General features: G+C 62.0%; 49 protein-coding genes and 1 pseudogene (1 of these 50 cut by a window edge). 24 read left to right on the forward strand and 26 right to left on the reverse strand.

Features of this window, described 5'->3' with window-relative positions:
• Positions 1 to 99 precede the first annotated feature (99 nt).
• Positions 100 to 531 carry an SDR family oxidoreductase gene (locus KHO33_RS12345; protein ID WP_236074670.1) on the forward strand — a complete coding sequence of 144 codons (432 nt, stop codon included), beginning with the start codon at positions 100 to 102 and terminating at the stop codon, positions 529 to 531.
• Between the two features lie 91 nt (positions 532 to 622).
• Here the strand turns inward: KHO33_RS12345 and prpF are convergent, their stop codons facing one another.
• The 3 genes from prpF to prpC form a co-directional block, all read right to left on the reverse strand.
• Entirely contained in the window at positions 623 to 1,807 is a 1,185-nt protein-coding gene (gene prpF / locus KHO33_RS12350; RefSeq protein WP_200566982.1) for a 2-methylaconitate cis-trans isomerase PrpF, read from the reverse strand.
• 35 nt (positions 1,808 to 1,842) lie between these two features.
• Complete coding sequence (gene acnD / locus KHO33_RS12355) at positions 1,843 to 4,440, reverse strand: Fe/S-dependent 2-methylisocitrate dehydratase AcnD (protein ID WP_054041442.1); 2,598 nt, start codon at positions 4,438 to 4,440, stop codon at positions 1,843 to 1,845.
• A gap of 315 nt (positions 4,441 to 4,755) precedes the next feature.
• Positions 4,756 to 5,925: a bifunctional 2-methylcitrate synthase/citrate synthase gene (prpC, locus tag KHO33_RS12360; protein WP_200566981.1), complete on the reverse strand. Its 1,170-nt coding sequence runs from the start codon at positions 5,923 to 5,925 to the stop codon at positions 4,756 to 4,758.
• Between the two features lie 286 nt (positions 5,926 to 6,211).
• Between prpC and prpR the strand changes: the two genes are divergently transcribed.
• The gene (gene prpR / locus KHO33_RS12365) at positions 6,212 to 8,188 is read left to right on the forward strand and encodes a propionate catabolism operon regulatory protein PrpR (protein WP_200566980.1); all 1,977 of its coding nucleotides are present in this window, start codon (positions 6,212 to 6,214) and stop codon (positions 8,186 to 8,188) included.
• Here prpR and KHO33_RS12370 read toward each other — a convergent pair.
• The 11 genes from KHO33_RS12370 to KHO33_RS12420 form a co-directional block, all read right to left on the reverse strand.
• Positions 8,145 to 8,555 carry a helix-turn-helix domain-containing protein gene (locus KHO33_RS12370; protein ID WP_200566979.1) on the reverse strand — a complete coding sequence of 137 codons (411 nt, stop codon included), beginning with the start codon at positions 8,553 to 8,555 and terminating at the stop codon, positions 8,145 to 8,147. The two genes, prpR and KHO33_RS12370, sit on opposite strands and share 44 nt — an antisense overlap.
• Complete coding sequence (locus tag KHO33_RS12375; RefSeq protein ID WP_200566978.1) at positions 8,552 to 9,721, reverse strand: NAD(P)/FAD-dependent oxidoreductase; 1,170 nt, start codon at positions 9,719 to 9,721, stop codon at positions 8,552 to 8,554. The genes KHO33_RS12370 and KHO33_RS12375 overlap by 4 nt, the downstream gene beginning before the upstream one ends.
• A complete protein-coding gene (locus KHO33_RS12380; protein ID WP_200566977.1) occupies positions 9,718 to 11,088 on the reverse strand; it encodes an FAD/NAD(P)-dependent oxidoreductase in 1,371 nt (456 codons plus the stop codon). The genes KHO33_RS12375 and KHO33_RS12380 overlap by 4 nt, the downstream gene beginning before the upstream one ends.
• Entirely contained in the window at positions 11,073 to 11,387 is a 315-nt protein-coding gene (locus tag KHO33_RS12385; RefSeq protein ID WP_054039288.1) for a (2Fe-2S)-binding protein, read from the reverse strand. The genes KHO33_RS12380 and KHO33_RS12385 overlap by 16 nt, the downstream gene beginning before the upstream one ends.
• Positions 11,384 to 13,228 (reverse strand): ABC transporter ATP-binding protein, encoded by a 1,845-nt coding sequence (locus tag KHO33_RS12390; protein ID WP_054039290.1) that lies wholly within the window; start codon positions 13,226 to 13,228, stop codon positions 11,384 to 11,386. The genes KHO33_RS12385 and KHO33_RS12390 overlap by 4 nt, the downstream gene beginning before the upstream one ends.
• Positions 13,228 to 14,184, reverse strand: coding sequence for an ABC transporter permease (locus KHO33_RS12395; RefSeq protein ID WP_054039292.1), 957 nt, complete (start codon positions 14,182 to 14,184; stop codon positions 13,228 to 13,230). Before KHO33_RS12395 ends, KHO33_RS12390 begins: the two co-directional genes overlap by 1 nt.
• Positions 14,181 to 15,134, reverse strand: a complete 954-nt coding sequence (locus KHO33_RS12400) for an ABC transporter permease (RefSeq protein WP_093641177.1) — start codon at positions 15,132 to 15,134, stop codon at positions 14,181 to 14,183. Before KHO33_RS12400 ends, KHO33_RS12395 begins: the two co-directional genes overlap by 4 nt.
• Positions 15,135 to 15,256: 122 nt before the next feature.
• A complete protein-coding gene (locus KHO33_RS12405) occupies positions 15,257 to 16,873 on the reverse strand; it encodes an ABC transporter substrate-binding protein (RefSeq protein ID WP_054039296.1) in 1,617 nt (538 codons plus the stop codon).
• Positions 16,874 to 16,941: 68 nt separating this feature from the next.
• Positions 16,942 to 18,216: an NAD(P)/FAD-dependent oxidoreductase gene (locus tag KHO33_RS12410; RefSeq protein ID WP_200566976.1), complete on the reverse strand. Its 1,275-nt coding sequence runs from the start codon at positions 18,214 to 18,216 to the stop codon at positions 16,942 to 16,944.
• A 54-nt stretch (positions 18,217 to 18,270) separates the two neighbouring features.
• Positions 18,271 to 18,939 carry a haloacid dehalogenase type II gene (locus tag KHO33_RS12415; RefSeq protein ID WP_054039298.1) on the reverse strand — a complete coding sequence of 223 codons (669 nt, stop codon included), beginning with the start codon at positions 18,937 to 18,939 and terminating at the stop codon, positions 18,271 to 18,273.
• A gap of 299 nt (positions 18,940 to 19,238) precedes the next feature.
• Positions 19,239 to 20,729, reverse strand: a complete 1,491-nt coding sequence (locus KHO33_RS12420; RefSeq protein ID WP_200566975.1) for an aldehyde dehydrogenase family protein — start codon at positions 20,727 to 20,729, stop codon at positions 19,239 to 19,241.
• A 278-nt stretch (positions 20,730 to 21,007) separates the two neighbouring features.
• Here KHO33_RS12420 and KHO33_RS12425 point away from each other — a divergent pair, with 278 nt between their 5' ends.
• The 4 genes from KHO33_RS12425 (at position 21,008) to KHO33_RS12440 (ending at position 24,945) form a co-directional block, all read left to right on the forward strand.
• Positions 21,008 to 21,880: a GNAT family N-acetyltransferase gene (locus tag KHO33_RS12425; RefSeq protein WP_200566974.1), complete on the forward strand. Its 873-nt coding sequence runs from the start codon at positions 21,008 to 21,010 to the stop codon at positions 21,878 to 21,880.
• Between the two features lie 6 nt (positions 21,881 to 21,886).
• Positions 21,887 to 22,813 (forward strand): 2-hydroxyacid dehydrogenase, encoded by a 927-nt coding sequence (locus KHO33_RS12430; protein WP_054039300.1) that lies wholly within the window; start codon positions 21,887 to 21,889, stop codon positions 22,811 to 22,813.
• A 183-nt stretch (positions 22,814 to 22,996) separates the two neighbouring features.
• Positions 22,997 to 24,394, forward strand: a complete 1,398-nt coding sequence (locus KHO33_RS12435) for an aspartate aminotransferase family protein (RefSeq protein WP_054039302.1) — start codon at positions 22,997 to 22,999, stop codon at positions 24,392 to 24,394.
• A 53-nt stretch (positions 24,395 to 24,447) separates the two neighbouring features.
• Positions 24,448 to 24,945, forward strand: a complete 498-nt coding sequence (locus tag KHO33_RS12440) for an Lrp/AsnC family transcriptional regulator (protein WP_054039304.1) — start codon at positions 24,448 to 24,450, stop codon at positions 24,943 to 24,945.
• A gap of 12 nt (positions 24,946 to 24,957) precedes the next feature.
• On the opposite strand, the gene KHO33_RS12445 is transcribed toward KHO33_RS12440, so the two are convergent.
• Both KHO33_RS12445 and KHO33_RS12450 read right to left on the reverse strand, forming a co-directional pair.
• Positions 24,958 to 27,243: an LPS-assembly protein LptD gene (locus KHO33_RS12445; RefSeq protein ID WP_200566973.1), complete on the reverse strand. Its 2,286-nt coding sequence runs from the start codon at positions 27,241 to 27,243 to the stop codon at positions 24,958 to 24,960.
• A gap of 146 nt (positions 27,244 to 27,389) precedes the next feature.
• Positions 27,390 to 27,791 (reverse strand): hypothetical protein, encoded by a 402-nt coding sequence (locus tag KHO33_RS12450; protein ID WP_200566972.1) that lies wholly within the window; start codon positions 27,789 to 27,791, stop codon positions 27,390 to 27,392.
• A 74-nt stretch (positions 27,792 to 27,865) separates the two neighbouring features.
• On the opposite strand from KHO33_RS12450, the gene KHO33_RS12455 reads away from it, so the two are divergent.
• The 3 genes from KHO33_RS12455 to KHO33_RS12465 all read left to right on the forward strand — a co-directional run bounded on the left by KHO33_RS12455 (position 27,866) and on the right by KHO33_RS12465 (position 31,672).
• Entirely contained in the window at positions 27,866 to 28,012 is a 147-nt protein-coding gene (locus tag KHO33_RS12455) for a hypothetical protein (RefSeq protein WP_211629213.1), read from the forward strand.
• 286 nt (positions 28,013 to 28,298) lie between these two features.
• Positions 28,299 to 30,608 (forward strand): outer membrane protein assembly factor BamA, encoded by a 2,310-nt coding sequence (gene bamA / locus KHO33_RS12460; RefSeq protein ID WP_200566971.1) that lies wholly within the window; start codon positions 28,299 to 28,301, stop codon positions 30,606 to 30,608.
• 356 nt (positions 30,609 to 30,964) lie between these two features.
• On the forward strand, positions 30,965 to 31,672 hold the full coding sequence (locus KHO33_RS12465; protein WP_200566970.1) for a winged helix-turn-helix domain-containing protein: 708 nt from the start codon (positions 30,965 to 30,967) through the stop codon (positions 31,670 to 31,672).
• An 89-nt stretch (positions 31,673 to 31,761) separates the two neighbouring features.
• Here KHO33_RS12465 and KHO33_RS12470 read toward each other — a convergent pair whose 3' ends face one another.
• Together KHO33_RS12470 and KHO33_RS42055 are read right to left on the reverse strand one after the other, a co-directional pair.
• The gene (locus tag KHO33_RS12470) at positions 31,762 to 32,100 is read right to left on the reverse strand and encodes a hypothetical protein (RefSeq protein ID WP_200566969.1); all 339 of its coding nucleotides are present in this window, start codon (positions 32,098 to 32,100) and stop codon (positions 31,762 to 31,764) included.
• A 123-nt stretch (positions 32,101 to 32,223) separates the two neighbouring features.
• Complete coding sequence (locus KHO33_RS42055) at positions 32,224 to 32,586, reverse strand: DUF2866 domain-containing protein (RefSeq protein ID WP_234475484.1); 363 nt, start codon at positions 32,584 to 32,586, stop codon at positions 32,224 to 32,226.
• 278 nt (positions 32,587 to 32,864) lie between these two features.
• Between KHO33_RS42055 and KHO33_RS12480 the strand changes: the two genes are divergently transcribed.
• Positions 32,865 to 34,505 (forward strand): ATP-binding protein, encoded by a 1,641-nt coding sequence (locus KHO33_RS12480; protein ID WP_234480741.1) that lies wholly within the window; start codon positions 32,865 to 32,867, stop codon positions 34,503 to 34,505.
• A complete protein-coding gene (locus KHO33_RS12485; RefSeq protein ID WP_200566967.1) occupies positions 34,502 to 35,209 on the forward strand; it encodes a response regulator in 708 nt (235 codons plus the stop codon). Before KHO33_RS12480 ends, KHO33_RS12485 begins: the two co-directional genes overlap by 4 nt.
• Positions 35,210 to 35,265: 56 nt before the next feature.
• On the opposite strand, the gene KHO33_RS12490 is transcribed toward KHO33_RS12485, so the two are convergent.
• The gene (locus KHO33_RS12490; RefSeq protein WP_054039318.1) at positions 35,266 to 36,207 is read right to left on the reverse strand and encodes a LysR substrate-binding domain-containing protein; all 942 of its coding nucleotides are present in this window, start codon (positions 36,205 to 36,207) and stop codon (positions 35,266 to 35,268) included.
• Between the two features lie 135 nt (positions 36,208 to 36,342).
• Here KHO33_RS12490 and KHO33_RS12495 point away from each other — a divergent pair, with 135 nt between their 5' ends.
• The 6 genes and pseudogenes from KHO33_RS12495 to KHO33_RS12515 all read left to right on the forward strand — a co-directional run bounded on the left by KHO33_RS12495 (position 36,343) and on the right by KHO33_RS12515 (position 41,224).
• Positions 36,343 to 37,425 (forward strand): tartrate dehydrogenase, encoded by a 1,083-nt coding sequence (locus KHO33_RS12495; RefSeq protein WP_200566966.1) that lies wholly within the window; start codon positions 36,343 to 36,345, stop codon positions 37,423 to 37,425.
• 37 nt (positions 37,426 to 37,462) lie between these two features.
• Positions 37,463 to 38,464, forward strand: coding sequence for a M14 family metallopeptidase (locus KHO33_RS12500; RefSeq protein WP_200566965.1), 1,002 nt, complete (start codon positions 37,463 to 37,465; stop codon positions 38,462 to 38,464).
• A 33-nt stretch (positions 38,465 to 38,497) separates the two neighbouring features.
• Positions 38,498 to 38,842 carry a cupin domain-containing protein gene (locus KHO33_RS12505; protein ID WP_093641227.1) on the forward strand — a complete coding sequence of 115 codons (345 nt, stop codon included), beginning with the start codon at positions 38,498 to 38,500 and terminating at the stop codon, positions 38,840 to 38,842.
• 277 nt (positions 38,843 to 39,119) lie between these two features.
• Positions 39,120 to 39,322, forward strand: a pseudogene (locus KHO33_RS42060) (porin); the annotation flags it as partial.
• 77 nt (positions 39,323 to 39,399) lie between these two features.
• Complete coding sequence (locus tag KHO33_RS12510) at positions 39,400 to 40,758, forward strand: MFS transporter (RefSeq protein ID WP_200566964.1); 1,359 nt, start codon at positions 39,400 to 39,402, stop codon at positions 40,756 to 40,758.
• 136 nt (positions 40,759 to 40,894) lie between these two features.
• Entirely contained in the window at positions 40,895 to 41,224 is a 330-nt protein-coding gene (locus KHO33_RS12515) for a hypothetical protein (protein WP_200566963.1), read from the forward strand.
• A gap of 34 nt (positions 41,225 to 41,258) precedes the next feature.
• Here the strand turns inward: KHO33_RS12515 and KHO33_RS12520 are convergent, their stop codons facing one another.
• The 6 genes from KHO33_RS12520 to KHO33_RS12545 all read right to left on the reverse strand — a co-directional run bounded on the left by KHO33_RS12520 (position 41,259) and on the right by KHO33_RS12545 (position 48,877).
• A complete protein-coding gene (locus tag KHO33_RS12520; RefSeq protein ID WP_200566962.1) occupies positions 41,259 to 42,419 on the reverse strand; it encodes a glycoside hydrolase family 53 protein in 1,161 nt (386 codons plus the stop codon).
• 124 nt (positions 42,420 to 42,543) lie between these two features.
• Complete coding sequence (locus KHO33_RS12525; RefSeq protein ID WP_200566961.1) at positions 42,544 to 44,508, reverse strand: beta-galactosidase; 1,965 nt, start codon at positions 44,506 to 44,508, stop codon at positions 42,544 to 42,546.
• A gap of 37 nt (positions 44,509 to 44,545) precedes the next feature.
• Entirely contained in the window at positions 44,546 to 45,397 is an 852-nt protein-coding gene (locus KHO33_RS12530; protein WP_054039330.1) for a carbohydrate ABC transporter permease, read from the reverse strand.
• Positions 45,398 to 45,416: 19 nt separating this feature from the next.
• A complete protein-coding gene (locus KHO33_RS12535; protein WP_054039332.1) occupies positions 45,417 to 46,322 on the reverse strand; it encodes a carbohydrate ABC transporter permease in 906 nt (301 codons plus the stop codon).
• A gap of 75 nt (positions 46,323 to 46,397) precedes the next feature.
• The gene (locus KHO33_RS12540; protein WP_200566960.1) at positions 46,398 to 47,651 is read right to left on the reverse strand and encodes an ABC transporter substrate-binding protein; all 1,254 of its coding nucleotides are present in this window, start codon (positions 47,649 to 47,651) and stop codon (positions 46,398 to 46,400) included.
• An 86-nt stretch (positions 47,652 to 47,737) separates the two neighbouring features.
• On the reverse strand, positions 47,738 to 48,877 hold the full coding sequence (locus KHO33_RS12545; protein ID WP_200566959.1) for an ABC transporter ATP-binding protein: 1,140 nt from the start codon (positions 48,875 to 48,877) through the stop codon (positions 47,738 to 47,740).
• Between the two features lie 205 nt (positions 48,878 to 49,082).
• Between KHO33_RS12545 and KHO33_RS12550 the strand changes: the two genes are divergently transcribed.
• From KHO33_RS12550 to KHO33_RS12580, 7 genes are all read left to right on the forward strand, one after another.
• A complete protein-coding gene (locus KHO33_RS12550) occupies positions 49,083 to 50,099 on the forward strand; it encodes a LacI family DNA-binding transcriptional regulator (RefSeq protein WP_054039335.1) in 1,017 nt (338 codons plus the stop codon).
• A gap of 274 nt (positions 50,100 to 50,373) precedes the next feature.
• Positions 50,374 to 51,846 (forward strand): NAD-dependent succinate-semialdehyde dehydrogenase, encoded by a 1,473-nt coding sequence (locus KHO33_RS12555; protein WP_054039337.1) that lies wholly within the window; start codon positions 50,374 to 50,376, stop codon positions 51,844 to 51,846.
• Between the two features lie 101 nt (positions 51,847 to 51,947).
• Positions 51,948 to 52,847: a LysR family transcriptional regulator gene (locus tag KHO33_RS12560; RefSeq protein ID WP_200566958.1), complete on the forward strand. Its 900-nt coding sequence runs from the start codon at positions 51,948 to 51,950 to the stop codon at positions 52,845 to 52,847.
• Positions 52,848 to 53,094: 247 nt separating this feature from the next.
• Positions 53,095 to 54,417 carry an MFS transporter gene (locus KHO33_RS12565; protein WP_200566957.1) on the forward strand — a complete coding sequence of 441 codons (1,323 nt, stop codon included), beginning with the start codon at positions 53,095 to 53,097 and terminating at the stop codon, positions 54,415 to 54,417.
• An 89-nt stretch (positions 54,418 to 54,506) separates the two neighbouring features.
• Complete coding sequence (locus tag KHO33_RS12570) at positions 54,507 to 55,547, forward strand: amidohydrolase family protein (RefSeq protein WP_054039341.1); 1,041 nt, start codon at positions 54,507 to 54,509, stop codon at positions 55,545 to 55,547.
• Positions 55,544 to 56,224, forward strand: a complete 681-nt coding sequence (locus KHO33_RS12575; protein ID WP_054039343.1) for an RraA family protein — start codon at positions 55,544 to 55,546, stop codon at positions 56,222 to 56,224. The genes KHO33_RS12570 and KHO33_RS12575 overlap by 4 nt, the downstream gene beginning before the upstream one ends.
• Positions 56,225 to 56,334: 110 nt before the next feature.
• Positions 56,335 to 56,733: a hypothetical protein gene (locus tag KHO33_RS12580; RefSeq protein WP_200566956.1), complete on the forward strand. Its 399-nt coding sequence runs from the start codon at positions 56,335 to 56,337 to the stop codon at positions 56,731 to 56,733.
• 23 nt (positions 56,734 to 56,756) lie between these two features.
• On the opposite strand, the gene KHO33_RS12585 is transcribed toward KHO33_RS12580, so the two are convergent.
• On the reverse strand, positions 56,757 to 57,409 hold the 3' portion of the coding sequence (locus KHO33_RS12585; RefSeq protein WP_054039347.1) for an AraC family transcriptional regulator. Its footprint extends 202 nt past the window's final position; 653 of the gene's 855 nt are visible here — the last part of the coding sequence; its start codon lies off the right edge, out of view — the gene reads right to left on this strand; it ends in the stop codon at positions 56,757 to 56,759.

A 57,409-nucleotide genomic window follows, 5' to 3' on the forward strand; every position in this document is an offset into this window, starting at 1 on the left:
GCTTCGCGTGAAATCGCTGTCCAGCTTGCCGTGAAATCCGTGTCCACCTTCGCGTGAAATGCCTGTCCAGCTTGGCGCGAAATCGCTGTCCAGCTTGGTGTGAAATACGCACGTCAGATTTTCGATGTGCGAGTCTTCGGCGCCATTGCCGCCGTCAAACATGCGGCGCCGTATCTGCGTTCCGGCGGCTCCGTGGTGTTGACCAGCGGCATCGCCAGCTTGCGACCACAAAAGGGTTGGGTGGCGCTTGCCGGTGTCTGCAGCGCGATGGAAGGCTTGACTCGGGCACTCGCTGTGGAGTTGGCGCCCATTCGCGTCAACCTGGTGAGTCCCGGTTTGGTACGCACGCCGTTGTGGGCCGCCCTGTCCGAATCCGAGCGCGAGGAACTTTACGCGGCAAGTGGGGCGGCTCTGCCCGTTGGGCATGTCGGCGAGGCGGAGGACCTCGCGCAAACCTACCTCTATTTGATGACCAATCGCTATGCCACGGGACAAACCGTCGTCGTGGACGGCGGTGGCGTGCTGGTCTGATAGACCGGATAGCCTGGTGCGGACCATCCGACCAGGTCTATCAGCGGTACAAGTACTGAGTTGCAGTGATGCCGGGCTGGCAATCGTTAACTCATTCCCCCGGCACCCTCACCCACCCCTCCATCAACACTCGTGCACTCCGGCTCATGATTGCTTTGGTGACAGTCCACGCCCCGCCTTCCTCCCGAGCTTCGGCCCCCACGCGAAGCGTCCCCGACGGATGTCCAAACCGCACTGCATCGCGCGCGCCACCACCCGCGGCGAGATTCACCAAGGTCCCTGAAATCGCTGCTGCCGTGCCAATCGCAACCGCTGCAGTCCCCATCATTGCGTGATGCAGCTTACCCATCGACATCGCCCGCACCAGCAGATCGACGTCGCTTGCAGCAACCCGCTTGCCGCTGGAAGCCACGTAGTCCGCAGGCTTGGCGACAAACGCAACCTTCGGCGTATGCTGCCGCGTGGCGATCTCATCGATGTTCTTGATCAGGCCCATACGCACAGCGCCATGCGCACGAATGGTTTCGAACATCGCCAGCGCCTTCTCGTCGCTATTGATAGCGTCCTGTAGTTCGGTGCCCTTATAACCGATCGCTTCCGCTTCCACGAAAATGGTCGGGATACCGGCATTGATCATCGTCGCCTTCAGCGTGCCGACACCCGGCACTTCGAGGTCATCGACCAGATTTCCAGTCGGGAACATCGCGCCGCCGGCACCCTCCTCTTCAGCAGCCGGGTCCATGAATTCAAGCTGAACTTCTGCAGCCGGAAACGTCACGCCATCGAGTTCAAAGTCGCCCGTTTCCTGCACGGCGCCATCGGTAATAGGCACATGGCCGATGATCGTCTTGCCGATATTCGCCTGCCAGATGCGCACAATAGCGACACCGTTCTGTGGAATCCGGCTCGCATCGACGAGACCCGCGCTAATCGCAAACGGTCCCACCGCAGCAGAAAGATTGCCACAATTGCCGCTCCAATCGACAAACGCCTTATCGATGGAAACCTGCCCGAACAGATAGTCCACGTCATGATCCGGCCTGCGGCTCTTCGCGATGATGACCGTCTTGCTCGTGCTGGAAGTCGCGCCGCCCATGCCGTCGATCTGCTTGCCATACGGGTCCGGGCTGCCAATCACACGCATCAGCAGTGCATCACGCGCGGCGCCCGGCACCTGGGCCGCCTCCGGCAAATCCTGCAGCCGAAAGAACACGCCTTTGCTGGTGCCGCCGCGCATGTACGTCGCCGGAATCTTGATCTGAGGTTTGTGAGCCATGAAAGTAGTGTCCTGATGAGAGAAGCTCAAAAGCCTTAAGCCGCTGCCTTCGTCGATTCAAGAAAGTCCTGCGCGAAGCGTTGCAACACGCCGCCGGCTTCGTAGATCGACACTTCTTCCGCCGTATCCAGGCGGCACGTCACTGGCACCTCGACGCGCTCACCGCTCTTCCGATGAATCACGAGCGTGAGATCCGCGCGCGGTTTGCGTTCGCCGATCACGTCGAACGTTTCGGTACCGTCGATAGCGAGCGTGAGTCGATTCACACCAGGTTTGAATTCCAGCGGCAACACGCCCATGCCGACCAGATTCGTACGGTGAATCCGCTCGAACCCTTCCGCAACAATCGCTTCCGCGCCGGCAAGACGCACACCCTTCGCTGCCCAGTCGCGCGACGAACCCTGGCCGTAGTCAGCACCGGCAATCACGATCAGCGGCTGCTTGCGCTCCATGTAGGTTTCGATTGCTTCCCACATGCGCGTCACCTTGCCCTCCGGCTCGATGCGCGCCAACGAACCCGCCTTCACCTTGCCGTCTTCCAGCACCATCTCGTTCTTCAGCGTCGGATTCGCGAAGGTGGCGCGCTGCGCGGTCAGGTGATCGCCACGGTGGGTTGCGTACGAATTGAAGTCCTCTTCCGGCAAGCCCATTTTGGCGAGGTACTCGCCCGATGCACTGTCCGCCAGAATCGCATTCGACGGCGACAGGTGATCGGTCGTGATGTTGTCGCCCAGCACAGCCAGCGGACGCATACCCGTCAGCGTGCGTTCACCGGCAAGCGCGCCTTCCCAATACGGCGGACGGCGGATATACGTGCTCATCGGACGCCAGTCGTACAACGGATCGGCCTTCTCACCGGTATCGACAGAGACCGCGAACATCGGCTCATACACTTTGCGGAACTGTTCCGGCTTCACGCTCGAAGCGACGATCGCGTCGATCTCTTCATCCGACGGCCAGATGTCCTTCAGCTTGATCTCGTTGCCGTTAGCGTCGACGCCCAGCACATCCTTCTCGATGTCGAAGCGGATCGTACCGGCAATCGCGTAGGCCACCACCAGCGGCGGCGAAGCGAGGAAGGCCTGCTTCGCATACGGATGAATACGGCCGTCGAAGTTACGGTTGCCGGACAGCACAGCCGTCGCATACAGATCACGATCGACGATTTCCTTCTGGATCACCGGATCCAACGCACCCGACATGCCGTTGCACGACGTGCACGCATACGCGACCACGCCGAAGCCCAGTTGCTCGAGTTCCGGCAGCAGGCCCGCCTCTTCCAGATACAGCGTGACCGCCTTCGATCCCGGCGCGAGCGAGGTCTTTGCCCACGGCTTGCGGGTGAGTCCACGTTGATTGGCGTTACGCGCCAGCAAACCGGCGGCGATCATGTTGCGAGGATTGTTGGTGTTCGTGCAGCTCGTGATCGCAGCGATGATCACCGCGCCGTCCGGCATCAGGCCCGGCTCGTTCTCCACCTTGCCGCTGATGCCGCGCGCAGCCAGTTCGGAAACCGGCAAACGGCGATGCGGGTTCGACGGCCCCGCCAGCGTGCGCACCACGGTAGACAGATCGAACGTCAGCACGCGCTCATACTCGGCGTGCTTCAGCGTATCGCCCCACAGTCCGGTTTCCTTCGCGTAGGTCTCGACCAGCTTGACGAGTTCGTCGTCGCGGCCGGTGAGCTTGAGGTACTTGATGGTCTGCTCATCGATGTAGAACATCGCCGCCGTCGCGCCGAATTCGGGCGCCATGTTGGCGATGGTCGCGCGATCGCCGAGCGTCAGGTTGGCCGTGCCCGCGCCGTAGAACTCGAGGTACGCGCCGACTACTTTCTCTTTGCGCAGGAATTCGGTCAGGGAGAGCACGACGTCGGTCGCGGTAATGCCCTCAGCCGGCTTGCCCGTCAGCTCCACACCGACGATATCCGGCAGCCGCATATAAGACGCGCGGCCCAGCATCACGCTTTCCGCTTCAAGACCACCCACGCCGATTGCGATCACACCGAGCGCATCCACCATCGGCGTATGCGAGTCAGTGCCGACCAGCGTATCGGGAAAGGCCACGCCATCTTTCACCTGCACCACCGGGCTCATGCGCTCGAGGTTGATCTGATGCAGGATGCCGTTGCCCGGCGGAATCACGTCGACGTTCTTGAACGCGCGCTTGGTCCAGTTGATGAAGTCGAAGCGGTCTTCATTGCGGCGATCTTCAATCGCGCGATTCTTCGCGAACGCATCCGGATCGAAACCCCCGCACTCGACGGCCAGCGAGTGATCCACCACGAGCTGCGTCGGCACGACCGGGTTGACCATCGCGGGATCGCCGCCTTGTAACGCAATCGCATCGCGCAGACCGGCGAGGTCGACCAGCGCGGTCTGGCCGAGAATGTCATGACACACCACGCGCGCCGGGAACCACGGAAAATCCAGCTCACGCTTGCGTTCGATGATCTGCTTGAGCGAAGCCGTCAGCGTCACCGGATCGCAGCGGCGCACGAGGTTTTCGGCCAGCACGCGCGAGGTGTACGGCAGCTTGTCATAGGCGCCAGGCTGGATTGCGTCGACGGCGGCACGCGTGTCGAAGAAATCCAGTTGGGTGCCGGGAAGGCGTTTGCGATTGGCAGTATTCATGGCGTAGGGGACAAAACAAAAATGATCCGGGGACGATGGCGGCAGCCGTGCTTCACAATCCGCTGCCCCTCTTTCATGCAGCGCAACGCTCGCGCATCAATCGGACAGTCTGTGTAGTTTATAGCTTGCGGTAGCGCGCCGGCTTGCAGTGTGTTTCGTTGATGCGCCGCACAACGTACCGCACCAGGCACAGCACCACGCCCCGCAAAAAAACAGCCTTGGCTCGGGGTTCCAGCGAGCCAAGGCCAAACTTCATTACGCCGCTCTCACGAGACGCAATGGAGGAGAAACGCTTGCGGCTTCGCGCTTACGCGCTTAGACGCGTTTGGCCAGCGGCACGAACGGCAGATCGTCGGGACCGGTGTAATTCGCACTCGGACGAATGATCTTGTTGTCGATCCGCTGCTCGATGATGTGCGCGCTCCAGCCTGCCGTACGGGCGATCACGAACAGCGGCGTGAACATCGCCGTCGGCACGCCCATCATGTGATACGAGACCGCGCTGAACCAGTCGAGATTCGGGAACATCTTCTTCGCTTCCCACATCACCGACTCCAGGCGCTCGGCGATGTTGAAGAGCTTGTTGTTGCCGGCTTCCTTCGACAGCTTCTTCGCGACTTCCTTGATGACCTTGTTGCGCGGATCGGAAATCGTGTACACCGGGTGACCGAACCCGATCACCACTTCCTTGTTTTCGACGCGACGGCGGATGTCGGCTTCGGCCTCATCGGGCGTCTGATAGCGCGACTGGATTTCAAACGCGACTTCGTTCGCGCCGCCGTGCTTCGGGCCGCGCAGCGCCCCGATTGCACCGGTAATCGCCGAGTAGATGTCCGAACCCGTGCCTGCGATCACGCGGCCGGTAAACGTCGACGCGTTGAATTCATGCTCGGCGTACAGGTTCAGCGACACATGCATCGCGTCGACCCATGCCTTCGACGGCTCCACACCGTGCAGCAGATGCAGGAAGTGCCCGCCGATCGAATCGTCATCGGTTTCGACTTCGATGCGCTTGCCGTTGTGCGAGTAGTGGTACCAGTACAGCAGCATCGAACCGAGCGAGGCCATCAGCTTGTCGGCGATGTCGCGTGCGCCCGGCAGGTTGTGGTCGTCTTTCTCGGGCAGCACGGTGCCGAGCACCGACACGCCGGTGCGCATCACATCCATTGGGTGCGCGGCGGCCGGAATCCATTCCAGCGCGGCTTTCACGTTCGCGGGCAAACCGCGCAGTGCCTTCAGCTTGATCTTGTAGGCGGTCAGTTCGGCTTGCGTCGGCAGCTTTTCGTGGACCAGCAGATAAGCGATCTCTTCGAATTCGCATGCACCGGCAATGTCGAGAATGTCGTAGCCGCGGTAATGCAGGTCGTTGCCGGTCTTGCCGACCGTGCAAAGGGCGGTGTTGCCAGCCGTCACGCCGGACAGCGCGACGGATTTCTTCGGTTTGAAGGCGCCTGCGTTCGGCGTGCTGTTATCGGCTTCACTCATAATTTCGTCTCCAACTGCGGGGTTGCGTTCGTGCGGCAATCAGCGCGCCGAGCTTGTCTTGCGGGGTTTCGATGCGGGAACCGGTGAAAACGGAGGCTATAACGCAAAGAATGGGCCATGCGGGACGCACGCTGCTAAGTGCCTGATTTAACAAAAAATCCTATCCCGGCCATAGAGCCACCCGATTTCACAAGTGAAATCTGGGATTTCAAATTCGAAAACGACGGGTGCATAATAGGCGGACTTCCCGTCCTTCCTGCCTCTCTCCAGACAACGAGCCGCCGCCGTGAGCACGCCCCCCTTCGACCCCGCGCAGCGCCCTCGCATCTGGGCCGTCAGCATCAGCCGTCTGCGTGATCTGTTCTTCGACATTGCCGGCGAGTACGTCGAGCGCGCCGATCTGCGCATCGTCTCGCATGGCTTCGAAGACGCTGTCCATGAGATCGACGCAGTCGGTGCCGGGCGTCCGGATGTCGTGATTGCCGGCGGCTCCAACGGCGCGTATCTGAAAACTCGCGTCAGCGTGCCGGTCGTGCTGATCGGCCCAACCGGCTTCGACGTGATGCACGCGCTCGCGCGAGCGCGGCGCGACGGCGCAAGGGTCGCCCTCGTCACGCACGGCGACACGCCAGACGAAGTGCGGCGCTTCATCGCCGCGTACGACATCGACGTCACATTTGCGTCGTATCAATCGGCGCAGGATGCGGAGAGTGTCGTTCTCGATCTGCGCGATCGCGGCATCCAGGCCGTGGTCGGCCCGGGGCTCATCGCCGATCTTGCGGCGAACGCCGGCATGGGCGCGGTGTTTCTGTATTCGCGCGCCTCCGTACGTGCCGCGTTCGATACCGCACTCGAAGTCGCACAGGCCACGCGCCGCGAAACAGTTCGGCGTCAACGGCTCGACAATCTGCTGCAGCATCTGCGCGACGGCGTCGTTGCGCTCGATGCGCAAGGGCGCGTCGAAGCGATGAACCAGCGCCTCGCCAGCGTGCTCGGCATCGACGCGGCACAGGCCGTGGGCCGCGCGCTGCTCGATCTCGCGCCGGATCTCGCAGGCAGCTTGCCGGACGCGGACGGCGACACATTCTGCACGGTACGTGGCGCGAGCTACGTCGTTCATCGCGGGCCGCTCGCGAGCAGCAGCTCGGCGGCAGGCACCGTACTGACGTTTCAGGAATCGCGCGCGGTCGAACGGCTCGATCGCACCTTGCGCTCGCGGCAGCGCGTGCAGCAGTTCAGCGCGCGTTATCAGCTTGGCGATATCGTCGGTGTATCCGATTCGATCGAACGGGTCCGCACGCTCGTGCAGCGCTACGCCAAATCGGACGCCACCGTGCTGATTCTTGGCGAAAGCGGCACCGGCAAGGAGATGGTCGCGCAGAGCATGCATCAGTTGAGCGCGCGGCGCGACTTCGCCTTCGTCGCTATCAATTGCGGCGCGTTTCCGGAGGCGTTACTCGAGAGCGAGTTGTTCGGTTATGAGGAAGGCGCGTTCACCGGCGCGCGCAAAGGCGGCAAGGCGGGGCTGATCGAAGTGGCGCACCGCGGCACGCTGTTTCTCGATGAAATCGCCGAGATGCCGCTGTCGTTACAGAGTCGTCTGTTACGCGTGCTGCAGGAACGTGAAGTCGTACGGCTTGGCTCGACGGAGCCGACACGAGTAGACATCCGGGTCGTCGCGGCGACGCATCGTGCGTTGACTGAAGGTATCGAGGCGGGCAGTTTTCGCGCGGACCTTTACTACCGCCTCAACATTTTGAGCATCGCCCTGCCGCCGCTGCGTGAGCGGCCAAACGATCTGCTGCCGCTCGCGGTCGAACTGTTGCTGCAGGCGGCGTCGCGTGAGCCGAGACTGGCGACTCGTCTGCCCGATGCGGATGCGGCGAGGCGCGTCCTCGCTAGTCTCAGCGAGCCGTTAAAGCGTTACACGTGGCCGGGAAACGTGCGTGAACTACAGAACGTGATCGAGCGGATTGCGGTTGAACTGGCAGACGCGGACACGGGCACGTACAGGGATTCAAACGGCGCAGCGGAAACCCTCTTCACGCGCGAGGTACTGCGCACCGTCGCGCCTGAAATCTTCGAGCAACCCCACACGCGCACGAAGAAAGCAGCGCTAACGTTACGCGAGCGCAGTCGTCACGTGGAAGCCGACGAAATCCGCGCCGCCCTCGCCGCCTGCGACGGCGATCGCGATGCGGTTTGCCAGGCGCTCGGCATCAGCAAGACGACGTTATGGCGGAAGCTGAACGCGGCGCAGTAGTCTGAACGACGCCACCGTGCTTCACAGCATTCTTCGCCGCATTCGCACCGGCGCGTGCGATGAACATGCTAGGGGTCATCCCGCAGCATCGCTTGAAATGCCGGCCGAAGTGGCTTTGATCGAAGAATCCCACCTCCGTGGCGACAACCGATCCCGGCACACCTTCGAGCAACAGAGTCTGCGCCCGCTGAATCCGCAGCCCGCACAGATAGCGATAAGGCGATGAACCATACTGCTGACGAAACACCGTCGCGAAGCGCGACACGCTGAGCGCGGACAGCGCGGCGAGTTGCGCGAGCGTCACCGGCTCGTCGAAATGGGCTTCGATAAACGCCCGGGCGGCATTGAGGCTGATGGACTGTTTCATGACGTCGCGATAGTCGAGCGGGGCGCGGCTTGCTTCGCGAACCGGGTAACGGAAAACACGTCGAGGGGAATGTCCGTACGACCTGTATCGACGAGCTCGGCCAGCGTCTCGCCAACACCCGGACCGATCTGAAAACCTGAGCCGCAGAAACCGAACGCGTAGTAAAGACCGTCGACCTTGCTGCTCGGCCCGATCACCGGTTCGCCGTCGGGCAGATAGCTTTCCACGCCGCTCCACACACGAATCACATGCAGCGGCGCCATGGCGGGCACAAGCCGCCGCAACTGCGCGACTTGCCGCACGGTGTTGCGCGGCAGGACCGATGCGCGGCACGTCACAGCATCCGCCGGCCCACCGGGACCGCCGCCGAGAATGATATTGCCGCGCGGAATCTGGCGGAAATAGATGCTCTCTTCCTTGATCGATGTGAACACTCCCATCGACGACTTGAACACATACGGCACCGGCTCGGTCACAGCCATCTGCGGTCCGCTCACGGTCAGCGGAACGGGTTCGCCGAACTGTTCGGTAAGACGGCTCGCCCAGGCGCCCGCACAGATCACAAGTTGCGCGGCCCAATACACGCCGCCGCCTGCGCTCTCCACGCGAAACCGCTCACCTTCCTTTTCGACGCGCACGATCTCGGTGTTCTCGATCACCTGAGCACCGAGCCGGGCGGCCGCGCGACCAAACGCAGGTGCAGCGAGACGCGGATTGGCGTGGCCATCGAGTGGCGAAATCGATGCCGCCAGCACCTCGCGTCCGAGAAACGGAAAGCGCTGAAACATGGCGTCGCCGTGCAGCACCTTGAGATCGAGACCATAAGCGCGGGCGTCGATCGCATATTGATCGAAGTTCTCCACGTCTTTCTGGTGATAGCACACGCGCGTGTGGCCCGAAGCCAGAAACTCGATGTCCTCGCCAAGCAGTTCCGAAGAGCGTTGCCATGTGCGCAGCGCGCGGTTCGCCATCGCCAGTTGCGGCAGCGCGCGACCCTGCCGACGAATCCCGCCGAAATTCACGCCGCTCGCCTGTTGCCCCGTGAGTCCGCGTTCGAGCAGGATCACCGAACGCTTGCGCTGACGCAGGAAGAAGGCGGTTGTCGTCCCCATGATGCCGCCGCCGATCACGATCACGTCGGCTTCGTTTGTAGTCGTCGTACTCATTCGCTCACCTCTTCGGTAAGCGCCACAGGTAGCGGTTTAACGGGCGCCTGGGCGCGCAGCCGTCCCACTGAGGACAACGGCACACAAGCCGCCGCCGCGATGATCTCAGCGCCTGCGTGGCCGCAGTAACGCCCCTGGCAGCGGCCCATGCCGACGCGCGAGAATGCCTTCGCGCGATTGGCTTCCTGCGCGCCGGTCGCGTGCACCACACGACGCAGTTCGCCCGCTGTAATCGCTTCACAACGGCAGACGATCGTTTCATCCGGCAAAGACGCGGCGAATTTCGCCGGCCACGGAAAGGCTTCCCGCAAGCCCGCTGCAAAGCGTGTGAAACGCGCGAGTTCGGCGCGCAACTGCTCGACGCCTCCCATTTGAATCCCGTGATCGCGCAGCGCCGCCAAAGCCGCAAGACGCCCCGAACGTTCGGCTGCGTCCGCACCGCGCACTCTTACACCATCGCCCGCCAGGTAGACGCCCTTGGCGCTGCTACGGCCGTCGTCGTCGATTTGCGGAAGCCACTGCTGCGAGTTTTCGTCGAACAGGAAACGGCACCCTGCGAGGTCCGCAAGCTGCGTCTCCGGACGCAGGTGATAACCCAGCGCAACGGCATCGCATGCCAGCGCCAGGCGTTCGCCGCCGGGCAACGCAACCACCACGCCGCTCACGCCCTCTTGCGGCGAGCCTTGAATCTCCAAAGGCTGCACGCCGCGATGTACCAGTACGCGCGCCTTTGCGAGCACACGCGTCAACGCAATCCCCTTTTTGAGCGCGGCGGGAATCGCCAGCAAACGCGGCAGCGCAGCCACACGCTGCATAAACGTCGACGTATCGAGCACGGCGGCCACCTGTGCGCCCGCCTTCACATATTGCGCGGCAACGAGATACAGCAGCGGCCCGCTGCCCATCATCACGATGCGCGAGCCGATCGCGCAGCCCTGCGATTTCAGTGCAACCTGCGCGCCGCCGAGGCTATACGTGCCGGCCTGATGCCAGCCCTTGACTGGCATCAGCCGGTCCGTGGCGCCGCTGCAAACGATCAGGGAATCGAACGTCAGCGTCTGGTAGCGCGTGCCGCTTGCCAGATGCACGGTGTTCGGCGAGATATTCCAGACCAGCGTCTCCGGCAAATAATCGATCTTGCCCTTCAGCGCATCGAAGCTCTGATGCAGCGAAGCGGCGCGTTCAGCCTCAGTGCCGTACAAGGTCTCATAGCTGCGCGAAAACCCTTCCGGTTGCCGCCGATAGATCTGGCCACCGTCACGCCGCCCTTCATCGATGACCGTGGGCCGCAGCCCCGCTTCGACCAGCGCCTCTGCAGCGCGCACGCCCGCCGGCCCGGTGCCGATGATCACTACACGCGGGGCCATACACCCTCCGCAGCTTCGGCCAGCTTCGTCACGATCGACATGCCCGGCGCCGCAGGCGTACTGCACGCCCGCATGCGTTCGCCTTGCGCGGTCCAGACCCAGCAATCCTGGCACGCACCCATCAAACAGAAACCGGCGCGGCGGCCATCGCCGAATTCGGAATCGCGCAACGTGCTCACACCGGTCAGCAAGGCGACCATCAAGGTGTCGCCCTCGGCGGCTTCGCGCACGACGCCGTCTACGGTAATCGGAAACGTCTTGCGGCCCGTCTCCGCGAGCCGCACAAATCGTCCGTTCATACCGGGGTTGCCTCTTCGGTCTGCAAGCGATTCAACTCGGCGGCGGGATGATGGCAAAGAATCTCCGCGCCCGAAGGCAGTTTTTTCAGGGACGGCGGCGTCATATTGCACATTCCGTCGATGCGCACCGGGCAGCGCGCGCGGAACGCGCACAACTCGGGAATATCCGCGCTCTCGCCCATCGCCGGCAACGTGGCACAGCCGATCTCGCGGCGTGCATCGAGCCAGCCCGGTTTCAAAGCCGGCACCGAATCCACCAGCAATTCCGTGTACGGATGATACGGGGGCGCCGCGAGCACATCGCGTTGCCCGGCTTCCACGCGATGCCCCGCGTACAGCACGATCACTTCGTCGCAGATCGCCCGCACGGTCGAGATGTCGTGGCTGATGAACATATACGACACGCCGAGTTCACGGCGCAATTCGGCCAGCAGGTCGAGGATCGCCGCGCCGACCACCGTATCGAGCGCGGAGGTCACTTCGTCGCAGAGGATCAACGCAGGATCGGCCGCAAGCGCGCGCGCCAGATTAACGCGCTGCTTCTGGCCGCCGGACAGTCCGGCAGGCGTGCGCGTGGCAATCGAAGCCGGCAGCTTCACCAGATCGAGCAGTTCCAGCATGCGTTTCTTCGCGGCCGACCCACTCAGATGGTGATAGAACGCGAGCGGACGGCCCAGAATATCGGCGATCGAATGACTCGGGTTCAGCGCCGTATCGGCGTTCTGAAACACGATCTGGATCTGCCGATACTGCTCCGGCGTGCGGCGCGACAGTTGTGCGGGCAGCGGCTTGCCGTCGAACAGCACTTCGCCGCCCGCACGATCGACCAGACCGGCCACCACGCGCGCGAGCGTCGTCTTGCCGGAGCCGGATTCGCCGATCACGCCGAGCGTACTGCCGCGCGGGATCGACAAACTGACGTCGTCGAGCACGCGCACGGCGGGATTGCCGAAGCGATCGATACGTCCGTAACCCGCCGAGAGCCCGCGAATTTCGAGCAGCGGCGGGATGTGCTTGCCGAGATTCTGCGGCGTCTCCAGCTCCGCTTCCGGACGGCGCGTAGCGGCAAGCAGTTGACGCGTATAAGCATCCACGGGCGCATCGAGCACTTGCGCAACCACGCCGTTCTCTTTCACCGCGCCGCCATTCAGCACGACGATGCGGTCCGCCATCTGCGCGACTACAGCCAGATCGTGCGACACGTACACGGCCGTCGTGCCGAGTTCGCGGATCACTTTCTTGAAGGCCGCGAGCACTTCGATCTGCGTGGTGACGTCGAGCGCGGTGGTCGGTTCGTCGAACACCACCACGGCCGGATCGGTGATCAACGCCATCGCGGCCATCAAGCGTTGCAACTGGCCGCCAGACACCTGGTGCGGATAGCGCTCGCCAATCGTCTCCGGCGCAGGCAGCGCCAAAGCGCGGAACAGGTCGATCGCTTTCGCGCGCGCCGCGTCTTTCGTCATCAAGTGATGCAGCAATGCGGGTTCGGTCACCTGATCCATGATCGTGCGCGCCGGATTGAAGCCTGCCGACGCACTCTGCGCAACATAGGCCACGGTCCGTGCCCGCAATGCGCGACGACCTTTGGCATCGAGCGACAGCACATCCACCTCGCCGACGCGCACCGAGCCGCTGCTGATCGAGCACCCTGCCCGCGCATAGCCGAGCAAGGACAACGCGATGGTCGTCTTGCCTGAGCCGGACTCGCCGATCAGCGCCAGCACCTCGCCCTTCTTCACCGAGAAATCGACGCCCTTGACGATCTCCGTCACCGGCCCCGGCGCCGCACCGGCGACGACCCGCAGGCCCTTCACTTCAATCATGTCCCGATCAGCCATCATGCACCTCCATGGCTACGGCCACGACGCCGCAAGTTGTCGATCAGCAGATTCATGCCGATGGTCAGCGTCGCAATCGCAACGGCCGGCATCAGAACGGCAGGCGCACCCTCGGACAAACCGCCGATGTTCTCGCGCACGAGCGAACCCCAATCCGCATTCGGCGGCTGCACGCCAAGGCCGAGGAAACTCAGCCCGCTCAGCAGCAGCACGATGAACACGAAGCGCAAACCAAAATCGGCGAGCATAGGATGAATCATGTTCGGCAGCACTTCGACGCGTGCGATATAAAAGATGCCCTCGCCGCGCGCTCTCGCCACCTGCACGTATTCGAGCCCCATCAGGTTCACTGCGAGTGAGCGCGAAATACGGAATGCGCCGGGGATATAGGCCAACGCGGCAACCGTCGTCAGCATTGGGATCGACGAACCGAACGCGGCGATCACCACGAGCGCGAGCACCTTGCTCGGAATCGAAATCAGCGCGTCGAACAGACGGCTCAGGATTTCATCGACCCAACGGCCGGACACCGCGGCTAGCAAACCGAAGAACGTGCCGATCAAACTGGCAAGCACGGCAGCGGCCAGCGCGAGGCCCATCGTATAGCGCGCGCCGTAGAGAATCCGGCTCAACATATCGCGGCCGAGATAGTCGGTGCCGAGCGGATACGCCGCGCTATAGCGGCCGAAAATCTCCGTCGACGTCAGCGTGCCGCCTTTATACGGTGCAACCAGCGGCCCGATGAACGCGACGATCAGCCAGAAAGTCACCAGCACGAGGCCGATCAGGCCGAGCACGGAGAAGCGATGCACCAGCCGTTTCAACACGCCCTGCTTCAGCGCAGCCGTTTCGACGACCGGCGTCTCGATGACGGGTTCATCGACGCCCAGGTCGTACAGCTCGGTAGTGGCATGGGGAACGTGAGGAACGTGGGGATTGGTAGGTTGGCTCATCATCGACGCAGCCTCGGATTGGATACGATTTGACACAGGTCGGCGATCAACACCAACGCGAGATACGCCGCGCAGAACACCATCACGCAGCCCTGCACGAGCGGCATGTCACGATTGGTGACGGCGTCCACCATCAGGCTCGCAAGGCCGGGATAGTTGAAGATCGACTCCACGATCACCACGCCGCCGAACAGATACGACAGGCTCAACGCCACCGCATTGGCAATCGGGCCGATGGTGTTGGGCAACACATGCCGCAATACCACACGGGCGGGCGATGCGCCCTTCAACACCGCCATTTCCACATACGATGAATTGAGCTGATCGAGCACCGCGGCCCGCGTCATGCGCGCCATCTGCGCGACAATCACGCAGCACAGCGTCATCACCGGCATCGCGTAGATGCGCAGCAGCGCGCCGAACGAATGGACCTCGGAGAGATACGACAGCGCCGGCAGCCAGCGCAGCTTGACGGCGAAGATCAGCACGGCGATGGTGGCGATCAGAAATTCCGGCACGGCCACCGTCGACAGCGTGAGCACGTTGAGCGTGCGATCGAGCAGCGAACCACGGAACATTGCTGACGAAATACCGATCAGCAAGGCCACGGGCACCGAGACCAGCGCCGTGAGCCCAGCTAACACCAGCGAATTCGGCAGACGCGTGGCGATCAACTCGCTCACGGGCAGATTGTTCGACAGCGAAGTGCCGAAGTTGCCGCTGACAATATGAAAAAGCCACTCGAAGTAGCGTTGCAGCGCCGGCTGGTCGAGCCCGAACTGGTGCCGCAGTGCCGCGACGGCTTCCGGGGTTGCCGCCTGGCCGAGCGCCTGTTGAGCGGCATCGCCGGGAAGCAGCCCGGTGATGGCGAACACGACCGCGGAGACCAGCAGTAGCGTAAGCAGCGCGAGGCCAAGGCGCGCGGCGATGAGTCGTTGCGCATGTGCTTTCATCGAAAGTCGGCTCCAAGGGTGAAGCCGCACGCCGCGAACAGGCGGCGTGCGTATTGCCGGGTTCGACTTCCCAGTTCGTCAGACTGGAAACCCTTTGTTACTGCTCGTCAGACACGAACGGCTCAAGCATCCAGCCAGACGTTTTCCGCGAACATGAAGCCCATCAGGCCGGCCAGCGGAATCGAGCCGAGGCCCTTGAGTTTCGTCGTGTAGGCATCGAGCGAGCTCTGGAACAGCGGAATGCCAACCCCGCCGGTTTCATGCACCAGCACCTGCATATCGCCGTAAATCTTCTTGCGCTTAGCATCGTCCGGTTCGCCGCGTGCCGCAAGCAGCATCTGGTCGAACTTCGGGCTCTTCCAGTTCGCTTCGTTCCACGGTGCGTCCGACTTGAAGAACTGGGTGAAGATCACGTCGGCGCTCGGACGCGCGTTGACGTTGCCGAAACCCAGCGGATGCTTCATCCAGTGGTTCGACCAGTAACCATCCGCCGGCACGCGCGACACCTGCAGATTCAGACCGGCTTGCGGCGCGACCTGCTGCAGGAACATCGCCATTTCAACCGAGCCTTCCGCCGCCGGCGACGCGAAAATCTGGATCGGCGCGCTGCCGACCTTCGCCTTCTGGAAATGGAACTTCGCCTTGTCCGGATCGAAGGCACGCTGCGGCAAGCCGGCCAGGTAGTACTTGTTGGTCGGATCGATAGGCTGATCGTTGCCGATCGCGCCATAACCCTGGAAGATCGCGCGGCGCATCTGCTCGCGGTCCTGCAGGTACATCATGCCTCGCCGAAAATCGTCGTTGCCGGTAATGCCGCCTTCGTCGCGAACCACCAGGTCGGTGTACAGACCCGTCTTCGTCTCCAGCACGGAGAAACCGCCGGCGCTCTTGATCTGCGTGGTCGAACGCGGGCTCACCGCGTTGATCAGTTGCACGTCGCCCGAGAGCAGCGCGTTCACGCGCGCCGATTCGTCGCCAATGCCGATCAGTTCGACTTCGTCCAGGTGCGGCAGACCCGGCTTCCAGTACTTCTCGTTCTTCACGCCAACCGTGCGCACGCCCGGCGAGAATTCCTTGACCTTGAACGGGCCCGTGCCGACCGCCGTTTTGAAGTCCTTGGTGCCGTCCTTGATGATCTGGAAATGCGAGGTGGCGAGAATCACCGGCAGATCGGCGTTCGGACCTTCGAGCGTGATCGTCACTTCGTTCGGACCCGTCGCCTTCACTTCCTTGATCTGATCGGCGAGCGTCTTCGCTTTCGAGGCCGTCGCCGGATCCTTATGGCGCATGATCGAGTACACGACGTCTGCCGGTGCGAGCGACTTGCCGTCGTGGAACTGCACGCCGGGGCGCAGCTTGACGACCCACACCGTCGCATCCGTCGTTTCCAGCGCGGTGGCGAGCGCCATCTTTGCACCGAGATGCGAATCGAGTTCGGTCAGGCAGTTGTAGAACATGAAGCCGCGGACATAGTCCGTGCCGAGCGCGCCCTTTGCCGGATCGAGCGTGTCGGCGGCCGATGCGGACTGCGTTGCCACCCGGATCTTGCCGCCCTGCTTCGGCTTCGCTTGCGCAAATGCCTCGCCGCTCGCGGTCAGAAGACCGGCGCCCGTCACCGACATCATCCCGGCCGCGGCCATCGCGCGCAGCACGCCGCGCCGCGACGCGCCTTTTGACGTCAAGCGTTCCAGCTCGGTGCCGAGTTGAAGAGCGCCGTATTGTGAGGTTTCCTTATTCATCGAACTTCTCCGCGAGGGTGACAGGGATAGCTGCGTGGTTTTTTAATGGCAAATGCAACAGTGAAGAATCAATAGAAAATGTCTTTGATGCGGTAGTACGTCCCCACCAGCGGCAGGAACCAGGGTTTGCCGGTGTGGCCTGGAATCGCCGGCCACTCCGACTCGCGCCACGGATTACGCTCTTCGTGGCCGTCCATCACGTCGGCCATCACCTGGCCCATATGCGTCGACATCTGCGTGCCGTGGCCGCTGTAACCCAGCGAGAAGTAAATTCCGTCGTGCTGCCCGGCATGCGGGAGGCGGTCCGCGGTCATGTCCACGAGGCCGCCCCAGCAATAGTCGATGCGCGCATTGGCCAGCATCGGGAACATCGCCGCGAGACCTTGCTGCAGAATCCTGCCGCTCTTTGCATCGGAGGGCCGCTCGGACGCCGTGAAGCGTGCGCGGCCACCGAACAGCAAACGTGAATCGGGCGTCACGCGGAAGTAGTTATGCATCAACCGCGTGGTGGTGTACGCGCGCCGGTTCGGAAACACCTGTGCCAGCAGTTCCGGCGCCAGCGGTTCCGTCACGACGATGAACGAACCGACCGGCGCCAGCCGCCGCCGGTACCAGCCGAACGGACCATGCCGCGACGGGCCGGTGGCGATCAACACCTGTTTCGCCCGTACTTCGCCGCGTGCGGTGGTCACCTTGAAGCCGGCGCCGTCCTTCGCGATCGCAGTGACCGCCGCGTTTTCATACAGCTTCGCGCCGCGACGAACCGCGGCATCGGCGAGCCCGACCGTGAACTTGCCCATATGCATCTGGCCACCGTGCCGTTGCAGCAACCCGCCGTAAAAACTGTCCGACTGGATCTCGCCGCGAATCCGCTCACGTCCGATTAATTCGATATCCGTATCGACTTCGCGCCGGATCAACTCCGCCGTCTTCTCCAGATGCCCGAGGTGATGCGGTTTCGACGCCAGCTTCAGCTTGCCGGTCGCGCTGTAATTGCAATCGATGCTTTCCTCGCGAATCAGACGCTCGACCGTATCGACCGCATCCGAAAACGCGCGGTAGCAGGCACTGGCCCGCTCCACACCGAGTTGCGCGACCAGCGCGACGAAGTCCTGCGCGACGCCGGTATTGACCTGACCGCCGTTGCGCCCGGACGCGCCGCCGCCGATTCGCCCTGCGTCGAGCACCGTCACCGAAGCGCCGCGCTTGCCCAAGGCCTGCGCTGCCGAGAGCCCGGTGAAGCCGCCGCCGATCACGACGACATCGGCCTGGCCTTCAACCGGACCTTCACACGCCGAAACGAGCGGCGGTGCGGTGTCGAGCCAATAGGAATCGAGCTTCATCCGGTCTGTCCTTGAGATGGGCAATGAGCGAGGCGATCAATGTGCAAACGTCGCTTACAGGCCGAGTTCCGCGGCCAGATGCGGAATGTCGTTGACTTCGTAGTACTGGTAGTACGGCGTCGACGGTTCGTGGCCGCGCTTGACGAAAGCCTTGTGTTTGACTCCCATGTCATGCACGGTCATCAGGTCGTAGCGCAGGCTCGACGACACGTGCAGCACGTCTTCCGGATTGCAGTTCAGCTGGTCGAACATATATTCGAAGCCTTGCATGCGCGGCTTGTACGACTGCGCCTGCTCTGCCGTGAAGACGGCGTGGAACGGCGCGCCAAGCTTGTCGACGTTGCTCTGGATCTGGCTGTTCGACGCGTTCGACAGAATCACCAGCTTGTACTTCTTCGCCAGACGCGAGAGGCCTTCCGGCACGTCCGGATGCGGACCCCAGGTCGGCACCGCCGTGTAGATCTTCTCGGCTTCCACTTCGTTGAACTCGACATTCATGCGCTTGCAGGCGCGGCGCAACGCGTTGACGACCACGTCGCGATACGGCTTCCATGCACCGAGCACTTCGTCACGACGATAGCCGGAGTAGAACGTAACGAGCTTCTCCAGGTCGTCGCCTTGCAACACGTGGCCGAACATTTCGCGGGTCATGTCGGCCATGCGAAATTTGGTCAGCGTGCCGTAGCAGTCGAAGGTGATGTACTTCGGTTCGAAATCGATCATGGTGCAGTCCTATCGTGGTGGTGAACCCACATTGAGTTCAGTGACGAAAACAGTTGATGCTCATTCCTGTTAAAGATTTAATCAGCGCAAAAATATAGATGTTCCTGATTAGGGCGCTGCTGATGACACAAACCATGCGTTTTGAGGCCACTGCGCAGCACAGTCTGCGGTGGACGGGCTGAAAGCCCCGTCCGTATTGGTGTTGCGGGATTCGATGCTGATCGACTCGTTGTACCGGCCGGTGAAAGTCGAACCCGTGAAACCGCGTACGGGTTTCCGCTTACGAGTCCTTGCTGACATCAAGCACGCAAGTCGATCAACACGCTTTTGAAACGCAGGTTTGCCTCGTAAGCCTGGCGGCCGAGGTCCTTGCCGATGCCTGAACGCTTGTAGCCGCCGGTGGGGATCATGAAGTCGGAAGTCCGGCCGTAGCGGTTGACCCAGACCGTCCCCGCTTCGAGGCCGCGCACGAGGCGCAGCGCCCGGCCGAGATCGGCGGTGTGCACGCCGGCAGCGAGGCCGTACTCGGGATGCTGGGCGAGCGCGAGCGCTTCTTCTTCGGTGTCGAAGGTTTGCAGTGTCAGCACAGGGCCGAACACTTCTTCGCGCACGGCCTCGGAGTGGGCGGTGACGTTCGTGAGCAAGGTGGGTATATAGAACGCGCCATTCGCCCCAACGTCAGCACGCACGCCGCCAAAGCGCAGCGTCGCGCCCGCATCCAGCGTGCGCCCGACAATTCCTTCGATGCGTGCTGCCTGGGGCGCGGAGATGATCGGCGACAACGTCGTGCCAGCGGCCCACGTCGCACCAGGTTTCAACTCGGCGAAGACCTTGCCGATGCGCTCGGCGAGCGGCTCCGCCAGGCTTCGCTCGACCAGCAGACGCGAACCCGCGACACACACCTGGCCCGCATTGCCGGTGATGGCGCCGGCAATCCGCCGTGCCACATCGTCGAGACGCGGGGCGTCGGCGAATACGATTTGCGGGCTCTTGCCGCCCAGTTCGAGCGTGACCGGCTTCGTGCCGCTATTGGCGCAGGCCGCCATGATCGCGGCGCCCGTACGCGTGGAACCGGTGAAGGTAACTTTGCTGATCTTCGGATGGCGCACCAGTTCGTCGCCGGTGACACGGCCATCGCCCTGGATCACGTTGAAGATGCCGGCCGGCACACCCGCCTGCACAGCCAGTTCAGCGAGCCGCAACACCGAAAACGGCGTCATCTCCGAGGGCTTCAGCACAACGGCGTTGCCCGCCGCCAGGGCGGGCGCGATCTTCCACGACGCCATCACCAGCGGGAAATTCCATGGCGCGATCGCCCCGATCACGCCGTACGGTTCGGCGATCGTCATGCCGAGGTGGTCATGATCGGTCGCGGCCACGTCGCCGCCCACCTTGTCGGCGAACTCGGCGTAGAAGCGGATGCCCTCGGCGGTGAACGGCACGTCCCAGCCGATTGCCTGAGCAATCGGACGCGTCGAACCGAGCGCCTCCAGACGGCCCAGGAACGGCGCATCAGCTTCGACCAGCTCGGCGAACCGGCGCAGGATCTTCGCGCGCTCGCGCGGCGCCATGCGCGCCCAGCCGCTCGTTCTGAAAGCCTGCCAGGCATTCTCCACCGCGCGGTCCACCATCCCGGCGCCGGCGACCGGCACGGAAGCATAGATCACGCCGTCCGAGGGGCGCGCAACCTCGATGCGGCGCTCGCCGCCGCGCTCGTTCTCGTCGACATACTCACCGCCGATAAAATGCCCGCTGCGAATCGCGACGTCGTCCGGATTGAAGCTGTCCATGAGAAAGGTTTCCTGTGTGACTGCTGTGGGTCCCGGGCGGTGCGTCTCGAGCGCGCCGCCGTCATGCCAAAATCGTAGAGCCGCAGGCGCGGCATATATCGCCGACAAAAATCCCCACGCAGCAGAACGCGCTTGTAATGCACGATGAAACGTGGTGTTTTGCATCGATTTGCGATGCGGCCCTCTCGAGCGGCCCGGATAAAAAGATCGTCCTAGTCACACCGCGCACCGAATGACAAAGTGACGGCGTAAGCCTTCAGCCATCCAGGGAGTACGGCGTGTCCGATCCGATTACCTACAGACGCTTTACCCACGAGGACATCCCCGCCGCGCATGCGCTGACGGTCGAGCTCAAATGGCCGCATCGCCCGGACGACTGGCGATTCGTCGTTCAACTTGGCGTGGGTTTCGTCGCGGAAGATGCGAGCGGCGTGATCGGCACGGCCTTGTGCTGGAAATACGGCGCCGACCGGGCCTCGCTCGGAATGGTGATCGTGTCCCCCGAGCAGCAAGGGCGCGGCATCGGCCGGAAGTTGATGGAGTTGGTGCTGGAAGAACTCGGCGGCCGGGTCACGTTGCTGCACGCCACCACGGCGGGGCAGCCTTTGTATGAAAAGCTCGGTTTTCACGCGATCGGCACGATCGACCAACATCAGGGCGCCGCATTTCAGCCGCCCCTCGTTTCATTGCCGCCTGGGGAACGCCTGCGCCCGCTCGGTTCGAGCGATACGGCACGGCTGGTCGAACTGGCCTCGCAGGCAAGCGGTCTGGATCGCGGAGAAGTCTTGCCCGCCCTGTTGAGCGCCGCCGATGGCATCGCCCTCGATCGCGACGGCGAACTGGTCGGCTTTGCCCTGTTTCGCCGCTTCGGACGGGGCTTTGCGATCGGACCGGTGGTCGCACCCGAGTCGGAAGATTCGAGCCGCGCCAAAGCGTTGATCAGCCACTGGCTCGCGCTGAACGAAGGTGTGTTCGTGCGCATCGATACGCCGGGCGAAAGCGGGCTGACCGAATGGCTGACGCAGTTGGGGCTGCCAAGGGTGGATACGGTCGTCAAAATGGTTCGGCATGCCACGCCGGCCGATCTTGCGGCCGCTAGCAAGGACGCGCCGTATCTGCAATACGGCATCATCAACCAGGCAATCTGCTGACCCACCATGGCCTTCCTTTATAAAGCCGACCCGGCGCGTGGCGCGCAATGGGCCAAACTCTTCGCGCAGAAAGCACCGCACCTGCCGTTCCACGTCTGGCCCGATCTCGGCGACCCGGCCGCGATCCGTTATCTCGCCGCCTGGCAACCGCCGGAAGATCCCACCCGCACCTTCCCGAACCTCGAAATCGTGTTCTCGGTCGGCGCGGGCATCGACCAGTTCGACCTGTCAGGCGTGCCGGCACATATCCCGGTAGTACGGATGATCGAACCCGGCATTATTGAAGGGATGGTCGAGTACGTCACGCAAGCCGTGCTGACGATTCATCGCGATCTGTTCGACTATGGCCATCAGCAACAACAGCAGATCTGGCGTGAACTGCCCGCCCAGCCGGCCAGCGCTCGCCGCGTTGGCGTCCTGGGGCTCGGCGTGCTGGGCACGGCGGTGCTGGACAAGCTGCGGCTGTTCGGCTTCACCTGCGCGGGTTGGAGCCGTTCGCCGCGTGAGATCGAGGGCATCGATTGCTATGCAGGCGAAGGCGCACTGGATAAGTTTCTCGCCCGCACCGACATTCTGATCTGCCTGTTACCGCTCACGCCCGCCACGCGCGGCCTGCTCAACGCCGAATTGTTCGCGAAGCTGCCGCGCGGCGCATCGCTGATCCAAACCGGGCGCGGTCCGCATCTGAATCAGCCCGATCTGCTGGCAGCGCTGGACAGCGGCCAGTTGCACAACGCCATTCTCGACGTCACCGATCCCGAGCCGCTGCCCGCCGGTCACCCGTTGTGGACGCATCCACGTGTGCGCATCACGCCTCATATCGCCAGCGCGACGCGGCCGGAGAGCGCCGTCGACGTGGTGCTCGAGAACCTGCGCCGCCATCGCGAAGGCCTGCCGATGCTCGGTCAGATCGACCGGACCCAGGGATATTGAAAGTGACGCTGAACGGAGCGCCCACCCGGCGCGGCTTTTCAGCGTCCGCAGCAGAAAATGCTGATGCCGCACATAAAAACGCGTCGGACGCGCTTTTCAGGCAATTGTTTAGGTGAGCAGGCAATCGCCCTGGGTCAGTAGTATGGAACGGTCAACAGCCCCTTCCCGCGACGAGAACCCATCATGCCGATCCATTCGCTCATTGAAGCCGACCGCAAGCATCTGATTCACCCGGTTATTAGCTACCGCGCGCACGAAGCCCGCGGCGTCACCGTCCTCGAGTCCGCCAGCGGCGCGTTCCTGCGCGACGCGGCCGGCAACGAACTGCTCGACGCCTTTTCCGGCCTGTGGTGCGTGAATGTGGGCTACGGCCAGCAAAGCATTGTCGACGTCGCCACCGAGCAGATGAAGAAACTGCCCTACGCGACCAGCTATTTCCATTTCGGCTCGGCCCCGGCGATCGAACTGGCGCAAAAGCTGGTGGAAGTGTCGCCTGCTTCGCTGCAACACGTGTACTTCACGCTCGGCGGCTCCGATGCAGTCGATTCGGCCATCCGTTTCATCACGCACTACTTCAATGCGACCGGCCGGCCGTCGAAGAAACACATCATCGCGCTGCAACGCGGCTACCACGGCTCGTCGACGATGGGCGCGGGGCTCACCGCCTTGCCCGCCTTCCACCGCAATTTCGATCTGCCGCTGCCGAACCAGCATCATCTGCCGTCGCCGTACGCGTACCGCAACGATTTCGCCGACGACGCCGCATTGATCGCCGCCTCAGTGGCCGCGCTCGAAGCGAAGGTAGCCGAACTCGGCGCGGACAACGTCGCCGCCTTCTTCTGCGAACCGATCCAAGGCTCGGGCGGCGTGATCGTGCCGCCGGTCGGCTGGTTGAAAGCGATGCGCGAAAGCTGCCGTAAGCTCGGCATTCTGTTCGTCGCCGATGAAGTCATCACCGGTTTTGGCCGCACGGGTCCTCTGTTCGCGTGCCAGGGCGAAAACGTCGAACCGGACCTGATGACGGTGGCAAAGGGTTTGACCTCAGGCTATGCGCCGATGGGCGCCGTGCTGATGTCTGACGAAATCTATCAAGGTATCGCCGACGGCGACGCCGAAGCGATCATTGGCCACGGCCATACGTATTCGGCGCATCCAGTCAGCGCCGCGATCGGTCTCGAAGTGCTGCGCCTCTATCACGAAGGCGGCCTGCTCGCGAACGGCGTGGCGCGTGGCCCGCGTTTCGCCCGCGGCCTCGACGCGCTGCTCGCGCATCCGCTGGTAGGCGACTCGCGCCATCGTGGCCTGCTCGGCGCACTCGAACTGGTATCGGACAAGGACAGCAAGGCTGGTTTCGATCCGGCGCTGAAACTGTCCGAACGAATCGCCGCGGCGGCGTATGAAAACCGCCTGATCTTCCGCGCCTTCGGCGACAATATTCTCGGCTTTGCGCCGGCGCTGTCGTACACCGAGGCCGAGTTCGATCTGATGTTCGAGCGCCTTGAAAAGACCCTCGACGACGTTCTAGCGCAAGCCGATGTCCGGGCCGCGCTGAAGGTCAAAATTCATGCCACTGCGTGCTAGAGTAGAGGGCCCTTCGAGACCCTTTCACCCATCGCCGGAGCGACAACGTTACGATGAGCAGCGACAGCAAGCTGGACCGGATTGACCTGCGCATACTTTCCCAGTTGCAGAAGAAAGGCCGCATAACCAACGTCGAGCTTGCCGACGCGGTCGGCCTTTCGCCCAGTCCTTGCCTTATCCGCGTCAAGCGTCTGGAGAAGGCCGGCTACATCATCGGGTACGGCGCGCAGATCCAGCTCGAAAAGCTCGGCGACGTGCAGATCGTGTTTACCGAAGTCACGCTCGCCGACCATCGGCGGGAAGACTTCATCAAGTTCGTGAATGCGATCAAAGACGTCGACGAGATCGTCGAGTGCCATCTGGCGAGCGGCGGCTATGACTACCTGCTGAAGTTCGTCACGCGCAGCGTGAGTCACTACCAGAGCATCATCGAGGGTCTGCTGGAACGTGATATCGGCATCGAAAAGTACTTCAGCTACGTGATCATCAAGTCGCCGTTCGTGAAGAGTCACTATCCGCTCGAAACGCTGTTCTCGCAGAACCACAACTAGTCCAACAGCCCGTTACGGATAATCGCTAAACCGGGATGTTGGTTCGGTTTCCGTTGTCGCCGGTGTATAGCCCGGCACATTCGCGCGAAACTGATTGAGCAGACCGTTATCGACCTGCGAAAAGCCTTTGAGCTGAAGTTGCATTAACACACGCGTGCCGGTGCTGGGCGACGTGGTCGAGCTGGTGGCGTTGGTGTATTTCTCGAACGCCACGCCGAGCGACCAGCAATCCGCGTCGTATTGAAGGCCTAGCAGGCCCGCGATCAGCCGATGGGCGCTCATGTCGTAATTGACCCGCGCCACACTGACAACGTTGTGCAGTAACGGCCATTGCTCGGACACGATGAACTGATTGACCGGTTGATAATCAAGCGTGCTGTTCGCACGCGTATAGCGATACGCGACATTCAACACCTCCCGTGAAGCCGGCGACCAGCCAAAGCCGGCTTCCGCATTCGTCAGATAGTGGTTGGCCTGGCTGTACTCCACGGCCTGTTCCGCTGAAAAACCCGCCCGCAGCTTGTACGACGCGCCGGCAATCACACTCGTGCGCGCAACGGTGCCAATTGCATCGTCTGTATTGAGCGTTACGCGTGGCGTACGAAAATCGTACTGCTCTGCAAGGACGAAACGGGACCGTTCGTCGCCGCTCGCGGCATCGATGAAGCGCGTCGTCAGCGCTGCCGTGACGCGGTTGGCATCGGACACTCGGTCATTGCCGACGAAGCTGTTAGGCATGAACAGTTCCGCCAGCCCGAAATCGGCCGTCGCCGTATCGAACAGCGGCGCGAACGCCTGGTTGCGGTAGGGCGTGTACACATAGAACAGCCGCGGTTCGAGCGTCTGGATGTACGACTGCCCGAAGAGCCGCACGCTTCGCTCGAAGCGCATGCCCGAATCCAGGGTGAAGGTCGGCACGTTGACGTTAAACGTCTTGGGCTGCCCGGCGGGCGCATCCGATCCGATCGTCGTCAGGTCATACGCCGCGAAATGCCATGCGAGCTTCGGCGTGATGAACCAGCCCGGACGCTCGATCGGATAGCTGACGTAAGGGTTGAAAACGAAGCGGTTGCCTTGCGTCGCATCGGACGACGAAATCGTGAAACGCGTCGCATCCGCTTCGGCGCCGAAATCGAAGCCCCCCACGTTATAACGCGCGTACTTAACATTGACCTGCGGTTCACGGTTATAGGTCGAGTCGCTGGTGAAAGCCTGCCAACGTTGCTCGCGAGCCAGCACACTCCACGGCCCGTTTGAGTAAGTCAAGCCCGCTTCCTGCTGATACAGCGTGGTGGAACCCGTCGGAAACGCGACACCCGACGCAAGATCGGTGACCACCGTCGAGTCCGATACCCGGTTGTAGTCGAGGTAGGCGCCAAAGCCCGAACCGAGGTTCCAGTTCTGTTTCAGCGCGATCGAGTAACGGTCGGTTTTGGTGATCGCATCGTGTGGCAGCCACGCGACCGAGATCGTCCCCGAATCGTTCGGCTCCAGATAGCGGTAGTCCGCCGTCAACATCTCGCCTCGCTTCGACATGAGGCGAGGCGTCAGGGTTAAATCGTAGTTCGGTGCGAGGTTGAAGTAGTACGGCAACGCAACGTCGACGCCGTTGGTTGAACTGATCGAGAACGTCGGCGGCAGGAAGCCGCTGCGCCGCGCGCCGGACAAGGGAAACGATAGCCACGGGCTCGCCAGCAGCGGTACGCCCTGGAAAAACAGCACACCGTTGTATGCGATCCCCTCGTCGTTACCGTTGTCGATGTCGAATTCGGAGGCCTTCAGATACCACGCGGGATCCGACTCGCATTGGCAGGTGCTGTACGTACCGTGATGAACGACGGTGCGCTCGCTATCCACCACATCCACGCGTTGAGCGCTCCCCCACCCTCCCGTCAGATGAAACCGGTACTTCGGCACGCTCATATAGCCTTCATTCGCTGCGACGTAGAAATGCGCGTCCGGGCCATCGAACACATTGCCGTTGTTGACGAGGCGCACCTGTCCGTACGCGTCGACCTTGTCGGTATCGACGTCATAGTGCAGCGCATCGCCTTTAACGATCGATGCGTAACGCCGCAGTTGCGCGTGACCTTTCAGCGAAACGTCCGTGTCGTTGGTGGTGGTCACCGAATCGGCGACGGCCGCAGTAACGGGCTTGTCGCCCGGCCGTAAGGGTTGCTCGGTCAGTTGCGGATCGAGCCGCAGGCCCCAGACGCCGTCGAGCGGTTCCGGAATCGCAGACGCACCGACTAATTGCGCATATCCGGCGAGGGGCACGCATCCCGCTGTACCCAGCATGAAAGAAACGAGAGGCCTTAAGCGTAGGCGTCGAAATACACCGCGTAGTATCAAAACAGATAAGGATCGGAAAGGATGACAGACGCATCAAGGCGAACGGAAGCCCTGACTTGCGTCAGGATGAACAGCAGCGAATGCACACGGCGCTATTGAAGCGTGACGTCCTTGGCGCGGGGGTCCGCTGGCGCGGCTGTCGCGCTTGCGGCGCCGCCCAGCGCCTGAAGCAGATACGGAATCTGCTCCGCAGGCAACGAAAACGACAGCCCCGCACTGCCGGATAGACGGAAGCGGATCACCACCATTTCCATGCCGTTCAGCCGGCCGACTTCCCAACCCTGGCAGTGCAGCGCGAAGCCCATCTCCTGATTGTTATGAATCACGCGGTCGGCGTGCTCGATTGCGTTCGGCAGCGCCACCAGCAGATCGTTGAACACCGAACGGTGCAGTGCCGCCGTGGGTTGATTGCCGTGAATCAGCAGATATTGACCGTCCGCCGTCAACTGCATATCGGTGATCGAATTCAGCATGAAAGTCGACGGATCAGACATAACGTGGGCCCTCCGGCACAAGCTCGGACCGGCCTGCCGCCCCGCTCACCGTGTTGCCGGGCACGGCGCGAAGCGTGCGCATCGACGCCATCGCCAGATGGACTGAAAAGATCGGTGAGGAACTGACGCGCAAGACAGCCGCAAGAACCGCCGGTGAAAGAAATTCAATCATGACCACTTCTCCAGATCGCGTTACGCAGGTAGCGGAATCGACAATTTGACGATAGCAGTGCAAAGTCGCCGCCAGGTTACGCGCGGACTACGCTTCTTTTGCGTCTGTAACGCATTATTTCGAAGCTCGCGCTCCAATCGGCGTCCGCCTGCGCGGGCGCTCGCTGCGCACCCTGGCGGCCTGAATGGTCGGAAAGTTTTCAGTAACGATCGGCAGAAAACGCGTCCCTATACTTCGCGCTTTCCAGAGTCATGGAACGTCGTTTCGAATGCGTCGCTTGCCTTCGAGCGCTCACGTCTGCGCTCCGCGCGCTGCATCAGGACTGAAAACCCAAGATGAATCTTCAAGTTTTAACGAGCCGTATCGCCGGCGCACTCTCGCTCGTCGGTGTCGCGCTGACAAGCGGGGCAGCCCACGCAGCGCAGCCGTTCGTGGTGCAGGACATCCGGATCGAGGGATTGCAGCGCGTCGAGCCCGGTACTGTGTTTGCCTACCTGCCCATCAAGCAGGGCGCCACGTTTGACGACGATAAGGCTTCGGAATCGATTCGCGCGCTGTACGCCACGGGCTTCTTCAACGACGTCAAGATTTCGACCGAAGGCAATGTCGTCATCGTTCACGTTCAGGAGCGCCCCGCGGTCGGCACGATCGACTTCGCCGGCATTCACGAGTTCGACAAGGAAAATCTGACCAAGGCGCTCGGTGCGGTCGGGCTTTCGCAGGGCCGCTACTACGACAAGGCGCTGGTCGACAAAGCCGAGCAGGAGTTGAAACGCCAGTACCTGACGCGTGGCTACTATGCCGCCGAAGTCACCACCACGATCACGCCGATCGACCGCAACCGGGTCGCGATACTGTTCTCTGTCGCAGAAGGTCCGAGCGCGAAGATCCGCCAGATCAACTTCATCGGCAACAACGTCTTCAGCACGGACACGTTACGCGATGAAATGCAGATGTCCACGCCGAACTGGTTCTCCTGGTACACGAAGAACGACCTGTACGCGAAAGACAAGCTGACCGGGGACCTGGAGCGCATCCGCTCGTACTACCTGAACCGTGGCTATCTGGAGTTCAACTTCGAGTCGACCCAGGTATCGCTTACGCCGGACAAGAAGGAGATGTACCTCACGGTCACGCTGCATGAAGGCGAGCCGTACACGGTTTCGTCGATCAAGCTCGCGGGCAATCTGCTCGATCGCGAAGCCGAGCTGACGAAGCTGGTCAATATCAAACCCGGCGAGCGCTTCTCCGCTGAAAAATTGCAGGCAACCACCAAGGCGATCGTCGACAAACTCGGCGAATACGGTTACGCGTTTGCCACGGTCAACGCGCTGCCGCAGATCGATCAGGAACACCATAAGGTCGACCTGACGCTGCAAGTGGACCCGAGCCGCCGTGTCTACGTGCGTCACATCAACGTGGTCGGCAACACCCGCACCCGCGACGAAGTGGTGCGCCGCGAAATGCGCCAGCTTGAAAGCTCGTGGTTCGATTCGAACCGCCTCGCGCTGTCGAAAGACCGGGTCAACCGTCTCGGCTACTTCACAGACGTAGACGTCACCACGGTGCCGGTGGAAGGCTCGCCCGACCAGGTCGATGTGGACGTCAAGGTGAGCGAAAAGCCGACCGGCGCGATTACCCTTGGCGCGGGTTTTTCGTCAACAGACAAGGTGGTGTTGTCGGCCGGGATCTCGCAGGACAACGTGTTCGGTTCAGGCACCAGCCTCGCCGTAAACGTGAACACCGCGAAGACCTACCGCACCCTGACCGTGACGCAAACCGATCCGTATTTCACGGTGGACGGCATCAAGCGGATCACCGACGTCTACTACCGAACCTCCTATCCGCTTTACTACTACACCGACACGAGTTTCCGGATCATCACCGTGGGCGCGGATCTGAAATTCGGCATTCCGTTCTCGGAGGCCGATACCGTTTACTTCGGCGCCGGCCTCGAACAGAACCGGCTGTCCATTGATTCGTCGACGCCTCAGAGCTACAAGGACTACGTATCCGAATTCGGCAGCGTGGTGAACAACGTGCCGCTCACGGCGGCCTGGGCTCGGGACAACCGCGACAGTGCATTGGTGCCGAGCCGGGGCTATTTCTTTCAAGCCAATGGTGAAGTGGGCACCCCGCTTGGCAACACCGAGTACTACAAGACAGACGTGCAGGCGCAGTATTACTACTCGTTCTCACGCGGTTTCATTCTCGGCTTGAATCTTCAAGGTGGCTACGGCAACGGCTTCGCCGGAAAAGCCTATCCGATCTTCAAGAATTACTACGCGGGTGGTATCGGCTCGGTACGCGGCTACGAATCGGGCTCGCTCGGCCCGACCGACAAGACGACCGGCGACCCGATCGGCGGCTCGCGCATGGTCGTAGCCAACGTCGAGATGACCTTCCCGCTGCCGGGCACCGGCTGGGACCGCACGCTGCGCGTCTTCACCTTCGTGGATGCGGGCAACGTCTGGGGCAACGAAGGCAACAGCACGGGGGCCAACGGCCTGCGGTACAGCTACGGCGCCGGTCTTGAGTGGATTTCACCGATCGGCCCACTCAAGCTGTCGCTTGGTTTCCCGCTGATCAAACACTCCACCGACAAGTACCAGGTCTTCCAGTTTCAGATCGGCACATCGTTCTGATCACGTCGTTCTGCTTTGCAACGCCCGCGGTCATCGCATGAAGACCTCGGGCGTTACCTGCATCATTCCCTCACGCTTTCAGCCTCGCAGAGACGCTCAACCGGTATGAATCGGTTCGGCGCCCGTTCAAAGCACCGCATCTGCGTCCTCCTGTTTCAAGTTCACAAAGTCTCCTTATTTTCACCATCGTTGCTGCAACGTTGCTATCTATCATTCGCTCATCATCAGCGCGACTATGTCCGGTCCGCTTTCTGAATTCGATAGGTCGCTCCAAAGCAGCAGATGGTTGAATTGGCTGAACGTGAACATCGCACGGGCTGCAACCGTCGATTCCGGTTGGGAGGTAACGCAGATTTATGACGATCAGCCTTCTTGTAGTCGAACCCGATCAAGCCGTTCGGGATCAGTTGCGCTTTCATCTTCACAAGAACCAGATCGCACTCTCCGTGCTCTATAGCGCGGCTCAGCTTGTCAGCCGGGTGGAGCTGGAGTGCCCGTCAGCGATTCTATTGCGCGCCGAGTCGCCGATGAGCGAGGCGCGCGAGGCGCTCCGGCAGCTGCGGCTAGCCGGCTACGACATGCCCATCTTCGTGCAAAGCACCTCTGATGAGATCGTCGACAAAATCGTCGCCTTCGAACTGGGTGCGGACGACTATATCGTCGACCCAATCGATCCATACGAATTGACCGCCAGAATCAAACGCGCCGTACAACGCTGCAACCGCTCGCTTTGCGACGCGCCGGAGATTCGCGAGAAGGTGCTGTTCGGCAGCTACCAGATCGACTTCGCTACGCGGCGTCTGCTCAAGGACGGTTGCGAAATCACGCTGCGCTCCGGCGAGTTTGCGTTGCTCAAGCTGTTCGCAAGCAATCCGATGCGCATCCTGACGCGTTCGATGGTCAACAGCCAGCTAGGAAGAGCGGAGAGTCAGAAGGCCAGTCTGGATGTTGCGGTCTGCCGCTTGCGCGGCGTGATTGAGGCAGACCCGGCCAACCCCAGGTTCATTCAGACCTTGCGCGGACGAGGCTATATGTTCGTACCGTCGCTTGAGGAGTTCGAATAGTTCGAGTAGTTCGGATACCAGGCTTTGCTTGAGGCGGGCGAAAGCGAACGGCATAGCACGACACGTTGCGTGCTTGCCGCCATACTGCGTTATTTCTGACCTTCTTCTAACGCTAGCTGCATGATTGGCAACGTCATCGCGGCGTCGATCACGTCAATGATGTCGATATAGTCGACATAGTCGGAATACAGGTCACTGGTCGCCGCCAGCAGGCCACCGAACCCGTAATGGAAATCCGCCGGAACGATTGGCCTGAACCCCGAGGCATAGTGTGCCCGCGGCGCGCAGCTATTCAGATCGTCGACAACGCCGGCAGACGCGCTGTGATTCCCAAGTGCGAAAGCATTGATGCTCTCCCGGCGCAAACCATGGCGAATCGGAGGGCAGCAGATCGATGCCACGACCAGGACGACGATGAGGAGGCGCATAAGGGAAGTGTTCAAAGTGGATCTTGAAAGTCAGACAGCCGTAGGATAACGAAGTTTTTTTGGCTCAATTACACTCCCTTTCTCCTGGCCTGACCTACATGCGGCAACGCGGTTCAGCAGCGCTCAACCGCGTCGCAGACGCCCGCGGCCCGCAGGCGTAGAGGGGTCGTCAGCCAGAGTGTGGCGTTGACCGTTGCGATGCATCCGCACGCGCTCCCGAATCTCGGCCACGGTCGCGGCGCCTGGCACGGCAACGCAAGAGTACTCACCGTTGCGGTTGATCCATTCGACAATCCGGCAGCACTCGCCCCACGGCTGCATGAGCGGTGCGGACACGCGGCAGCCGCGTATCTTCATGACGTCGGTGGCGAGTGATGCGTTAGCGCCGTTTTCAACGGTGCCGCGCGTAGCGGCAGCAGTTGCTGTCTTTCGGCCGGGCCGGAAACCGCGCGACTCGGCACGGTTCACAGGTGAGGAGACTTGCATGAGATTGCTCCACTGACGGATCTGATCACCGGACATGGCCTCGTTGAGACCACCGTAAAAGTGCCATACCATCATAGCCAGACAACACGCAGAGACAACGAAGAAAGGATGGAGAAGTTGTGGAGATTCGTCGGTAAGTGTGGATTGACGTAGCATTCATCTAGAATTCAGCCATGCAAAGTGAAACTATCCGAATTCGACCAAGCCGCCCTTTAGGGACCTTTCTCTCGCGCGCGCGGCAGCAGCGAACGAAGATGCGCTTTGGCATTACCTGGAAAATGTTTCTCGCCGTTTTAATCGCCTGTCTGGCGATTTCCCTGACGATGGGCTACGCCTTGCGCGTGAGCTTCGAAAACGGCTTCCTGCACTATGTTCGGGAACGCAACGCCGGGCGCATCAAAGCCGTCATGGCGAAGGTGACGAGCGAATACGCCGCTCACGGCAACTGGAATTTCCTGCGGGAGCATCCCGAAGCATGGCTCGCGCTGCTGGACGGCGCCGCGCACGACGCCCTGCGCGAGGAACTCGCCACAGCGCAGACGGGCAAGCTGCCGGGCTGGAGAACCTTTCCCGGGAGCGGCAGCGTGCAACAACTGCTCGGGCCGCTTTCCGGCCCATCTGAAGGGCCGCATTGGGGCATGCGCCTGCCACCGGCGCCACCGTCCGGTCCGGACATCGCGATGGAGCGTGACCGTGTGTCGGCAAGCGGTGTCGTGGGCGGCGACAGTCGCTATGACCGGCCGCCTCCTTCAGCCCCGTTGGCGTCGTCTCCCGTCTCGCCCCCTTCGCATGACAGCGTGACACGTGACACGCCGCCCGAGGGGCCGCCCGTCACACTCTACGACGCCCGCCATGAACTCGTGGCGAGCACCGGCCAGCCGCCCCCACCCGGCAGCACGATGCGACCCGTCGTCTACGCCGGCAAGGTGGTCGGCTGGCTTGCCGTGAACGGGCCCGACACCCTTTCGGACGCCGCCGACATTGCATTCCAGGCGCAGCAGAAGCGCGCGACCTGGGAGATCGCGGGCGTGGCTATCGTGCTCGCAGCGCTAGTCGCGCTGGTCCTTGCGCGCATCGTGCTCGCACCGGTCAAGCGCTTGATGAATGCGACCCACCGCCTGGCCGGCGGGGACTACACGGCCCGGGTGCCGGCCGGCAGACGCGACGAGCTCGGCCGGCTTGCGGGCGACTTCAACGTATTGGCCGATTCATTGCAAAAAACCGAGCGCTCCCGGCGAGATTTCATCGCAGATATTTCACACGAACTGCGCACGCCGCTCGCCGTGCTCCGCGGGGAACTGGAAGCCATCGAAGACGGCGTGCATGTGTTCAACCGCGATTCGCTCACTTCGCTGCAAACCGAAGTGAACATGCTCAACAAGCTCATCGAAGATCTCTACGAGCTTTCTCTAAGCGATGTCGGCGCACTCAGCTATCGCAAGACGCCGACCCATGTCGGGCAACTGGCGCGGGCCTCGATCGAGGCCATGCGGGAGTCGTTCAAGGCGAAACGGATCGAGCTCGACCTGACCTGCATGCCGGACGTGGCCGACACGGCTTTCGCGGTCGATCCCGCGCGCTTCGTACAATTGCTAAAAAACCTGTTGCTGAATTCGTTGCGTTATACCGATCCGGACGGCCAGGTGCGCGTGTCGCTTTCGCAGAGCGCCGGCGGTTGGCAACTCGACGTGCAGGACTCCCTGCCCGGCGTGCCCGAGGCTGCGCTCGCGCACCTGTTCGACCGTTTCTATCGCGTGGACGAATCACGCAGCCGTCAGAACGGCGGTGCGGGCCTCGGCCTCTCGCTGTGCCACGCTATTGTGACCGCGCATGGCGGCACGATCGGCGCCAAGGCCTCGCCTCTGGGCGGCGTCTGGATCACTGCCCGCTTTCCATCGGAAGGAGACGTGACAACATGACCGAAGGGCGCCCTTCGCATATCCTGATCGTCGAGGATGAACCCAAGCTCGCCGCCGTGCTCGAAGCGTATTTGCAGCTCGAGGGCTTCGTCACCACGATCCTCGACGACGGCCATCAAGTGATGCCCTTCATTCGCTCGACGCCGCCGGCGCTGATGCTGCTCGACCTGATGCTGCCTGGCCGCAACGGCATGGATATCTGCCGCGAGCTACGGCAATTTTCGGCATTGCCCGTGATTATCCTGACCGCGCGCATCGACGAAATCGATCGTCTGCTGGGTCTCGAGATCGGCGCCGACGACTACGTCTGCAAACCGTTCAGTCCGCGCGAAGTGGTGGCGCGCGTCAAGGCGATCCTGCGCCGTGCAACGCCTGCCGCGGCGGCTGCGGACGGCTTGCCACAGGGACAACCGGGTTCACAGGGTCTCCAGGTCGACGAGCAGTTTCATCACGCCTTACTCGACGGTAAGGAACTCAAGCTCACCCCGCTTGAATTGCGGCTCCTCGCGCTGCTGATGAAATCGCCAGGACGAATTTTCTCCCGCGACTACCTGCTGAGTCATCTCTACGACGATCACCGGGTGGTCACCGACCGCACCATCGACAGCCATATCAAGAACCTGCGCCGCAAGCTGCAGGGCGCACGGCCGGACAGCGAGCCTATCGCGTCCGTGTACGGCGTGGGTTACCGGCTGGAAATCTGATCGACAGGATCGGATGCTGCCATGCAGTCTGTATCTGACTCCGACCGTTTTCGAATTCAGCCCGCCTTTTCCACCGCCGTTGTGTCAGGCGGCGGACTCCATTGCGCGAACTCCTCGCTCAGAAAGTCGACGCACACCCGCACCTTCGCCGACTGAGCGAGCCGCGCCGGATACACCGCCCACAGGTTCGCGGGTTGCGTGACCTCCGGCAACACCTGCTGCAACTGGCCGCTGTCGAGCAAGGGCCGCACATCCCACATCGAGCGCAACACGATTCCGCGTCCGGCCAGCGCCCATTGCACGGCCACCTCGCCGTGATTGGTCGACAGCGGTCCCGTGACCTTGATCGATGCCGCCTCGCCGCGCACCGTCAAACGCCACAGACCGAATGGATGGTCGCGCTCCTTGATCGCAAGACACGCGTGCGTCGACAGGTCCGCGAGTTGCCGCGGCGCGCCGTGCCGCGCGAGGTATTCCGGCGACGCACACAGTACCCGATGATTCGATGCGAGCCGTTTGGCAATCAGATGCGGCGCGATTTCGTCGCCGATGCGGATATCGAGGTCGAAGCCTTCGCCGCCCACGTCGACGAGACGGTCGAACAGATCGAGCCGCACGCTCAGTTGCGGATACCGGTCGGAGAACCGGGCCAGCGCGGGGGCGACGAAACGGCGACCAAAGCCGAAGCTGCTGGAGATACGCAACTTGCCGCCGGGGATGCGGCGCGTGGTAGAGACGTCTTCCACCAGTTGGTCGACGTCGTCGAGAATCTTTTCGGCCCAGGTGTAGACCCGTTCACCGGCCTCCGTAATCGCGACGCGCCGCGTGGAACGGTGCAATAAACGCGTACCGAGCGTAGTCTCGAGCACATTGATGCGTTTGCTGACGTACGCCGCGGACACCGACAGCGCCTCCGCCGCCGCGCTGAAACTCGATTTGCGCGCCACTTCGCAAAACACGCGCAAATCGCCTAGATCGGGTGATGGGACGGCGTTCATAGGTTGCTCGGTCGCAGATTGTTTGTACACGATTCGTGCACAGTGGCTTAACTAAAGCGACTATTTTAAGCCCAAACAGCAGGAATAAAATAAGCGCTATCGAACCATCGAAATTCCCAACGGAGGAGCAGGAACATGTCGAAGACCTATCGGATTGCGGTCATACCCGGCGACGGCATCGGCGTCGAAGTGATGCCGGAAGCCATTCGCGTGCTGGAGACGGTGAAAAAGCGCTTCGGCATCGAACTGGAGTATCAGCACATCGAATGGGCGAGCTGCGAGTACTACGCCAAGCACGGCAAGATGATGCCGGACGACTGGAAGGCCCAACTGCAATCCGCCGACGCGATTCTGTTCGGCGCGGTCGGCTGGCCCGACACGGTGCCCGACCATATCTCGCTGTGGGGGTCGCTGCTGAAGTTCCGGCGCGAATTCGACCAGTACATCAACCTGCGCCCTGCCCGGCTCTTCGCCGGTGTGCCTTCGCCGCTGGCGGGCCGCAAGGCGGGCGACATCGATTTCTGGATCGTGCGTGAGAACACCGAGGGCGAATATTCGTCGGTGGGTGGCGTGATGTTCGAAGGCACCGAGCGTGAGTTCGTGCTGCAGGAATCCGTGTTCACGCGGCACGGCAGCGAGCGCGTGCTGAAGTTCGCGTTCGACCTCGCGCAACGGCGCGAACGCAAGAAGATCACCGTGGCGACAAAGAGCAACGGTATCGCGATCAGCATGCCGTGGTGGGACAAATGCGCGGCCGGCGTCGCCGCGCAGTATCCAGATGTGACGTGGGACAAGCAGCACATCGACATTCTCTGCGCGCGCTTCGTGCTGAACCCGGATCGCTTCGACGTGGTGGTCGCCACCAATCTGTTCGGCGACATCCTCTCCGATCTCGGTCCGGCCTGCACGGGCACGATCGGCCTCGCGCCGTCGGGCAATCTGAATCCGGACCGCAAGTTTCCGTCGCTGTTCGAACCGGTGCACGGTTCGGCGCCCGACATCGCCGGCAAGAACATCGCTAATCCGATTGCGATGATCTGGTCCGCCGCGATGATGCTCGACTTCCTCGGCAATCACGAAGGCAAGGAACGCGAGGCGCATGACGCGATTCTCGCGGCGATCGAAGCAACGCTGGTCGAAGGGCCGCATACGGGCGACCTCGGCGGCAAGGCGAACACCACCGAAGTCGGCCAGGCAATCGCGGCTAAACTCGCCTGAGCCTGTCGATCCCAACCTTCTGCGAGGACACGTTCGAATGAGCATGGAAACCTATCCCATCGAAGTCGAATTCCCGGATATCTCGGTTCACGAGCAATCGTCGTCCGGCATCGCCTACGTTCATACGTTCGACTCCGGCGTGCCGGGACCGCACGTGATGATCAACGCGCTTACGCACGGCAATGAAGTGTGCGGGGCGATCGTCGTCGACGAACTGCTGCGGCGCGCGTTGAGGCCGCGTCGTGGGCGCCTCACGCTAGCCTTTGCGAACGTCGCTGCGTATCGGCGCTTTGACCCGGTCAAGCCCGACGCCGCCCGCTTCGTCGATCAGGACTTCAACCGCGTATGGACCGCCGCGGTGCTCGACGATACGTCGCGCACGTCAAGCGAATTGACCCGTGCACGCGAGATGCGCCCGGTGATCGACACGGTCGACGCACTCCTCGATCTGCATTCGATGCACGAGAAATGCAAGCCGCTGATCGTAGCGGGGCCGCTGCAGAAAGGCATCGACCTTGCAGTGCGTCTCGGCACGCCCGCCACCGTAATCTGCGACGAGGGCCATCCCGAGGGCCGCCGCATGCGCGATTACGAAGGCTTCGGCACAACGGATAGCGCAAAACACGCGTTGCTGATCGAATGCGGACAACACTGGGAACGAAGCGCAGTCGCCGTGGCCCGCGACACGACCGCGCGCTTCCTGCTGCTGGCAGGCGTGATCGATGAAGCCGATCTGCCGGACGGCTGGCTGGCGCCGCTGCCGCCCACCCAGCACATCGTGCGCGTCACGCAGCCGGTGGTCGCGACCAGCATGGATTTTCGTTTCGCGGCGCCCTACACCGGCCTGGAGATCTTTCCGGATGCCGGCACGGTCATCGGCTGGTCGAACGGCGAAGCGGTGGTCACGCCTTACGACAACTGCATGCTCGTGATGCCGTCGCTGCGGCAGTTGCGGCCCGGGGTCACCGTCGTGCGGCTGGGCAAGATCGAACAAACCGTGACGAACGCCGGCGCAATTACAAACACAAGCGGCCGGTGACTCGGCTCATGTACATTCAAAAGGTAACGTGAAATGAAGGTTCAAAGCATCAAGCAAAGCGTGAATCTGCAGAATCTGGAGGACTGGGGCAAGGCAGGGCTGCCAGGCACGACGCCGATTCAGGTGTCCGGCGTCCAGCGCGTGATCAAGGGCAGTGAAGCCATCGACACCGGTATTTTCGAATGCACGGCGGGCACGTACCGCCGCTCGGTCAAGCAGGCCGAGGTGATGCACTTCATCGCAGGGCGCGGCCGCTTCACGCCCGATAACGAAGAGACCATCCATTTCGAAAGCGGCGACACGCTCTTTTTCGAAGCCAATACTGAAGGTCTTTGGGAAGTCGAGGAAACCATGCGAAAGGTCTATGTGATCTTCTGAGCACGGCCCCGAGCGCCGTCCTCGGCGCTCGCCCTCACCTGCTACGCCCCATCCCGGCGCACCCTGCGCCGCGGCATCCCCAGCCACTCCCACTGTCCTGCCGCTTTGCCTCATTGGATAGTGCCTCAGTGCCATAGTCGGGTAATCCCGCGTTGCCCCTCGTTGTCAAACTACTTACAGTTCGGCGTGTTCTTATAGAGAATCAGCGTTCTTTATACGAACAAATCAGGCGAAATTATCGGCGCCTGGATCGCCTGTATCTTCTCGCGGGTCGAGCCAGGTCCACCTGTCCGAGTACTATGCATTGTCGAAGCGCATCGATCTGTATGCGCTACAGGCGTTCCAACGCAGCAACGGCAACACGCACGGCACAGCAGGGGTTCGCGCCATATCATCACGGCCAGCGCGATCATCGGTGATGGCTTCCGGAGCGCGCCGTCTTCGTCGCGCAGCCAGTTCGTAGGCATCGTGCACCGCTTCCAACCGGCGTACGATCGTAATAGAAAGGAAGGCTCGTTACGGCGAGCCTTTACGTATTCTGCAGTCAGGAGACCAGCATGAGCCGCAGCAACGCTGTGAACGTTCAAACGTTTATCAACGACCACCCCTTCTCGCCGTTCCAGTGGCTCATCTTTTTCATGTGTTTCATCATCGTCCTGCTGGACGGTTTTGACACGGCCGCGATCGGCTTCATTGCACCGTCGCTGATTTCCGAATGGGGCATCACCCGGCCGGCGCTCGCACCAGTGCTCAGCGCGGCGCTGTTCGGCCTCGCGTGCGGCGCGCTCGTCTCAGGTCCGCTGTCCGACCGTCTCGGGCGGCGCTCGATGCTGCTCGGCTCGGTGCTGCTGTTCGGCGTGACATGCTTCGCTTCGGCGTTCTCGAACAGCATCGAACACCTGACGATATTGCGCTTCGTCACCGGCGTCGGCCTCGGCGCGGCCATGCCGAACGCCGTGACGATGATGGGCGAGTACTGCCCCGATCGCCGCCGCGCGACCGTGATCAATCTGATGTTCTGCGGCTTTCCGCTCGGCGCGGCCTTCGGCGGCTTTCTCGCTGCATGGATGATTCCGCACTTCGGCTGGCGCAGCGTGCTGGTGCTCGGCGGTATCACACCGCTGTTGCTGCTGATCGTGCTGGTGCTGAAGATGCCGGAATCGGTCCGCTACATGGTGGCCAACAGCAAACCGGTCGAACGGATTCGCGCAGCGCTGGCGCGCATTTCGAGCGACGCCGCGCAGGCCGACAGCTTTGTCATGACCGAAACGGCGCCGCAAACCGGCGGCAAGGGCATGGGCGTGGTGCTGTCGCGTTCGTACATCGTCGGCTCGGTGATGCTGTGGATCGCCTATTTCATGGGCCTCGTGATCTTCTACGCGTCGATCAACTGGATGCCGATTCTGCTGAAGGACGCCGGACTCACGCCGCAACGCGCGACGCTGATTTCCGCACTGTTCCCGCTCGGCGGCGTGGGCGCCGTGCTGTGCGGCGTGCTGATGGACCGCTTCAACGCGAACCGTATCATTGCGGCCTGCTATGCGCTGACCGCGGTGAGCGTGTATTTCATCGGCCAGGCGGTTGGCAATGTCGGCGCGCTGGTGTTTATCGTGTTCGTCGCCGGCGTGCTGATGAATACCGCGCAATCGTCGATGCCGGCGCTTGCCGCCGCGTTCTACCCGACGCAGGGTCGCGGCACGGGCGTGGCGTGGATGCTGGGGATCGGCCGCTTCGGCGGGATCGCGGGTTCGTTCCTGGTGGCTGAATTGACGCGCCGCCACTTCACATTTGGCGGCATCTTCGCGATGGTTGCGGTGGCGGGTCTGATTTCGTGCGTGGCGTTGCTGATCAAGCAGGCGGCACGGCCGCATGTGGCGGCAGGGACCGGCGCGAAAGCGGAGTCGTTTGGGCATTGAACAGGCGGGCGGTGCGAGTAAAAGGCACCGTCCGCCACTTCCCGATAAACTACGCCGTTATTGATTTGGGCGGCCATGGCAATGGTCGATACCACTGCCTTTGCACCGTCGCCCATCTAACGACAGGATTCAGTCAATGAAACGCGTAGTTGTATCGGCCATGCTGGCACTGTGCCTCGCGCAGCCGGCCGTTGAAGCCGTTGCACAAACAGTCAGCGATCAATGTTTTGCGATCGGCGATATTGCCGGCCAGGTGGCCTCGTGGCGTGCGCACAAGAAGACGAAAGCGCAGGCGCTTGATCAAGCGGCCAAGTACTACCAAGGTAAATCCGACCGGCAAGCAGTCTCCGCCATCGTCGAAAAGATCTACAGCCCGAACGCCCCTCACATGACGCCCGATCAGGCCAGCATGGCGTTCACCTCGGACTGTGCCAACCAGCAGAAATCGCAGGCACCCGCGCAGTAGTGCCTGCTATCCGCACTAGCGGTTAGCGCCACCGCTACCGCTTCCGGAACGCATCCAGCGACGTCAACGCGTTGCCGTGAAAATCGAACAACGTGTTGTTGTCCCACTGATCGCCCGCGCCGACTTTCCATCCGACATTCGGCGTCGGGATCCATTCCGGCTCCCACCAGAACACGCCCTTGCCGTGGCCACCGGGTATCGCCTTCACGATATCCGTCACCGCGCCGATGAATTGCGCCTGGCCGGCCGGGGTCTGCGGGAAGGTCGTGGAACCGGTATTGGTCATCGAGTTGGGTTCCGAATCGCCGTCGCTGGTGGTCCACGGATACGCGGTCTCGACCACCATCACGTCCTTTCCGTAACGCGTCGCCATATCGTTCGCATTGTTCTGCAAGTCGCTTAGCGCGCCTTGCCACTGCGGGTAGTAGGACAAGCCGATCACATCGAACGTGACGCCGCGCTGTACCGCGCTGTCGAACCACCAGCGGCTCGTTGCATTGTTGCCGCCGCTGTCGAGGTGCAGCATGACCTTGATCCGTTCATCGACTGATTTCACCGCATCGTGCCCGGCCTTCAGCAACTGCGCGAGGTTGTCCCACTGATCGTATTTGCCGAGCGGCCACAGCATGCCGCCCGTGATTTCATTGCCCACCTGAACCCACTCCGGATGCACGCCATCGCGCTTGAGCATCGTGAGGACCTTCGACGTGTACTCGGACAGCAGCGCACAGGTTTGCTCGATATCCTTGCCGGCCCAGTCGTGAGGCGGATACTGCTTGCCCGGATCGGCCCACCAGTCGCTGTAGTGGAAATCGATCAGTATGCGCATGCCGAGCGCAGCGGCGCGGCGAGCCAGAACGCGTACATGTTCGGCATTGTTGTAACCGGCGGCAGGACTTTGGTCGGCCGGGAAAAAGTTCGGATTGCCAGGATCGTTCCACACCTTGATGCGGATCGAGTCGACACCGTGACTCTTCAGAATGAAGAGACAGTCGAGTGGTATACCGTGCTCGTAAAACTTCGCGCCATTGGCCTCGAGTTCCAGCAGCGTCGACACGTCCGCACCCTTTGCAAACCCGCGGCCATGACCGAACAAGCCAGGTTCGCCGGCAACAGCGGGCACGCCGACCGTTGCGCCAACACCAGCGGCGACCCCTGCAGATGCGAGCCATCCGAGCATTTCTCTTCTGTTCATTCGTCATCCTCCATCGATTGAATGGCGGTTCTTTTTGAGGCCGCCTGTTCCGGGTTGAAGCGCTTAAATTTTTGCCTCCAGTGACGCCTTCTTCTACCTTGATAAAACGTTCAGACGCGAAGACCTACGCGTTCCTCCACGCGCAGACATCGCCGGTTTTCAATTCCGAATGTCCCAGCACAAACATCGCATTGGCCGGCGCAGGGGCTTGCACTAGCTCCGGGCCGAAGTTGAACGCGAAGGTGAGATCGCCGCGTCGGCGAATGCGCAAGCCGTCAGCCAGGTGTTGTGTCTCGATGCCCGCCTGCTTCGCGGCTTGCTGCAAAACCTCGCGATGCAACGCGTGCGATAACCAACCCGCCACATAGCGAACCCTTCCGTGGGTGAGGATCGCGGGCCACGTGTCGTCGAATTGCGCGTCGACGGTTGTCTCGCCATTGGCGCGAACGTGCTCGCGCCAATGCAGCGCAACACCCTGCGTGTCTCCGATCGAAAGCGCTGGCGTAAGCGTCGGACGCAGCGTTTCGACTTCGAGCACCTGCATCGGCAGAACGCGTTGCAACGCGCCGGGCGGCAAGCTCGAAGGAATGGCAAAGGTCGTGGTCTTCGAACCGCTCCTCGGGCCGAAGACCCATTGCGCCGAATTTCGCTCGATCTGGTCGACGAGCGTGTCGTCGATCACGGCGATACTCGGCACCACCACTAACCGGTACGGCGAAAGATCGGTCTTGCTCGACACGATATCGACGTCGAGGCCGAGTTCACGCAGCGCCTCGTAGTAGTCGAACGCCAGCGTCTGATAGTCGAAGGTTTTGCCATGACGCTGAATCTCGAACATCCACTGCGTCTCGTAGTCGAACACGACCGCGGTGGCCGCGCGCGCCGGCGCGCCGAGTCCGGACAGCGCTGCGGACGAGGCAATTTCACGCGCCGCCTGCTGCACTTCGAGGCCGCCAGGCGACAGTTCGTTGTTCGGCAAGTTGAGACCCGAATGCATCTGTTCCTGCGCATACGGACACTGGCGCCAGCGGAAATACGACACCAGTTCCGCGCCATGCGCGAACGCTTCATACGCCCACAACCGGACCATGCCCTTCGTCGGCACCGGATTCCACGGCGCCCAGTTCACCGGCCCTGCCTGTTGCTCCATCACCCAGAAGCGGCCCGCGCCGATCGCGCGGTAGCGATCGTGATCGAACGCTGAGACGTCCGGATGCGCGGTACGTGCGTAACGCGCCTTCTGCTCTTCAGGCAGTGCGATCGATTCCGTGCGCGCGATCGGATAGCTGTCCCACGCTGCCACGTCGATCGCGTTGTCTTCGGCGAAGCGGTAATGATCGAAGGTCGTGAAGAAGCCCATGAAGTTGTGCAGCAGATCCGCCTCGGGCGCATGCTCACGCAGCACGTCGATCTGCTCGCGATGAAAACTCGCCACCTCGTCCGACATGAAGCGGCGGAAGTCGAGCAGATGGATCGGATTGGCGTCGGTGGGCGTGCGGTTCGGCAGGCCGATCGTATCGAACGACGGATACTCCATGCTCCAGAACACGTTGCCCCATGCATCGTTCAACGCCTCGACGCGCTCGTAGCGATGCTGCAGCCACGTCTGAAAGCGCGCCAGCGCCGCGCCCGAATAGCTCGGCACGGTCTCGTGGCAGCCGAGTTCGTTATCGGTCTGCCACGCAACGATAGACGGGTGCCGTCCATAGCGCTCCACCATCGCGGTGACAATGCGCACGCACTCACGCCGATAGGTTTCGCTGGAAATATCGTAGTGGCGACGCGAGCCGAAATTCCAGCGCACGCCGTCCGCACGCACCGGCAACACGTCCGGGTGCGCGTCGATCAGCCATTTCGGCGGCGACGCGGTCGGCGTGCCCAGCACGAGTTTCAGCCCGGCAGCCGCCAGCGTCTCGACGGCTTCATCGAGCCAGCCCCAGTTGAATTCGCCGGCGCGCGGTTCCATCCGGCTCCACGCGAATTCGGCGATCCGCACATGCGTGATGCCGAGCTCGACCATACGTTTCGCATCGTCGGCCCACATCGAACGCGGCCATTGTTCGGGGTAGTAGCAAACACCAAGTTGCATGAGAAAGTCTCTTTGTTAAATGACGGCGAACGGGCGATCAACCCTTGCTTGCGCCGAAAGTCAGGCCGGCGACGAAATGCTTCTGCATCAGGAAGAACATCAGCACGGAGGGCAAAGCGGCGAGTACCGAGCCGGCGGCAACCAGATTCCATGCCGTGGTCCATTGGCCTTTGAGCGCGGCGACGCCCACGGTGATCGGCGCAGCCTCATCGCCTTGCGTGAGGCACAGCGCCCAGAAGTAGTCGTTCCAGACAAACGTGAAGACGAGGATGCCCAGCGCGGCGAGCGCGGGACGAATCAGCGGCAGCACGATGCGCCAGTAGATCGTCCATTCGCTCGCCCCTTCCACGCGCGCCGCCTCGATCATCTCGAACGGCAACTGCTTGATGAAGTTGCGCAGAAACAGCGTGCAAAAACCGGTCTGAAACGACACATGAAAAATCACCAGTGCCCATACGCTGTTGAAGAGGCCCACTTTCAGCGCCATGTCGCGAACCGGGATCATCAGAATCTGAATCGGCACGAAGTTGCCGGCTACAAAGGCGAACAGCACAGCGGTATTGCCCGGGAACCGGTAGGTCGCCAACGCAAAACCCGCCATTGAAGCGAGCACGATCGCGCCGATCACCGAGGGCACCGTAATCAGCACGCTGTTGGCGAAGTAATGAAGCATCGGCGTTTGCGTGAGTGCCGTGCCGTAGTTTTCGATTAACGCAAAATGCTTGGGCCAGCCCCAGTAGTCGCCTTGCGATAGTTCGTCCGATGAGCGGATCGACGTGACGAGCACGGCCAGCATCGGCAGCAGCCAGATCAGCAGCGCAAGCGGCAGCGACGCTTTGTACAACGTGCGGTTAAGCGGTTTCCAGCGTTCGACGGGAAGCGGATACATGACGCGTGACTCCTGGAAATCAATGTTCTTCGCGCAGCATGCGGCGCAGATGGAACACGATGTAGACGAGCATGATGGCGAACAGCACGACGGCAATCGCCGCGGAATAGCCTTCGCGGTAGTACTTGATCGCCTGGTCGTACATGTAATAGGCGAGCACGGTCGAGCTATCGAAAGGACCGCCGCCGCTCATCACCGCAATCAGGTCGAAACTGCGCAACGCGCCAATCACGGTCAGCACGACTGCCATGAATGTGGCGGGCCGCAGTTGCGGCAGGATCACGTGCCATAGCAGACGCACGCCTTTTGCACCTTCCATGCGTGCCGCCTCGACCACTTCGGGATTGATGCCTGTCAGCCCGGTGAGATACAGCACCATGCAGAACGGCGTTTGCGGCCACAGCGCGGCGAAGATGATGCCGAAGGTCACCGTGTGCGGATCGCCGAGCACAGGAATGCCGTGACCGACGATCAACCTCAGCAAGCCGAAGCCGGGATCGTAGAACCAGCTGAACACAAGCCCGACCACCACGCCCGATAGCACGAATGGCGCGAAAAACAGCGACTTCACGACCCGCATGCCACGGATGTGCTGGTTCAGATATAGCGCGAACAGCAGCCCAAGCGGCGGCGCCAACAGGAATAGCGCGAGCCAGATCAGGTTGTTCTTGAGCGCCGTGTAGAACGTGTCCGCATGAAACAGCTCGATGTAGTTATCGAAGCCCGCGAACGTCTTCGGCGTCATGCCGTCCCAGTTGTAAAAGCTGAGCGAAATACTGCTGATGATCGGGTAAATCACGCACAGGCAAAACAACACACAGCCCGGCAGCAGGAAGAAAAGCGCCGCGCGATGCTGATGACGGCGCGTCGTTGAGACGTGCCGGTGCCGCGCCGCGGGTAGACGGCGCGCTGCGGAATGAGACATGATCGGGCCTGGTCGAAAATCGAAGGAGATCGAAGGCGAGCGCCAGCGCTTGCTGCCGTGCTGGCGCTCTGGGGCTTACTTCTTGTAGATGCGCTTGCGGGTCGCTTCGAGGCGAACCAGCATGGCGTCGAGTTGCGACGGATCGCTGTAGAACTGCTGCATCGCCTTCATGCCTTCATCGGCCATTTCCTTCTGCATGTCGCGATCGTAGAACTGCGCGATGCCGCCCTTCGTGTTAGCAAGGGTCTGGAAGCCGACTTTCGAAATCTCGTCGTCAGGTTCGGCCGACTGGCTGTTCGACGGCAACGTCCCCCAACCCTTCGCGAGATCGGCGTTGATCTGCGGCTGTTCCATGAAGGCAAGCAGTCTGCGGGCATCGGCCTTGTTTTTTGCTTTGGCCGGAACCAGCAGCACATTGACCGGCCCGTCTTCGGCCATCGGTACGTTCGCGTCGATCACCGGGAAGCGGAAGAAACCGGTCTGCGGCCGGAGGGACGCCGGAATGCTCGCCGAGAAGAATGTGCCCATCAGCATCATCGAGGCCTTGCCATTCACGAGAAACGGCGCGATCGAATCGAGATCGTAGGAGAGCGCGTTGTCGATGTAGTAGTGATCGTCGATCAGCGTTTTCCACGCGGTGTAGACCTTCTTAACGCGTGCATCGGTGTACGGAATTTCGCCGGCCATCAGTTGCTGATGGAATGCGTTGCCGTTGATGCGCAGGTCGAGATAGTCGAACCACGCGGCAAGCGTCCAGCTATCACGTGCCGCAACGGCGATCGGTGCGACGCCGCTGGCCTTCAGCTTCTTGCAGGCGTCGAGAAATTCATCCCACGTTTTCGGTTCGCCTTTGATGCCGGCCTTCTCGAACAGATCCTTGCGATAGAAGAAGCCGTAGGCGTCGTAACCGAGCGGCGCGGCGTACTGCTTGCCCTTATACGTCGAGGCGTCCTTCACCGACGCATACTGCTGCGACCAGCCGTTCTTGCTCCAGTCCGACGACAGGTCTTCCAGCAAGCCGCGTTGCGCGTAATACGCCATGCGCTCGCCGTCGTGCCACGACACGACATCAGGCGGATCGGTGGCGAGCCAGCCGCCCATCTGCACCTTGTACGCTTCCTCGCTAATGTAGGTTACCTTAAGGTCGACGTCGGGATTGGCTTTCTTGAACTTGTCGAACGCGTCCTGCCACGTCGAGCGCTGATTGCCGCGCGCCGAGACGTTGACGGTCAACGTGGCCGCATCGGCCGCGGTGGTGCAGAGTGTGCCTGCAACCAGAGCGGCTGCAATCGACGCGTATGCCAGACGGCGAAGGCGAAGAGAAATCATCTTATGTCTCCTTGACTACCTTGTTGGCTGACAGCGGCTCGCTGCCAGACGATGTACCCGCTCTTTGGCGGAATAGGGTTTTTCGATCAGGCTGCGACCCGCTCGGGCTCGAACGTGCTGCGCCGAAGTGCAACGCCGTCCGCATCGAACAGATGACATGCGGCAGGTGGAACGTGAATGCAGATGCGCTCGCCCGACCCGATCGGCGTATCGCCCGCAGCCTTGGCGATGAGTGTGCCGCCCGCGTGATCGGCGTGAATATAGCTGTGCTCGCCGAGCCGTTCCGATAGCACCGTGACGCATTGAATGGATTGCTCGTCGCCGGACAGACGCAGATGTTCCGGGCGCACGCCGAGCGTGACAGACTGCCCGCGCTGAAGACGTTGGCCGTCCACATGAGCGACCAGCCGTTCGCCGCTTTCCGTCAGCGTGACGGCCACCTTGCCAGCTTCGATCGAATCGACCACGGCATCGATGAAATTCATGCGCGGCGAACCGATGAAGCCCGCCACAAAGCGCGACTTCGGATGGTGATACAACTCGAGCGGCGCGCCGCTCTGCGCAATGCTGCCGAAGCGCTCGGCGTCCGCTCCTGCATGCAGCAACACGATTCTGTCGGCAAGCGTCATCGCTTCGACCTGATCGTGGGTCACATAAACCACGCTCGCGTTCGCAAAGCGCTGGTGCAGGCGGGCGATTTCGACACGCGTCTGGCCGCGCAACGCGGCGTCCAGATTCGACAGCGGTTCGTCGAACAGGAATACGCCGGGTTCGCGCACGATCGCCCGGCCGATCGCAACACGCTGCCGCTGACCGCCCGAAAGCGCTTTCGGATAACGATCAAGGAAGGCGTCCAGTTGCAGAATGCGCGCGGCTTCGCGCACCTTCCGGTCGATCACGTCCTTGGGTTGCTTCGTGAGTTTCAGACCGAACGCCATGTTGTCGAACACGGTCATGTGCGGAAACAGCGCGTAGCTCTGGAACACCATCGCCACGCCGCGCCCGGCGGCGGGCACATCGTTCATGAGGCGGCCGCCGATATGCAGCTCACCTTCGCTCAGGTCTTCGAGACCGGCGATCATTCTCAGCAAGGTCGACTTGCCGCAACCCGAGGGCCCGAGGAATACGCAGAATTCGTGCTGGGCGATCTCTAGATTCACGCGCCGGATCACCGGCGGATGGTCACCGTACGACTTCTGCACGTTCGTAAGACGAATCGTAGCCATGTTATTGCCCTTTGAATTTAACCGCTTAAATTTCTAGGAAAAATAAACGGCCAGCTCTTGTGCAGCAGGCATTTAATCGCTTAAATTCGAGTTTGATGGGAAAAGTCATGATGAGTGTCTCCGCTGTGTTTTCCAGCAACTTATCAACGTCGCCCGTTGCTTGCAACATTTGAATCGCGCTCCCTGAATATGGGATAAACAGAACATGGTCACCCTTTCCGAAGTAGCAAAGCGCGCACACGTCACCGCCGCCACCGTTTCCAATGTCCTACGCAACCGCGAGAAGGTCCGCCCGGAGACGGCCGAACGCGTGCTGAAGGCCATCGCCGATCTCGGCTACCGGCCCAACCTGAACGCCCGCGCGCTGGCGGAGGGCCACTCGTCGACCTTGGCCTTGATGTTGTCGAACATCTCGAACCCGTTCTACCCCGAGTTCGTGTTGGCCGCCGAGCGAGCGGCACGCAAAGCGGGATACTTCCTGATGGTTTGCAATACTGACGACGATGCGGAGGTCGGCCGGGCGTATCTGAACCAGATCGCCGGCACGCTCGCCGACGGTGTCCTCGTGATGAACACGGACATCAAGTTCAACGAATTGTGCGCGTCGGCCACGCACAGCGCACCGATCTTGCTGGCGATGTGGGAACACCCTGAGGCGCCGCCCGCGCTGCCCTGCATCGCCGTGGATTTTGCCCATGCGGGTGCGCTGGCCGCGAGGCATCTACTCGAACTGGGTCACCGCGAGATCGGCCTGCTGATCGGCGACGGGTGCGGCGGCCTGCAGGATGCGCGTTCCAACGGATTTCGCGCGGTGGTGCACGAGGCCGGGATCGAAACCGACGCTGCCGCGGTGCTGCAGATCCGCGACTCGATCGACGCAGGCTACGCCGCCTGCATGCAGTTGATGGCGAGCCGCCCTCACCTCACCGCGATTTTCGCGACCAACGATCTGCTGGCGATCGGCGCGGCACAGGCGTTGATCACGCTTGGCCGCGCCGTGCCGAACGATGTGTCGGTGATCGGCATTACGGACATCCAACTCGCGCACCAGGTGCATCCTGCGTTGACGACGGTCGCGATCCAGACGGCGGCCGTCGCGGAGTTGTCAATCGAGAGTCTGATCCGGCTGATCCAGACCCCTGAACAGCAACCGTCGATGGTGCTCGCGCCACCGCCGCAACTCGTCGTACGCGCTTCAACCGGGCCGCGGCGGGTGCGTTGAGGCGCAAGCTAGCGCGTACCGCAGGCCGCGCAACACAGCCGCCGCCACCCCTCCCGGCCAGCCGCTTCACCGCACATTCAGCAGAAAATGCTGTGGCGGCGTGAAAAAAAAGCGCCGCGCGCCGTCAAAGGCCCGCTGGAATGATTTCATTGGCTGCGGCGTACGCGTAGGATCAACGTGTTAGTCGCCCGCAATCTACCTTATGTGCGCGGCCGCGCCGCCGCATCGATGACTCGCCCTCGCCTCATCCAGGGCAACCCGAAGGAGCAACCCGATGTCTCTCGCATTGACCCGCAAAGAACTGATTCGCCCGCAGAACCTGATCGACGGCAAGTGGATCGACGCCGCAGACTCAGCTCGCTTTCCCGTCACCAACCCGGCCACCGGCGAATTGATCGTCGAAGTCGCGAACAGCGGCGCAGCGGACGCCCGCGCCGCCACCGACGCCGCAGCCCGCGCGTTCCCCGCGTGGCGCGACAAGCTGCCGCGCGAACGCGCGGAGATTCTGCGCCGCTGGCACGCGCTGATCGTCGCCAATACCGAAGACCTCGCCAAGCTGATGTCGACGGAACAAGGCAAGCCGTTGGCGGAAAGCCGTGGCGAAGTCGCCTACGGCGCCTCGTACGTCGCGTGGTTCGCCGACGAAGCGACACGCATCTACGGCGATCTGATCCCGCAGCAGCAACGCGGCAAACGCATGAGCGCGGTGAAGGAACCGGTCGGCGTGGTCGCGGCGATCACGCCGTGGAATTTCCCGCTGGCGATGATCGCGCGCAAGATCGCGCCCGCGCTCGCAGCCGGATGCACGGTCGTGGCCAAGCCCGCCGAAGACACGCCGCTCACGGCGCTCGCGCTGGCAGCGCTCGCCCAGGAAGCAGGCTTGCCGGACGGCGTGCTGAACATGCTGTCGGCTTCGCGTGAACAGGGCATTGCGGCGGTCGCTGACTGGCTCGCCGATTCACGCGTGCGCAAGATCACGTTCACCGGCTCGACGCCGGTCGGCAAACATCTCGCCCGCGAATCGGCTGGCACGCTGAAGAAGCTGTCGCTGGAATTGGGCGGCAATGCTCCCTTCATCGTATTCGACGACGCCGATCTCGACGCGGCGGTCACCGGTCTGATGGCCGCCAAGTTCCGCAACGGCGGTCAGACTTGCGTGTGCCCGAACCGGGTTTATGTGCAATCGGGTGTCTACGCGCGTTTCGCCGATCTGCTCGCGAAACGCGTCGCCGCGCTGAAAGTTGCGCCCGCAACCGATCCGGACGCGCAAATCGGCCCGATGATCAACGAACGCGCAATCGACAAGATTGCCCGGCACGTAGAAGATGCCGTCAAACACGGCGCAAAAGTGCTGACTGGCGGCAAGCGCCTGACCGAACTCGGCCCGAACTACTATGCGCCGACCGTGCTGACCGATGCACGGGACGACATGATCGTCTGTTGCGAAGAAACCTTTGGGCCGGTGGCGCCGCTGTTCCGTTTCGATGACGAAGCCGAAGCGATCCGTCTTTCCAATGACACGCCGTTCGGCCTTGCTGCCTACTTCTACACGCAGGACGTGCGACGCATCAATCGCGTCGCGGCCCAGCTCGAAGCGGGTGTGATCGGTATCAATGAAGGCGCTGTGTCGAGCGAAGCGGCGCCGTTTGGCGGGGTGAAAGAGTCGGGCTACGGCCGCGAAGGTTCGAAGTACGGGCTCGACGATTACATGTCGATCAAGTACCTGTGCCAGGGCGGGCTGGATTAAGGAGCCGCCGCGTGCGCCAGGATCTCCTCCCGGCGCACGGCATTGCACCGTCCACCGCATAACCCGTTATCCTCTTCCTACTGAAGATCAGGAAAATGGATATGAATCTTAGGGCGTTGCAGTGCTTCGTGATTCTGGCGGAGGAGCTCAATTTCAGCCGCGCCGCCGAGCGCTTGCATATCGCGCAGCCCGCGCTGAGCCAGCAGATCCGTTCGCTTGAAGAGCGGCTCGGCACCCAGCTGGTCGATCGGGCAAGACGCCCGCTGAGTCTGACCGAAGCCGGCCACTACCTCTGCACGGAGGCGCGTCAGATACTCGGTTCGCTGGAACAGGTATCCCTTACAGCACAAGAAATCGGTGTCGGCCGGCGCGGCTGGCTCAGCATCGGTTTCACGCGCTCGGCGATGTACAGCATCCTGCCGCCCGCGCTCAAGGCGTTTCACAACGCGTTCCCACAGGTCGAACTCAAGCTCTTCGAGTTGCTCACTGAAGAGCAAACCGATGCGTTGCGCGACATGCGCATTCACATCGGCATTGGCCGGCAGCCGCTCGCGATTGATGGCTGCACGTCCTATCCGTTGCTGCGCGAGCGCGTCATGGTCGCGCTCGAACCGGGTCATCCGCTCGCCGCGCACAAGACCGTGCGAATCGCCGAGCTCGCCGATACGCCCTTGATTCTGTATCCGAAGCACCAGAACGCACAGTTCAAACGCTCGGTGCAAACGCTCTATCGCGATGCGGGCGTAACCCCGGTCGTCGCTCACCAGGCCTATGAAATTCAGACCGCGATTGCACTCGTAGCAGCGGGCCTGGGCGTAACGTTCATCGGTGAATCGGTTGCACGGCATGGACGCGCGGACGTCGTGTTCCGGCACCTTAGTGGTCCCGGTTCGTCATACCGATCGACGCTCGCAGCCACCTTTCGCACCGACGACGCGTCACCACATCTGCGTGCTTTCCTCGCCTGCCTCCCCGCACCGCTTGCCGACGGCACACTATAAGTAAAAACCTATACAAGCATAAGCAAGCGGTCTTGGACTCTCCGTCCTAGCGTTCTTATCATGGGCCTCATGCTTCAGCCACCGCCCTTTCATGAGCGAATCAGCGCATGCAGGCACGAGCGGCGGCCGCTGAAGTTCAGCCGTCAAACGCGCGGCGAACGGGACACTGCCGGCGTTCGATCCGGCAGGCCGACCATAAGGACGCAGCCACGGCTCATGAAGCCGTCGCAGCAAGGTAGGAGACAGCATGACCTCATTCGACGAAGCCGCCACCATGCGCAAAGTGTACGGGCGATTAATGCCCCTGCTCTTTGCGATGATGTTCTTTAACTATCTGGACCGGATCAATATCGGATTCGCCGCGCTGGACATGAACAAGCAACTGGGCTTCAGTCCAGCCGTGTTCGGTTTCGCGGGCAGCATCTTCTTCGTCGGCTACATGTTGCTGGAAGTGCCGAGCAATCTGTTGCTGCATCGGGTCGGCGCGCGCCGCTGGATCGCGCGCATTCTGCTGACGTGGGGCGCTGTCGCGGCAGCCACCGCCTTCGTCTTCAATGACTCCAGTTTCTACGTATTGCGCTTTCTGCTGGGCGTGATGGAAGCGGGCTTTTTGCCGGGCGTGGCGGTCTATCTGACGAAATGGTTTCCGGTGCGCTACCGGGCACGTGCGGTGGGCGGCTACATCATCGCGGGTTCGTTTTCGGCGGTGCTGGGCGGTCCGATCTCGACAACCTTGATGACTTACGCGAACGGCATTCTCGGTTTGCAGGGATGGCAATGGATGTTCATCCTCGAAGGCATTCCGGCGATGGCGCTCGGTCTCTTGACGCTGCGCATCATGACCGAACGTCCGGCCGACGCCAAATGGCTCTCCGACGACGAAAAGAATTGGCTCGAATCGACGCTCGCGGCCGAACGCGAAGCCCTCGGCGGCAACACCCATTTTCCGCTGCTGCGCGTGGCGAGCGACATCCGCGTGTGGAGTCTCGCGTGTCTGTTCGGCTGTGCGCTGGTCGGCATTTATGGTCTGTTCCTGTGGCTGCCGCAGATCGTCAAGAGCCTCGGCCATCTGAGCAATATCGAGGTCGGTTTTCTGTCCGCCGCGCCGCCGCTGCTTGGCGTGTTGGGTACCTTCCTGATCAGCCGCAGTTCCGATCGCACAGGCGACCGCAAGAAGCACCTCGCCTTCGTGTACGGCATGAGCGCATTGGCGATTGCCGGCAGTGCGTATGCGCCGAACCCTGTGATCGCCTACGCGCTGCTGTGCCTGACCGGTTTGTTCATCTATGCGGGCAACCCGCTGTTCTGGAGCCTCGCGTCCTCGTTCAGAACGGGCGCCGCGGGCGCCGCGACGATTGCGCTGATCAACACCATCGCGCAGTTCGGCGGCCTGGTCGGTCCCTGGAGCATCGGGCTGGTGCGCAACGCCACCGGCAACTTCAAACTGGCCTTGCTGACGATCGCCGCGTTTCTGGTGGTCGCGACGATCATCGCACTCGTGATGCGTGTCACGCCGGCTGAAGATGAAGCCGCCTCGCTCGCGACCGGCGACCCTGCCCCGCGCATCTGAGCGCCTTGACCAGTGAAACAGCGAACGTAGCGAACGCACAGCGCGGACAGACAAACATCCACAAAGACATCAACGGATTTTTTCACACCATGATCATCGATTGCCACGGTCACTACACCACTTCGCCACCGCAGCACGAGGCCTGGCGCGCACAGCAGATCGCCGCGCTGAAGAACGGCGGCTCGCCGCCGCCACGCCCCGTCATTACCGACGACGAAATTCGCGAGAGCATCGAAACCGGCCAGATTCGCATTCAGCGCGAACGCGGCACCGACCTCACGATCTTTTCGCCGCGCGCCGCCGGCATGGGGCACCACCTCGCCACGGCCGAAGCCAATGCAGTCTGGTCGAGCGAATCCAACGACCTCATTCATCGCGTGGTGTCGCTGTTTCCGCGCAACTTCGTCGGCGTGTGCCAGTTGCCGCAAGCGCCGGGCGTGGCGCCGGCCAATTGCATCGCCGAACTGCGTCGTTGCGTGGAAGAACTGGGGTTTATCGGCTGCAATCTGAATCCGGATCCTTCAGGCGGACATTGGTCGGGGCTGCCGATTACGGACCGCTCGTGGTATCCGCTCTATGAAGCGATGGTGGACCTCGACGTGCCGGCAATGATTCACGTGTCCTCGTCGTGCAATCCGAATTTTCATGCAACGGGTGCGCATTACATCAACGGTGACACCTCGGCGTTCATGCAGTTGCTGCAGGGCGATCTGTTCGCCGACTTCCCAACGTTACGCTTCATCATTCCGCACGGCGGCGGCGCTGTGCCCTATCACTGGGGCCGCTATCGCGGGCTCGCGCAGGACATGAAGCGGCCGCTGCTCAGCGAGTACCTGATGAAGAATGTTTTCTTCGACACCTGCGTGTATCACCAGCCCGGCGCCGAACTGCTCGCCAAGGTCATTCCGGTCGAGAACATTCTGTTCGCGTCGGAAACCATCGGCGCGGTTCAGGGTATCGATCCGGAAACCGGCCACTACTACGACGACACGCGGCGCTACATCGATGCCATCGAATGGCTCAGCGCCGCGGACCGTCAGCGTATCTACGAAGACAACGCCCGCGCGGTGTACCCGCGGCTGTCCCATCAACTCGAGCAGCAATTCGCCACGCAAGGGGCAACGATATGACTGTCACGACGAATCCCATCGGCTGGCGCGAACACGAATCCGCGCCTCAGGCCAACCCGGCAACGCTCGACGCATTGCGTGAACTGGCGGTTTCGCTGCTCAGCGACAACATGGCGCGCGCAAGCGGCATGGTCGGCTTGCGGCCGTATCATCAGCCCAAGCCGATGGCAGGCACTGCCGTCACGGTCCACACCCGCCCCGGCGACAACCTCGCGATTCATCGCGCGTTCGATTTTTGCCGGCCGGGCGACGTGCTCGTGATCGACGGCGCAGGAGAACTCACGCAAGCATTGATGGGCGAGATCATGGCCAGCTTCGCGGAGAGTCTGGGCGTGCAGGGCCTAGTGATCGACGGCGCGATCCGCGATGTCGGCGCGCTACGTCAGCGCGATTTCCCGGTGTACGCGCGCGGCGTGACGCATCGCGGGCCGTACAAGAACGGTCCTGGTGAGATCAATGTGCCGGTCACGGTCGGCGGGATGGTGGTTCATCCTGGCGACATCATCGTTGGCGATGAAGACGGTTTGCTCGCGATCTCTCCCGCCGACGTGGAGGCGGTAATCGAAGGCGCACGGCGGCAGAATGCGAAAGAAACGGCGGCGTTGAAGTCGATCGCGAATGGATGTTTCGACCGTTCGTGGGTCGTGCCGCATCGCGACCGGATGATGAACGGCTGACTTCACGCACGACGCCAGAGCGTGCATGATGTTGACTGGTTCCTGCCGCGTACCGTGAGTCACGGCGAACCGGCTAACATCGCCCCAACCCTGCAGGAATCGTGTGCCTCATGGCGGAATATCTGAACGCTGCAATGCTCCTCGAACTCGCGCAACGTGCGGAAGAGCGCACTGCCGCGCCCTGCATGTGTACAAAAACGCCGCTGGACGGCTGGCACTCGCAGCCGCTTTCTCTCGACGAAACGCAGTTCAAGGAAGTCGGCACGCTTGCACCGGAAGACGATCCGGAACCCACGTACAGCGAATACCTGCCGGGCAAAACAACCTACTGGTCGGCCGACGCACCCATCGCGCCGCGTTACTTCCCGTACAACCGCTGTGCCGTCTGGCAGTGCACGTTGTGCGACCGTCTTTATCTGCGCTACACGGAAGGAGGCGGCTACTTCGTCGATCGCAGGATTCGCGCTGTACAGTCGGCGCTGATCGAGGACGTTCCGCTGCCCGAGTAACGTTAGAGATGCAACGCGCGGAGTTAATGCCCCGGCTTTAGCGCCGCATACGTCCCCGGCGTGATCCCATAGGCCCGCTTGAAAAGCCGGTTGAGATGGCTTTGATCGTAAAAGCCGACGGCCGCGGCAGCGCTCGCCGCGCTATGCCCCGCCGCAAGCATGCGTTTGGCCGCGAGCAGCCGCACCTGAGTCGCATAGGCGTGCGGCGGCAGGCCAAACTCTTTGCAGAAGGCGCGCGTGAGGTAATAGCGGCTCAGCCCCACCAGTTCCGCCAGTTCGTCGACCGGAATATCGCGCGCATAGTTGGCGGCGACGTACTCGCGCACCTGCGCCATCTTGTGGGCTTCGCGCCGTACTTCGCCGAGCTCGTGCCGCGATTGCCCATATCGTCCGACCAGCATCCCCATCGCCGCCCACCAATTCGCCTGCCGCTCCATCAGCGAGACCGAGCCGTGCTGGTCGAGACTCGCATGCGCCTTGACCAGCAGACCGGCCAGATGCGCATCCTGATAGAGCCCCGGCGGAATCAGAAGCGGTTTGTCCGGACGCGAGTCGGGCGAAAACACAGCACCCAGCGCGCCCAGGCCTTCCATGTCGAGATAGATGGCGCGGTAATTCCATTCGCGGCCTTCCCACACCTCGCCACTGTGATATTCGCCGGGTCCGAACACGAGCA

It is taken from the genome of Paraburkholderia nemoris (assembly GCF_905221015.1).
Taxonomy (GTDB): domain Bacteria; phylum Pseudomonadota; class Gammaproteobacteria; order Burkholderiales; family Burkholderiaceae; genus Paraburkholderia; species Paraburkholderia nemoris.

Bases quoted from the DNA above. Each gene is read 5' to 3' on its own strand.
- prpF (WP_200566982.1), bottom strand. From the start codon at position 1,807: ATGGCTCACAAACCTCAGATCAAGATTCCGGCGACGTACATGCGCGGC.
- acnD (WP_054041442.1), bottom strand. From the start codon at position 4,440: ATGAATACTGCCAATCGCAAACGCCTTCCCGGCACCCAACTGGATTTC.
- prpC (WP_200566981.1), bottom strand. From the start codon at position 5,925: ATGAGTGAAGCCGATAACAGCACGCCGAACGCAGGCGCCTTCAAACCG.
- KHO33_RS12370 (WP_200566979.1), bottom strand. From the start codon at position 8,555: ATGAAACAGTCCATCAGCCTCAATGCCGCCCGGGCGTTTATCGAAGCC.
- KHO33_RS12375 (WP_200566978.1), bottom strand. From the start codon at position 9,721: ATGAGTACGACGACTACAAACGAAGCCGACGTGATCGTGATCGGCGGC.
- KHO33_RS12380 (WP_200566977.1), bottom strand. From the start codon at position 11,088: ATGGCCCCGCGTGTAGTGATCATCGGCACCGGGCCGGCGGGCGTGCGC.
- KHO33_RS12385 (WP_054039288.1), bottom strand. From the start codon at position 11,387: ATGAACGGACGATTTGTGCGGCTCGCGGAGACGGGCCGCAAGACGTTT.
- KHO33_RS12390 (WP_054039290.1), bottom strand. From the start codon at position 13,228: ATGGCTGATCGGGACATGATTGAAGTGAAGGGCCTGCGGGTCGTCGCC.
- KHO33_RS12395 (WP_054039292.1), bottom strand. From the start codon at position 14,184: ATGATGAGCCAACCTACCAATCCCCACGTTCCTCACGTTCCCCATGCC.
- KHO33_RS12400 (WP_093641177.1), bottom strand. From the start codon at position 15,134: ATGAAAGCACATGCGCAACGACTCATCGCCGCGCGCCTTGGCCTCGCG.
- KHO33_RS12405 (WP_054039296.1), bottom strand. From the start codon at position 16,873: ATGAATAAGGAAACCTCACAATACGGCGCTCTTCAACTCGGCACCGAG.
- KHO33_RS12410 (WP_200566976.1), bottom strand. From the start codon at position 18,216: ATGAAGCTCGATTCCTATTGGCTCGACACCGCACCGCCGCTCGTTTCG.
- KHO33_RS12415 (WP_054039298.1), bottom strand. From the start codon at position 18,939: ATGATCGATTTCGAACCGAAGTACATCACCTTCGACTGCTACGGCACG.
- KHO33_RS12420 (WP_200566975.1), bottom strand. From the start codon at position 20,729: ATGGACAGCTTCAATCCGGACGACGTCGCGATTCGCAGCGGGCATTTT.
- KHO33_RS12430 (WP_054039300.1), top strand. From the start codon at position 21,887: ATGGCCTTCCTTTATAAAGCCGACCCGGCGCGTGGCGCGCAATGGGCC.
- KHO33_RS12435 (WP_054039302.1), top strand. From the start codon at position 22,997: ATGCCGATCCATTCGCTCATTGAAGCCGACCGCAAGCATCTGATTCAC.
- KHO33_RS12440 (WP_054039304.1), top strand. From the start codon at position 24,448: ATGAGCAGCGACAGCAAGCTGGACCGGATTGACCTGCGCATACTTTCC.
- KHO33_RS12445 (WP_200566973.1), bottom strand. From the start codon at position 27,243: ATGCTGGGTACAGCGGGATGCGTGCCCCTCGCCGGATATGCGCAATTA.
- KHO33_RS12450 (WP_200566972.1), bottom strand. From the start codon at position 27,791: ATGTCTGATCCGTCGACTTTCATGCTGAATTCGATCACCGATATGCAG.
- bamA (WP_200566971.1), top strand. From the start codon at position 28,299: ATGAATCTTCAAGTTTTAACGAGCCGTATCGCCGGCGCACTCTCGCTC.
- KHO33_RS12465 (WP_200566970.1), top strand. From the start codon at position 30,965: ATGACGATCAGCCTTCTTGTAGTCGAACCCGATCAAGCCGTTCGGGAT.
- KHO33_RS12470 (WP_200566969.1), bottom strand. From the start codon at position 32,100: ATGCGCCTCCTCATCGTCGTCCTGGTCGTGGCATCGATCTGCTGCCCT.
- KHO33_RS42055 (WP_234475484.1), bottom strand. From the start codon at position 32,586: ATGCAAGTCTCCTCACCTGTGAACCGTGCCGAGTCGCGCGGTTTCCGG.
- KHO33_RS12480 (WP_234480741.1), top strand. From the start codon at position 32,865: ATGTTTCTCGCCGTTTTAATCGCCTGTCTGGCGATTTCCCTGACGATG.
- KHO33_RS12485 (WP_200566967.1), top strand. From the start codon at position 34,502: ATGACCGAAGGGCGCCCTTCGCATATCCTGATCGTCGAGGATGAACCC.
- KHO33_RS12490 (WP_054039318.1), bottom strand. From the start codon at position 36,207: ATGAACGCCGTCCCATCACCCGATCTAGGCGATTTGCGCGTGTTTTGC.
- KHO33_RS12495 (WP_200566966.1), top strand. From the start codon at position 36,343: ATGTCGAAGACCTATCGGATTGCGGTCATACCCGGCGACGGCATCGGC.
- KHO33_RS12500 (WP_200566965.1), top strand. From the start codon at position 37,463: ATGAGCATGGAAACCTATCCCATCGAAGTCGAATTCCCGGATATCTCG.
- KHO33_RS12505 (WP_093641227.1), top strand. From the start codon at position 38,498: ATGAAGGTTCAAAGCATCAAGCAAAGCGTGAATCTGCAGAATCTGGAG.
- KHO33_RS12510 (WP_200566964.1), top strand. From the start codon at position 39,400: ATGAGCCGCAGCAACGCTGTGAACGTTCAAACGTTTATCAACGACCAC.
- KHO33_RS12515 (WP_200566963.1), top strand. From the start codon at position 40,895: ATGAAACGCGTAGTTGTATCGGCCATGCTGGCACTGTGCCTCGCGCAG.
- KHO33_RS12520 (WP_200566962.1), bottom strand. From the start codon at position 42,419: ATGAACAGAAGAGAAATGCTCGGATGGCTCGCATCTGCAGGGGTCGCC.
- KHO33_RS12525 (WP_200566961.1), bottom strand. From the start codon at position 44,508: ATGCAACTTGGTGTTTGCTACTACCCCGAACAATGGCCGCGTTCGATG.
- KHO33_RS12530 (WP_054039330.1), bottom strand. From the start codon at position 45,397: ATGTATCCGCTTCCCGTCGAACGCTGGAAACCGCTTAACCGCACGTTG.
- KHO33_RS12535 (WP_054039332.1), bottom strand. From the start codon at position 46,322: ATGTCTCATTCCGCAGCGCGCCGTCTACCCGCGGCGCGGCACCGGCAC.
- KHO33_RS12540 (WP_200566960.1), bottom strand. From the start codon at position 47,651: ATGATTTCTCTTCGCCTTCGCCGTCTGGCATACGCGTCGATTGCAGCC.
- KHO33_RS12545 (WP_200566959.1), bottom strand. From the start codon at position 48,877: ATGGCTACGATTCGTCTTACGAACGTGCAGAAGTCGTACGGTGACCAT.
- KHO33_RS12550 (WP_054039335.1), top strand. From the start codon at position 49,083: ATGGTCACCCTTTCCGAAGTAGCAAAGCGCGCACACGTCACCGCCGCC.
- KHO33_RS12555 (WP_054039337.1), top strand. From the start codon at position 50,374: ATGTCTCTCGCATTGACCCGCAAAGAACTGATTCGCCCGCAGAACCTG.
- KHO33_RS12560 (WP_200566958.1), top strand. From the start codon at position 51,948: ATGAATCTTAGGGCGTTGCAGTGCTTCGTGATTCTGGCGGAGGAGCTC.
- KHO33_RS12565 (WP_200566957.1), top strand. From the start codon at position 53,095: ATGACCTCATTCGACGAAGCCGCCACCATGCGCAAAGTGTACGGGCGA.
- KHO33_RS12570 (WP_054039341.1), top strand. From the start codon at position 54,507: ATGATCATCGATTGCCACGGTCACTACACCACTTCGCCACCGCAGCAC.
- KHO33_RS12575 (WP_054039343.1), top strand. From the start codon at position 55,544: ATGACTGTCACGACGAATCCCATCGGCTGGCGCGAACACGAATCCGCG.
- KHO33_RS12580 (WP_200566956.1), top strand. From the start codon at position 56,335: ATGGCGGAATATCTGAACGCTGCAATGCTCCTCGAACTCGCGCAACGT.